The sequence below is a fragment of the Sphingomonas sp. BRN-1R genome (assembly GCF_057748035.1).
Genome location: NZ_CM173236.1, coordinates 4,172,168 through 4,227,695, shown reverse-complemented (window position 1 = coordinate 4,227,695; position 55,528 = coordinate 4,172,168). Strand labels below are relative to the sequence as shown.

Annotated in this window: 54 protein-coding genes, 1 tRNA gene and 2 pseudogenes (2 of these 57 cut by a window edge); 35 read left to right on the top strand and 22 right to left on the bottom strand. The window is 68.3% G+C overall.

Going from position 1 to position 55,528, the window contains the following annotated elements; genetic code table 11:
- Positions 1-290 carry the final stretch of an IS66 family transposase gene (gene tnpC, locus AC3ANX_RS19815; RefSeq protein ID WP_488337013.1) on the top strand. 997 nt of this gene lie to the left of the window's left edge, so the window shows 290 of its 1,287 coding nt (coding positions 998-1,287); its start codon lies beyond the left edge, outside the window; the stop codon is at positions 288-290.
- On the top strand, positions 290-523 hold the full coding sequence (locus tag AC3ANX_RS19810; RefSeq protein WP_488334928.1) for a hypothetical protein: 234 nt from the start codon (positions 290-292) through the stop codon (positions 521-523). The genes tnpC and AC3ANX_RS19810 overlap by 1 nt, the downstream gene beginning before the upstream one ends.
- A 120-nt stretch (positions 524-643) precedes the next feature.
- On the opposite strand, the gene istB is transcribed toward AC3ANX_RS19810, so the two are convergent.
- On the bottom strand, positions 644-1,426 hold the full coding sequence (gene istB, locus AC3ANX_RS19805) for an IS21-like element helper ATPase IstB (protein WP_488334927.1): 783 nt from the start codon (positions 1,424-1,426) through the stop codon (positions 644-646).
- Between the two features lie 16 nt (positions 1,427-1,442).
- Positions 1,443-2,437 (bottom strand): annotated as a pseudogene (gene istA, locus AC3ANX_RS19800) (IS21 family transposase); the annotation flags it as partial.
- Between the two features lie 34 nt (positions 2,438-2,471).
- On the opposite strand from istA, the pseudogene AC3ANX_RS19795 reads away from it, so the two are divergent.
- A pseudogene (locus tag AC3ANX_RS19795) lies at positions 2,472-3,369 on the top strand (oxidoreductase).
- A 195-nt stretch (positions 3,370-3,564) separates the two neighbouring features.
- Entirely contained in the window at positions 3,565-3,723 is a 159-nt protein-coding gene (locus tag AC3ANX_RS19790; RefSeq protein WP_488334926.1) for a hypothetical protein, read from the top strand.
- A gap of 172 nt (positions 3,724-3,895) precedes the next feature.
- Here the strand turns inward: AC3ANX_RS19790 and AC3ANX_RS19785 are convergent, their stop codons facing one another.
- Entirely contained in the window at positions 3,896-4,156 is a 261-nt protein-coding gene (locus tag AC3ANX_RS19785) for an Arm DNA-binding domain-containing protein (RefSeq protein ID WP_488334925.1), read from the bottom strand.
- 551 nt (positions 4,157-4,707) lie between these two features.
- Positions 4,708-4,782 (bottom strand) — tRNA-Gly (locus AC3ANX_RS19780).
- Between the two features lie 192 nt (positions 4,783-4,974).
- Here AC3ANX_RS19780 and AC3ANX_RS19775 point away from each other — a divergent pair.
- On the top strand, positions 4,975-5,871 hold the full coding sequence (locus AC3ANX_RS19775; RefSeq protein WP_488337012.1) for a tetratricopeptide repeat protein: 897 nt from the start codon (positions 4,975-4,977) through the stop codon (positions 5,869-5,871).
- The gene (locus AC3ANX_RS19770) at positions 5,868-6,518 is read left to right on the top strand and encodes an LON peptidase substrate-binding domain-containing protein (protein ID WP_488334924.1); all 651 of its coding nucleotides are present in this window, start codon (positions 5,868-5,870) and stop codon (positions 6,516-6,518) included. The genes AC3ANX_RS19775 and AC3ANX_RS19770 overlap by 4 nt, the downstream gene beginning before the upstream one ends.
- A gap of 37 nt (positions 6,519-6,555) precedes the next feature.
- On the opposite strand, the gene AC3ANX_RS19765 is transcribed toward AC3ANX_RS19770, so the two are convergent.
- The 3 genes from AC3ANX_RS19765 to AC3ANX_RS19755 all read right to left on the bottom strand — a co-directional run bounded on the left by AC3ANX_RS19765 (position 6,556) and on the right by AC3ANX_RS19755 (position 9,290).
- Complete coding sequence (locus tag AC3ANX_RS19765) at positions 6,556-6,933, bottom strand: hypothetical protein (RefSeq protein WP_488334923.1); 378 nt, start codon at positions 6,931-6,933, stop codon at positions 6,556-6,558.
- A 141-nt stretch (positions 6,934-7,074) separates the two neighbouring features.
- Positions 7,075-8,187 carry a DNA polymerase III subunit beta gene (gene dnaN / locus AC3ANX_RS19760; RefSeq protein WP_488334922.1) on the bottom strand — a complete coding sequence of 371 codons (1,113 nt, stop codon included), beginning with the start codon at positions 8,185-8,187 and terminating at the stop codon, positions 7,075-7,077.
- Positions 8,188-8,609: 422 nt separating this feature from the next.
- Positions 8,610-9,290, bottom strand: a complete 681-nt coding sequence (locus AC3ANX_RS19755) for an outer membrane protein (RefSeq protein ID WP_488334921.1) — start codon at positions 9,288-9,290, stop codon at positions 8,610-8,612.
- Between the two features lie 150 nt (positions 9,291-9,440).
- Between AC3ANX_RS19755 and AC3ANX_RS19750 the strand changes: the two genes are divergently transcribed.
- From AC3ANX_RS19750 to AC3ANX_RS19740, 3 genes are all read left to right on the top strand, one after another.
- A complete protein-coding gene (locus AC3ANX_RS19750; protein WP_488334920.1) occupies positions 9,441-9,950 on the top strand; it encodes a hypothetical protein in 510 nt (169 codons plus the stop codon).
- Positions 9,951-10,006: 56 nt separating this feature from the next.
- Positions 10,007-11,191, top strand: coding sequence for a dual-specificity RNA methyltransferase RlmN (gene rlmN, locus AC3ANX_RS19745; RefSeq protein ID WP_488334919.1), 1,185 nt, complete (start codon positions 10,007-10,009; stop codon positions 11,189-11,191).
- Positions 11,192-11,296: 105 nt separating this feature from the next.
- Complete coding sequence (locus AC3ANX_RS19740) at positions 11,297-12,052, top strand: sulfite exporter TauE/SafE family protein (protein ID WP_488334918.1); 756 nt, start codon at positions 11,297-11,299, stop codon at positions 12,050-12,052.
- Here the strand turns inward: AC3ANX_RS19740 and AC3ANX_RS19735 are convergent.
- A complete protein-coding gene (locus AC3ANX_RS19735) occupies positions 12,043-12,666 on the bottom strand; it encodes a flavin reductase family protein (RefSeq protein WP_488334917.1) in 624 nt (207 codons plus the stop codon). The two genes, AC3ANX_RS19740 and AC3ANX_RS19735, sit on opposite strands and share 10 nt — an antisense overlap.
- A 91-nt stretch (positions 12,667-12,757) precedes the next feature.
- Between AC3ANX_RS19735 and AC3ANX_RS19730 the strand changes: the two genes are divergently transcribed.
- The 3 genes from AC3ANX_RS19730 to AC3ANX_RS19720 are packed head-to-tail and all read left to right on the top strand — an operon-like array spanning position 12,758 to position 15,495.
- Positions 12,758-13,498, top strand: a complete 741-nt coding sequence (locus AC3ANX_RS19730; protein ID WP_488334916.1) for a cytochrome b/b6 domain-containing protein — start codon at positions 12,758-12,760, stop codon at positions 13,496-13,498.
- Complete coding sequence (locus AC3ANX_RS19725; RefSeq protein ID WP_488334915.1) at positions 13,495-14,253, top strand: molybdopterin-dependent oxidoreductase; 759 nt, start codon at positions 13,495-13,497, stop codon at positions 14,251-14,253. Before AC3ANX_RS19730 ends, AC3ANX_RS19725 begins: the two co-directional genes overlap by 4 nt.
- 18 nt (positions 14,254-14,271) lie before the next feature.
- Entirely contained in the window at positions 14,272-15,495 is a 1,224-nt protein-coding gene (locus tag AC3ANX_RS19720; protein ID WP_488334914.1) for a class I SAM-dependent methyltransferase, read from the top strand.
- A 7-nt stretch (positions 15,496-15,502) separates the two neighbouring features.
- On the opposite strand, the gene AC3ANX_RS19715 is transcribed toward AC3ANX_RS19720, so the two are convergent.
- The 4 genes from AC3ANX_RS19715 to AC3ANX_RS19700 all read right to left on the bottom strand — a co-directional run bounded on the left by AC3ANX_RS19715 (position 15,503) and on the right by AC3ANX_RS19700 (position 21,109).
- The gene (locus AC3ANX_RS19715) at positions 15,503-16,888 is read right to left on the bottom strand and encodes a helix-turn-helix domain-containing protein (protein WP_488334913.1); all 1,386 of its coding nucleotides are present in this window, start codon (positions 16,886-16,888) and stop codon (positions 15,503-15,505) included.
- A 218-nt stretch (positions 16,889-17,106) separates the two neighbouring features.
- A complete protein-coding gene (locus tag AC3ANX_RS19710; protein WP_488337011.1) occupies positions 17,107-18,117 on the bottom strand; it encodes a mannose-1-phosphate guanylyltransferase in 1,011 nt (336 codons plus the stop codon).
- A 287-nt stretch (positions 18,118-18,404) separates the two neighbouring features.
- Positions 18,405-20,414 (bottom strand): GMC family oxidoreductase N-terminal domain-containing protein, encoded by a 2,010-nt coding sequence (locus AC3ANX_RS19705; protein WP_488334912.1) that lies wholly within the window; start codon positions 20,412-20,414, stop codon positions 18,405-18,407.
- 77 nt (positions 20,415-20,491) lie between these two features.
- Positions 20,492-21,109: a TetR/AcrR family transcriptional regulator gene (locus tag AC3ANX_RS19700; protein ID WP_488334911.1), complete on the bottom strand. Its 618-nt coding sequence runs from the start codon at positions 21,107-21,109 to the stop codon at positions 20,492-20,494.
- Positions 21,110-21,178: 69 nt separating this feature from the next.
- On the opposite strand from AC3ANX_RS19700, the gene AC3ANX_RS19695 reads away from it, so the two are divergent.
- Both AC3ANX_RS19695 and AC3ANX_RS19690 read left to right on the top strand, forming a co-directional pair.
- The gene (locus AC3ANX_RS19695; RefSeq protein WP_488334910.1) at positions 21,179-22,306 is read left to right on the top strand and encodes an acyl-CoA dehydrogenase family protein; all 1,128 of its coding nucleotides are present in this window, start codon (positions 21,179-21,181) and stop codon (positions 22,304-22,306) included.
- A gap of 26 nt (positions 22,307-22,332) precedes the next feature.
- The gene (locus tag AC3ANX_RS19690) at positions 22,333-23,526 is read left to right on the top strand and encodes an acetyl-CoA C-acyltransferase (RefSeq protein WP_488334909.1); all 1,194 of its coding nucleotides are present in this window, start codon (positions 22,333-22,335) and stop codon (positions 23,524-23,526) included.
- Between the two features lie 213 nt (positions 23,527-23,739).
- On the opposite strand, the gene AC3ANX_RS19685 is transcribed toward AC3ANX_RS19690, so the two are convergent.
- On the bottom strand, positions 23,740-27,087 hold the full coding sequence (locus AC3ANX_RS19685; RefSeq protein WP_488334908.1) for a transglutaminase family protein: 3,348 nt from the start codon (positions 27,085-27,087) through the stop codon (positions 23,740-23,742).
- 120 nt (positions 27,088-27,207) lie between these two features.
- On the opposite strand from AC3ANX_RS19685, the gene AC3ANX_RS19680 reads away from it, so the two are divergent.
- Positions 27,208-28,362, top strand: a complete 1,155-nt coding sequence (locus AC3ANX_RS19680) for a zinc-binding metallopeptidase family protein (protein WP_488334907.1) — start codon at positions 27,208-27,210, stop codon at positions 28,360-28,362.
- Between the two features lie 31 nt (positions 28,363-28,393).
- Positions 28,394-28,690, top strand: a complete 297-nt coding sequence (locus tag AC3ANX_RS19675) for a plasmid stabilization protein (RefSeq protein ID WP_488334906.1) — start codon at positions 28,394-28,396, stop codon at positions 28,688-28,690.
- A 129-nt stretch (positions 28,691-28,819) separates the two neighbouring features.
- Here AC3ANX_RS19675 and AC3ANX_RS19670 read toward each other — a convergent pair whose 3' ends face one another.
- A complete protein-coding gene (locus AC3ANX_RS19670; RefSeq protein ID WP_488334905.1) occupies positions 28,820-30,859 on the bottom strand; it encodes a TonB-dependent receptor plug domain-containing protein in 2,040 nt (679 codons plus the stop codon).
- Positions 30,860-30,911: 52 nt separating this feature from the next.
- Between AC3ANX_RS19670 and AC3ANX_RS19665 the strand changes: the two genes are divergently transcribed.
- Positions 30,912-31,730, top strand: coding sequence for an NYN domain-containing protein (locus AC3ANX_RS19665; protein ID WP_488334904.1), 819 nt, complete (start codon positions 30,912-30,914; stop codon positions 31,728-31,730).
- A 138-nt stretch (positions 31,731-31,868) separates the two neighbouring features.
- On the opposite strand, the gene AC3ANX_RS19660 is transcribed toward AC3ANX_RS19665, so the two are convergent.
- From AC3ANX_RS19660 to tsaD, 4 genes are read right to left on the bottom strand one after another with little or no spacing between them, the layout of a single operon-like run.
- Positions 31,869-33,137, bottom strand: a complete 1,269-nt coding sequence (locus tag AC3ANX_RS19660; RefSeq protein ID WP_488334903.1) for a dicarboxylate/amino acid:cation symporter — start codon at positions 33,135-33,137, stop codon at positions 31,869-31,871.
- Between the two features lie 58 nt (positions 33,138-33,195).
- On the bottom strand, positions 33,196-34,173 hold the full coding sequence (locus tag AC3ANX_RS19655; RefSeq protein WP_488334902.1) for an NAD(P)H-dependent glycerol-3-phosphate dehydrogenase: 978 nt from the start codon (positions 34,171-34,173) through the stop codon (positions 33,196-33,198).
- Positions 34,170-34,712: a hypothetical protein gene (locus AC3ANX_RS19650; protein WP_488334901.1), complete on the bottom strand. Its 543-nt coding sequence runs from the start codon at positions 34,710-34,712 to the stop codon at positions 34,170-34,172. The genes AC3ANX_RS19655 and AC3ANX_RS19650 overlap by 4 nt, the downstream gene beginning before the upstream one ends.
- A complete protein-coding gene (tsaD, locus tag AC3ANX_RS19645) occupies positions 34,709-35,749 on the bottom strand; it encodes a tRNA (adenosine(37)-N6)-threonylcarbamoyltransferase complex transferase subunit TsaD (RefSeq protein WP_488334900.1) in 1,041 nt (346 codons plus the stop codon). Before tsaD ends, AC3ANX_RS19650 begins: the two co-directional genes overlap by 4 nt.
- 63 nt (positions 35,750-35,812) lie before the next feature.
- Here tsaD and hemC point away from each other — a divergent pair, with 63 nt between their 5' ends.
- Genes hemC through AC3ANX_RS19630 form a run of 3 tightly spaced genes read left to right on the top strand, consistent with a single transcriptional unit; the run spans position 35,813 to position 38,355 of the window.
- Complete coding sequence (gene hemC, locus AC3ANX_RS19640) at positions 35,813-36,721, top strand: hydroxymethylbilane synthase (RefSeq protein WP_488334899.1); 909 nt, start codon at positions 35,813-35,815, stop codon at positions 36,719-36,721.
- On the top strand, positions 36,718-37,383 hold the full coding sequence (locus AC3ANX_RS19635; protein WP_488334898.1) for a uroporphyrinogen-III synthase: 666 nt from the start codon (positions 36,718-36,720) through the stop codon (positions 37,381-37,383). Before hemC ends, AC3ANX_RS19635 begins: the two co-directional genes overlap by 4 nt.
- Before the next feature lie 30 nt (positions 37,384-37,413).
- The gene (locus tag AC3ANX_RS19630) at positions 37,414-38,355 is read left to right on the top strand and encodes a hypothetical protein (RefSeq protein WP_488334897.1); all 942 of its coding nucleotides are present in this window, start codon (positions 37,414-37,416) and stop codon (positions 38,353-38,355) included.
- Here the strand turns inward: AC3ANX_RS19630 and AC3ANX_RS19625 are convergent, their stop codons facing one another.
- Both AC3ANX_RS19625 and AC3ANX_RS19620 read right to left on the bottom strand, forming a co-directional pair.
- Positions 38,356-38,718: a hypothetical protein gene (locus AC3ANX_RS19625; protein WP_488334896.1), complete on the bottom strand. Its 363-nt coding sequence runs from the start codon at positions 38,716-38,718 to the stop codon at positions 38,356-38,358.
- Positions 38,715-39,413, bottom strand: coding sequence for an EI24 domain-containing protein (locus tag AC3ANX_RS19620; protein ID WP_488334895.1), 699 nt, complete (start codon positions 39,411-39,413; stop codon positions 38,715-38,717). The genes AC3ANX_RS19625 and AC3ANX_RS19620 overlap by 4 nt, the downstream gene beginning before the upstream one ends.
- 91 nt (positions 39,414-39,504) lie before the next feature.
- Here AC3ANX_RS19620 and AC3ANX_RS19615 point away from each other — a divergent pair, with 91 nt between their 5' ends.
- Both AC3ANX_RS19615 and AC3ANX_RS19610 read left to right on the top strand, forming a co-directional pair.
- The gene (locus AC3ANX_RS19615) at positions 39,505-40,503 is read left to right on the top strand and encodes an adenosine kinase (RefSeq protein WP_488334894.1); all 999 of its coding nucleotides are present in this window, start codon (positions 39,505-39,507) and stop codon (positions 40,501-40,503) included.
- Positions 40,504-40,699: 196 nt separating this feature from the next.
- Entirely contained in the window at positions 40,700-41,788 is a 1,089-nt protein-coding gene (locus tag AC3ANX_RS19610; RefSeq protein WP_488334893.1) for an FUSC family protein, read from the top strand.
- 131 nt (positions 41,789-41,919) lie between these two features.
- Here AC3ANX_RS19610 and pyk read toward each other — a convergent pair whose 3' ends face one another.
- On the bottom strand, positions 41,920-43,377 hold the full coding sequence (pyk, locus tag AC3ANX_RS19605; protein WP_488334892.1) for a pyruvate kinase: 1,458 nt from the start codon (positions 43,375-43,377) through the stop codon (positions 41,920-41,922).
- Positions 43,378-43,448: 71 nt separating this feature from the next.
- Here pyk and AC3ANX_RS19600 point away from each other — a divergent pair, with 71 nt between their 5' ends.
- The 6 genes from AC3ANX_RS19600 (at position 43,449) to ruvA (ending at position 46,558) form a co-directional block, all read left to right on the top strand.
- Positions 43,449-43,745 (top strand): DUF1244 domain-containing protein, encoded by a 297-nt coding sequence (locus tag AC3ANX_RS19600; RefSeq protein WP_488334891.1) that lies wholly within the window; start codon positions 43,449-43,451, stop codon positions 43,743-43,745.
- Positions 43,746-43,836: 91 nt separating this feature from the next.
- Positions 43,837-44,076 (top strand): DUF2312 domain-containing protein, encoded by a 240-nt coding sequence (locus tag AC3ANX_RS19595; RefSeq protein ID WP_242148102.1) that lies wholly within the window; start codon positions 43,837-43,839, stop codon positions 44,074-44,076.
- 20 nt (positions 44,077-44,096) lie between these two features.
- Positions 44,097-44,636: a DUF1003 domain-containing protein gene (locus AC3ANX_RS19590; RefSeq protein ID WP_488334890.1), complete on the top strand. Its 540-nt coding sequence runs from the start codon at positions 44,097-44,099 to the stop codon at positions 44,634-44,636.
- Between the two features lie 33 nt (positions 44,637-44,669).
- On the top strand, positions 44,670-45,413 hold the full coding sequence (locus AC3ANX_RS19585; RefSeq protein WP_488334889.1) for a YebC/PmpR family DNA-binding transcriptional regulator: 744 nt from the start codon (positions 44,670-44,672) through the stop codon (positions 45,411-45,413).
- A 13-nt stretch (positions 45,414-45,426) separates the two neighbouring features.
- Positions 45,427-45,933 (top strand): crossover junction endodeoxyribonuclease RuvC, encoded by a 507-nt coding sequence (gene ruvC / locus AC3ANX_RS19580; RefSeq protein WP_488334888.1) that lies wholly within the window; start codon positions 45,427-45,429, stop codon positions 45,931-45,933.
- Between the two features lie 31 nt (positions 45,934-45,964).
- Positions 45,965-46,558: a Holliday junction branch migration protein RuvA gene (gene ruvA, locus AC3ANX_RS19575; RefSeq protein ID WP_488334887.1), complete on the top strand. Its 594-nt coding sequence runs from the start codon at positions 45,965-45,967 to the stop codon at positions 46,556-46,558.
- A gap of 56 nt (positions 46,559-46,614) precedes the next feature.
- Here ruvA and AC3ANX_RS19570 read toward each other — a convergent pair whose 3' ends face one another.
- Positions 46,615-46,947: a UrcA family protein gene (locus AC3ANX_RS19570; RefSeq protein WP_488334886.1), complete on the bottom strand. Its 333-nt coding sequence runs from the start codon at positions 46,945-46,947 to the stop codon at positions 46,615-46,617.
- 344 nt (positions 46,948-47,291) lie between these two features.
- On the opposite strand from AC3ANX_RS19570, the gene AC3ANX_RS19565 reads away from it, so the two are divergent.
- From AC3ANX_RS19565 to ftsH, 7 genes are all read left to right on the top strand, one after another.
- Positions 47,292-47,720, top strand: a complete 429-nt coding sequence (locus AC3ANX_RS19565) for a hypothetical protein (protein WP_488334885.1) — start codon at positions 47,292-47,294, stop codon at positions 47,718-47,720.
- A 52-nt stretch (positions 47,721-47,772) separates the two neighbouring features.
- Entirely contained in the window at positions 47,773-48,798 is a 1,026-nt protein-coding gene (ruvB, locus tag AC3ANX_RS19560; RefSeq protein ID WP_488334884.1) for a Holliday junction branch migration DNA helicase RuvB, read from the top strand.
- 123 nt (positions 48,799-48,921) lie between these two features.
- Positions 48,922-51,189 (top strand): phosphoenolpyruvate--protein phosphotransferase, encoded by a 2,268-nt coding sequence (ptsP, locus tag AC3ANX_RS19555; protein WP_488334883.1) that lies wholly within the window; start codon positions 48,922-48,924, stop codon positions 51,187-51,189.
- Positions 51,190-51,303: 114 nt separating this feature from the next.
- Positions 51,304-52,275 (top strand): helix-turn-helix domain-containing protein, encoded by a 972-nt coding sequence (locus AC3ANX_RS19550; protein ID WP_488334882.1) that lies wholly within the window; start codon positions 51,304-51,306, stop codon positions 52,273-52,275.
- A gap of 62 nt (positions 52,276-52,337) precedes the next feature.
- On the top strand, positions 52,338-53,333 hold the full coding sequence (locus AC3ANX_RS19545) for a tetratricopeptide repeat protein (protein ID WP_488334881.1): 996 nt from the start codon (positions 52,338-52,340) through the stop codon (positions 53,331-53,333).
- Between the two features lies 1 nt (position 53,334).
- On the top strand, positions 53,335-54,345 hold the full coding sequence (tilS, locus tag AC3ANX_RS19540) for a tRNA lysidine(34) synthetase TilS (protein WP_488334880.1): 1,011 nt from the start codon (positions 53,335-53,337) through the stop codon (positions 54,343-54,345).
- Positions 54,346-54,424: 79 nt separating this feature from the next.
- Positions 54,425-55,528, top strand: the 5' portion of a protein-coding gene (ftsH, locus tag AC3ANX_RS19535; RefSeq protein WP_488334879.1) for an ATP-dependent zinc metalloprotease FtsH. 852 nt of this gene lie beyond the right edge of the window; only the first 1,104 of its 1,956 coding nucleotides appear in the window; it begins with the start codon at positions 54,425-54,427; the stop codon falls past the right edge of the window.

The window sequence follows — 55,528 nt, the reverse complement described above, 5'->3', positions numbered from 1 at the left end:
CGCGCTTCCTCGATGACGGCCGCGTCTGTCTCTCGAACAACGCTGCGGAACGTGCTCTCCGCTGCGTGCCGCTCGGCCACAAGGCGTGGCTGTTCTGCGGCTCGAACCGGGGCGGCCAGCGTGCCGCCATCCTCTACACGCTCATCCAGACCGCCCGCCTCAACGACGTCGACCCGCAAGCCTGGCTCGCCGACGTGCTCGCCCGCATCGCCGACCACCCCGCGACCCGGCTCGACGACCTGCTGCCGTGGAATTGGACGCCTCAGATCCAGGTCGCGAAGGCCGCCTGATGGCCGCCCCGTCGATGGTGTTCACCGCTCGCTTTGCAGCGAGACGCTTCGGCGTAGACATCGACGTGATTGAGGAACTCGCTGAGGAGATGGCGCCCGAAGACGGCTGCCTCAGCGTCATCGACAGCCTGGACCACGACGCGGAGTCCACCACCGCCTTCACCCGCCGCGGTCTCGACTATTTCGATGAACTCCTCGACCAACGCCGCTCAGACTTCATGCAGGAAAGCTGACCCGCCCCGTGTCAACGCCGTTTGAATTCTGACCCACTTGGACGCTTAGCGCCGGTTGAAAACTGACCCACTTCTTCTTTTGCCGTGGGTGGGGCGAGCCCACCCACGGCGGCGTCGTTTTCATCCCGGTGCGGTTGGCTTGGCGAGGATGCCGGCGCGCTTCTCGTCCTTGAGCCGGTAACTCTCACCCTGGATCGACACGACGGTGGAATGGTGCAGGAGGCGATCCAGCATAGCCGCTGTCAGGACAGCATCACCTGCGAAAGCCTGATCCCAGCTGCCGAAGGTCAGGTTCGACGTCAGGATCATCGAGCCTTTCTCATAGAGCTTAGCGACGACCTGGAAGAACAGGTTCGCCTGCTCACGCCCCATCGGCAGATAGCCGATCTCGTCGATGATCAGCAGCCGATGATGATTGCCTGATTGGTGCAGCACTTCCTTCCAGCGGCCTTGGCGCTGCGCTGTTTCGAGAACCAGGATGAGGTCGGCTGCGGTCGTGAAGCGTACCTTCCAGCCCCGCATCGCCGCCAGATGTCCGTGCGCGATCGCCAAATGGGTTTTGCCGACGCCGCTCGGCCCGAGCATTACGACATTCTCGGCACGCTCTACGAAGGCCAGGCTCGCCAGCTCCATGATCTGTCCACGCGGGGCACCCGTGGCGAAGCCGAAGTCGTAGCTGTCGAGGGTCTTGATGGCCGGAAAGCCAGCGGTGCACGTGAGTATATCGCGGGACCGCGTACGACGCGCTTCCCGCTCGCCCCGCAACGTGTCCTCCAGGAAGTCACTGAACGTCGCGTCCTTGGCGGCGGCTGCCTGAGCATGGGCGCTGTAGTTCTCGGGTACGGAGTTGAGTTTCAGCTCGGCAAAAAGCTCGGCGATACGATGATGCTGCAGCTCGCTCATGCCGCAAGACTGCATAACTGTCATACATCAACAACGGGTGCTGGAAGCCGACGATTGGCCGCTCGTTTGGCGTGATGAGCCTCGTGCTTTTACCCGCATAGGGTGGCGCAAGCGCCTGAAGCTCGCTGCGTTCGATCTCGAGCCGCTCCAGCGGCACTTCGCCGGTCGTGGCGTGAACACGCGCATTGGCTACCTCGCGTAGCCAACGGCTTACCGCCGCATTGGCGAGCTCGCGGTCAACTTCCAGACCCTCGGTCCGCAGGCGGCTCGTCAGCGGCACCCAGAAACTGCCGCGGACGTAGCGGATGAAGCGCTCGACCTTGCCCTTGGTTTTCGCGCGGTAGGGCTGGCATAGCCGTGCTCGGAAACCAGCATGCCGAATAAAGTCGAGGAACGCCGGATTGAAGCGGTGCTCGCCTTTGCCGTAAACGTCGCGACCAAGCACGACCGTCTTCATGTTGTCGTACAAGACGTCACGCGGCACCCCGCCAAACGCAAGGAAGGCGTGCTCGTGACAGGAGATCAACGTCTCGACCCGCTCATCCTCGACGAACTCGAGATAGGCCGCCCGACTCCAGCCGAGCGTCGCGACAACAGCGATAAGCGCTTCTCGCCTCGACGAATAACCGCGCAGTCAACCTGCATCTGTTGCCCCGGCTCGGTTTCGAAGCGCACCACAGGCTCTACCGCGCCCAGCGGACGAAGCGACGCCACATAAGCCTTCACCATCGTATAACCGCCGCTGTAACCGCGCTCACGAATTTCGCTCAGCAGCACCTTCGCGGGTATCGCCTCGGGCGCCGCGGCCCTCAGCCGCGCCGCGATATAGTCCCGATGTTCGTCCAGCTTCGTCGGCCGCGCCGTCCGCGGTCGATACCGATCCGCCGACGGCTCCCGCAGATACCGCCGAACCGTACTGCGCGAGCATCCAAGCTCGCGCGCGATCTCGCGCACACCTTTGCCATGCTTCGACAAAACCCGGATCTCCATCGCCATCTCATCCCCAACCATCCGGGCCTCCTCAGCTGGAAGCTGATCATAACCGGTGGGTCAGATTTCAAACGACGAGTGGGTCAGTTTTACTTCGGCGCTCACAGCATGGCGACGCGTCACCGATGCAGTGCATCGCCAAGACGGCAAGATCGTCCTGCAGTTGTGGCACACCGGTCGAATGTCACACCCGGACATGCTGAGAGGCGCCCTTCCGGTTGCGCCCTCCGCGATCCGTCCGGAGGGGCAGATTCGTGTGCATGATGGCATGAAGGATTTCGTCACGCCGCGCGCGCTTGCGACCGGCGACATCCCGCCCATCGTCGAGGACTATCGACGCGCGGCTGAAAACGCCAAGGTCGCCGGCTTCGATGGCGTGGAAGTGCATTCTGCCAACAACTACCTTGTCGAGCAATTCGTTCGCGACAGCACAACATCGCACCGACCGGTACGGCGGCTCGGTTGCGAACCGGCTGCGCTTCCCGCTGGCCGTGATCGAAGCCGTCATCAGTGTGTGGGGGCAAAGCGGGTCGGCGTCCGGATCTCGTCCTCGACGACCACGCCTGGCGAAACGCCGCTCGACAGCACACCGATGGAGACGTTCGGCGCCTATGTCGATGCCCTTTCCAGGCTGGGATTTGCTCTACATCCACGAGATTGAGGGCGTTACGCAGCAGAGCCGGGAAGCTTCTGGCGCGATCGATCTGAGGGCGCTCCGCAAGCGCTTCGCCGGCATCTACATAGCGAACAACCAATACACGCTCGCGCTCGCCGAGGAGACGCTGGCTGAAGGTGGCGCTGATTTGTTCAGTTTCGGGCGGCCGTTCATTGCCAATCCCGACCTTGTCAGCCGTCTTGCGAGCGGCGCACCGCTGGCTGAGGCGCCGAAGCAATATCGGTACGGTGGAGACGCCAACGGCTACTCCGACTGGCCCGCAATGAAGAGTGGATAATCGGCAAACATGGGACTTCCCGGCGGGCGGCGCTCGCCCGGCGATGCGCACCCGCTCACTAGGATCAGCGCGATGGACGTCTTTGCAAATCCCCGCGCCCATAGGACGGACGCGGGGACGATTGTTCATCGTGCGCTGCTCCGGCGCTGCTACGGCCGCCTGCGAACTGGCGGCCGCGCTCCAGCTGGCCGGAGCATGCTGGGCGGCTATCTCACCGTGATCGTGTCGCAGGAGCCGCTGCATGGCAGTCGTCTCTCTCTGTCGGGACGAATTGTAGGAACCCTGGTCGGAATCGCGGGCACGATCCTGGTGAGCCGCATGGGATCCTTCAATGGTGCGCCGGTCGAGGCTTAGATGGCCGTTTGGTCGCTCCCGCCGCCTTGGCCGCCCGCCGGCATCCTCATCTCCGTGTGGCGATGCGGGCCTGTCCAACATTGCTGCTGGCTTGTGGCCCTACCGTACGATTGATGCGCTCAATCCGCCGCGGCTACGAGGTCATATTGGGTGCAATCATCGGGTGGACGTTTCACCGAGGGGCCGAGGTCGTCTTCGATCGCCTATCGTAGAGAACTTGCCGTGGATCGGGATCGCCGCTGATGGCGTGGATTGCTCTAGCGGTTAGCTGGTTCTGGTAGCCGAGGAGCGACTTCGCCTCCCGTCGCGCCGTTTCCAGGGTCCAGACTCCGTGACTTCCAATCGTGACGCGGCGGGTGAGCCTTCCGATCCGGTACTGAACGAAGTAGGTTCGACGTCCGGACTTGAAGACGCGGAGCCCAAACCCTTGCACGTCGTCGTCCTAAACAAAGAGATCAGCGTCTATGGCTTCGGCGCTTTCAACAAAGCGCTTTGTCAGTCCCGGCATATGCCAGTTCCCACTTTCTGCACCCGCTTCCGCGGGAAACACAGCGGAAGCAATCTGACGGCAATAAATCGTAGAGGAGTTGCGTCTGGCAAAACAGTATTGCGAGATGTCTCATGTTTATCGAATTTTATCCTAGATAGGCTTCTACAGAAGAGTTACTGTGAGAAGTATAATTTGATTTTATCTGGCGGCGTCCTCAGCCTCGTGGCTGATGATTCGAGGCTCGCGCACCCTGTCAGCGAATCAACAGCAGGGCTGATGCTGGAGGGGCAGGGACGTCTGTGCGGCTCTCTGCGGTAGCTGAAAGCAGCTGCTTGCGGCGCGTCGGTGATCCCGAAAAAGCCAGCCCTAGACCTGAAATACAGAGTGGAAGGTTATGCCGCTTACACCACGCTTACACGCAGCATCGGGCTTACCCTGTAAGCACCGTAAGGGCCCGCGAGGGAGCCTAAATCACGAAAGTATATTGGAAGATCTGGAGCGGGCGAAGGGATTCGAACCCTCGACCCCAACCTTGGCAAGGTTGTGCTCTACCCCTGAGCTACGCCCGCTCTGGCGATGTGCCCTCCGAAGCGCCGGAAGGCTGGGTGAGGCGCGGCTATTAGCTGTGCTCGTCCGTGCTGGCAACCCCCATATTCACGTTCTTGGCGAATGTCGCGAAAAGCCTTGGCTTGTCGGCGCAAGCGCCCACATAAGGCACCACAGTATCGAGCATTGGAGCGCTACCTTTGGCCACCCTGGGATTGAACGCCGCCGAACGCGAAGCCGTCGAGAGCTTCCGCCGCGACGTGGTCGAACCGTCGATGACGAGCCTCGTCATCATCGATTTCTGGGCAGAGTGGTGCGGGCCGTGCAAGGCGCTGACGCCGATCCTGGAGAAGGTCGCCGCCGCCTATGCCGACAAGGGCGTGGTGCTGGCGAAGGTCGATACCGACAAGAACCAGTTCATCGCGTCGCAATTCCAGATCAAGTCGATCCCGACCGTCTATGCGATGTTCCAGGGCCAGCTCGTCGCGGATCTGACGCCGGCGCGCACCGAATCGCAGTTGCGCACGATGCTCGACCAGATCCTCAAGCAATTGCCGATCGAGAGCGAGGAGGCCGCGCTCGAAGCCGAAATCGAGCCGCTCCTCGCGATGGGCGAGCAGGTGCTGGCCGATGGCGATGCGGAGCGTGCAGCGAGCATCTTCGCGCAGATCGCCGAAATGGCGCCCGAGCACCCCGCCGCTTTGTCGGGCCATGTCCGCGCGCTGGTGGCGGCGCACCGGGTCGAGGAGGCCGATGCCGCGATCGCCGCGCTGCCCGAGGGGGTCGCCAAATCGCCCGAGATCGAGCGTGCCAAGGCCGCGCTGGCGCTCGCGCGCGAGGCGAAGCCGGTGGACGATCTCGCCGCGCTCGAGGCCGAGGTCGCCGCCAACCCGCACGACATGGACAAGCGCTTCGAACTCGCCGGCGGTCAGATGGCGGCGGGCGATCGCGATGCCGCCGCCGCCACGCTGCTCGCGATGATCGCCGAGGACAAGGCGTGGAACGAGGCGGCCGCGCGCACGCAGTTGCTCAAGCTGTTCGAGGTGGTCGGGCTGGAAGATCCATGGGTGTCCGCGCAACGTCGCAAACTCTCCGCGATCCTGTTCGGATGAGCGACGACGGCAGATCGGGCGCGAAGACCACGCGCCTGTCGGTCTTCCCGCTGCCGGGGGCTTTACTGTTCCCGCGCATGCACCTGCCGCTGCACATCTTCGAGCCGCGCTACCGCGCGATGGTGTCCGATGCGATGGCGCGCGATCGACGCATCGGCATGATCCAGCCACGCACCGGGAAGATCACGCGGAAAGATTCGCCGCCGCTGTTCGAGATCGGCTGCGTCGGCAAGATCGGCGAGTTCGAGGCGAGCGAGGACGGCCGCTACAATCTGGTGCTGGAGGGTGTCGCGCTGTTCCGCATCGTCCGCGAACTCGACGTGACCACGCCGTTCCGCCAGGTCGAGGCGGAACTGCTGCCGGTGCCGGACGAGCCCGAGATGCTGTCGCTGCCGCGCCGCTCGCTGCTGGAGAGCGAATCGCGCGCTTTTGCGGATGCGCAGGGCTATGCGGTCGATTGGGATGCGGTGACGCGGCTCGATGACGAGGCTTTGGTCAACGGCATCGCGCAGATCGCGCCGTTCGACGTGGCGGCGAAACAGGCCTTGCTCGAATCGCCCGATATCGAGGAGCGCGCCGAGCTTATCATCCAGCTCATGCAGTTCTTCGGCCGCCACGACGGTGAGGATTCGGTGACGCTGCAATAAGGCGGGCGGACGCCTCGTCCGGCGCCCGCCCCGTGTCTTACTTCTTGCGCCCGCGCTTCGGGGCGGCGGCGGCTTCCTCATCATGTTCCTCGTCGGGCTGGTCCTCGCCCGCTTCGGTCAGCGCCTCGCCGAGCGCCTTGAGCTTCTCCTGATTGGTCTCGGCCTTGTCGGCGATCTTGGTCGTGGCGGCGCCGAGCCGGTGCAGCAGCGCATGCACCCGATCGGCGTCGGGCTCGTCCTTCTCGAGCTGTTTGCGCAGCGACCCGAGGTCGCGCAGAATGCCCTTCGCGCCCGGCGTGTCGATCTCGGCGAGGGCGGCTTCCCAATCTTCGACCATGTCGGCGCCCTTGGCGGGCTTGGTCGTTTCCAGTCCGCGATTGATCGCGTTCATCGTCCCGGCGAATTTCACGGCCATGCTGTGTCCTTTCAGGCAACCGGCAAACACCGGCGGCCGTCAACGGGACATCACGCGGAAAGCCGCACCGCCGCAGTGGCGCACGCGGCAGGCCGTGCGATATGCGGCACGTTACGCTCCCGGTTGACTCAGATCAGTGCGTCACACCCGCATCGGCATCAGGACATACAGTGCGGCGGCCTTGTCGTTCTCACGGATCAGCGTCGGCGCGGCGGCATCAGCAAGATGGACCTCGACGGTATCGCCATCCAACTGGCCGAGGATGTCGAGCAGGTAACGGCTGTTGAAGCCGATCTCGAACGGGAGCGAGACATATTCGCCGGGCACTTCCTCGGCGGCGGTGCCGTTGTCCGGGCTCGTCACCGACAGGATGATCTTGTCGCGGTCGAGCGCCATCTTGACCGCGCGCGTCTTTTCGGTGGCGATGGTCGATACGCGGTCGACGCCTTCCTCGAAACTGCGCGGATCGATCTTGAGGATCTTGTCGTTGCCGGTCGGGATCACGCGGCTGTAATCGGGGAAGGTGCCGTCGATCAGCTTCGAGGTGAGCAGCGCATGCCCCAGATCGAAGCGGATCTTGGTCGAAGATAGCGACACGCCGACCAGCGCGTCGACCTCGTCGAGCAATTTGCGCAGCTCGGCGATGCACTTACGCGGCACGATCACGTCGGGCATCGTCTCGGCGCCTTCGGGGCGCGGCATCGTCACGCGAGCGAGGCGGTGGCCATCGGTGGCGGCGGCCTTGAGCACCGGCTGCGGATCGGCCGAGACGTGCAGGAAGATCCCGTTGAGATAATAGCGCGTCTCCTCGGTGGAGATCGCGAAGCGGGTCTTGTCGATGATCTGCTTCAAGGTCTCGGCGGGCAGTTCGAAGCTGACCGGCAGCTCGCCTTCCGCGATCACCGGGAAATCGTCGCGCGGCAGCGTGCCGAGCTGGAAGCGCGCGCGCCCCGCCACGATCGTCAGCTTGCCGTCCGCCGCCGCGAGACTGACCTGCGAGCCCTCGGGCAGTTTCCGCGCGATATCGAACAACGTGTGCGCGGATACGGTGGTCGCGCCGGGCTGATCGACCGCCGCCGCGATCGTCTCGTTGATCTGGAGATCGAGATCGGTCGCCATCAGCTTGAGGCCACCCTCGGCCGTCGCCTCGATCAGCACGTTGGACAGGATCGGGATGGTGTTGCGCCGCTCCACCACCGATTGCACATGGCTGAGGCCCTTCAACAGGGTCGCGCGTTCGATCGTCGCCTTCATCTCAATCCCCCGGGCCGATTAGCCCACTTCTCGTCCCGCCAGGCGTTAGGAGCCGGGGGTTAATGCGCCGTTTCCTCACCCTAAGGCCCAAACCCGATCACGGCAACGGTCGTGATCGCCCGGAGAGGGCCGCCGGCAAGAAGCGTAGCGCAGACGCGCGGCACAAGCCACGCGCAAACCGTGTGACGTGGCCGGCGGCCCTCTCCGGGCGACCGCGCAAGCGGCGGGCGAATTTCAGCGCACAGCGGCGTCGCGCGTCGCTCGCGATGGAAGACCATCGCGCCCTCCTTGCTCCTACCTGTACACTGAAATTCGCTCCGTCCCGACCATTGTCGTGATCGGGTTTGGGCCCTCACGCGAAAAGGGGCCGGAGCAAGCGCTCCGACCCCTTCGCTGAGCCAAATCGGCCCGTCATCGACCGCTCAGAAGCGGTAGCCGACGCCCACCGCAATCTGGTGCCGATCGGTATCGACATCGAAATTGTTGGTGTTGTTGCCGTTGGCATATTCGAGACGCGCATCGCCGTAGTTCGAATAGCGATATTCGATCTTGGCGTAGGTGTTCGGGCTGATCGCTTCCTCAACGCCCGCGCCGACGCGGTAGCCGTCGAGATTGTAGTGCGCGCCGGTCTCGGTGAAGCCGTCGCTCGCGGTCAGGTCGAGCCGGGCGTTGGTGTAGCCGCCCTTGGCGTAGATCAACGTGGTCGGCGATGCCTTGAAGCCGACGCGGACGCCTGCGTAGAGATCGCGGCCCTGCTTGACGCGGCCGTAGCCGAGCGCGGCGGCGCTGGTCGGCGCGTTGGTCACCTTGCCGGTTGAGCCGGTGATTTCCGCCTCGGCACCGATCACGACATTGCCGAGATCCTTGTCGTAGCCGATATCGCCGCCGTAGAGCAGGCCGTCGGCCTTGCGGTTGCTGTCGATGTCCGAATCCGGACCGCGACCGGGCTGGAGCTTGTCATAGCCGAGCAGCACGCCGATGCGCGGACCGTCGAACGCGGAGCCGGACACGGGGGCGGGCGGCGGGCCGTCCTGCGCCATCGCGGGAGCGGCAATGCCAAAGGCGAGCGCGGCGGTGGCGGCGGTGACAAGAAACTTCTGCATGATACTCACTCCATTCCATTTTCCCGCAACTGCCGGGCAGCGTCCGGGGCGGGGAATGCTCAAATAGGCGGGCGCGTCGTCCGTTGCATGAACCTCAGATAAACACCGAAATCCGTTGCTTTTGCGCCACACGGGGTTGAAAGCGCGAGGATGGGTTCCAAGGCAGCGCGGCTCGGCTTTCTCGCAGGTGTAGGGCTCCTGTCGTATGCCGCGCCGGGTGGCGCGCATGACGCGATCGGCGTCTATGAAAATTGGGGCGCGTTCAGCGATCCGTCGCCGAAACACTGCTATGCGATCGCGCAACCGGTGCAGAGCGGCGGCAGCGCGCGCTGGCGCCCGTTCGCCAGCGTGGCGACCTGGCCGGGGCAGGGCGCGCGCAACCAGCTTCACGTCCGCCTCAGCCGTGCGCGCGACCCGCGTGCGCGTGTCACGCTGTCGGTCGGCGAGCGGCGCTTCGAGCTGGTGGCGGGCGGCGCCGATGCCTGGGCGCCCGATGCGCGCGCCGACGCCGCGATCGTCACCGCGATCCGCTCGGGCCGCAGCATGAGCGTCGAGACGCTGGCGGCGAGCGGCGGCCCGTTCGCGGATGTCTATGCACTGCGCGGCGCGGCCACCGCGATCGACGCGGCGGCGCTGGCGTGCATGGGCCACGGCCAGTAGAAAAACCCGCGCAAAGCTGCTATATCGCGCCCATGCAGACAGCTTCAGCCGCGCCCATGCCCATCCCCGGGCACATCGATCCCGTGCCCGTGCCGCGCGCCGCCGTGCCGCGTGCCGATGGGCGGATCGATCTGCTCGGCTTGTCCAAGCAAGACTTGCGCATGGCGCTGGAGACGGCGCAGCTCGAACCCAAGCAGGCCAAGCTGCGCGCCAAGCAGCTGTGGCACTGGATCTACAATCGCGGCGTGACCGATTTCGCGCTGATGACCGACATCTCCAAGACGATGCAGCCGTGGCTGGCGAATCGCTTCGCGATCAGCCGCCCGGAGGTGGTCGAGGCGCAGGTATCGACCGACGGTACGCGCAAATGGCTGCTGCGCGCGCCCGACGGCGAGGATTACGAGGCGGTGTTCATCCCCGATGCGGATCGCGGCACCCTGTGCGTGTCGAGCCAGGTCGGCTGCACGCTCAACTGCCGGTTCTGCCACACCGGCACGATGCGGCTGGTGCGCAATCTCACGCCCGCCGAGATCGTCGGGCAGGTGATGCTCGCGCGCGACGCGCTCGGCGAATGGCCGAGCCAGCCCGAGGGGCGGATGCTCACCAACATCGTGATGATGGGCATGGGTGAGCCGCTCTACAATTTCGATGCGGTACGCGACGCGCTCGGCATCGTCATGGACGGCGACGGGCTTGCCTTGTCGAAGCGGCGCATCACGCTCTCCACCTCGGGCGTGGTGCCGATGATGGCGCGCGCTGGCGAGGAGATCGGCGTCAATCTCGCGGTGTCGCTGCACGGCGTCACCAAGGAGATCCGCGACGAGATCGTGCCGCTCAACCGCAAATACGGGATCGAGGAACTGTTGCAGGCGTGCGCGGACTATCCGGGTGCGAACAACGCGCGGCGCATCACCTTTGAGTATGTCATGCTCAAGGACAAGAACGACAGCGACGCCGACGCGCACGAACTGGTGCGGCTTCTCAAACACTATAAGCTGCCCGCCAAGGTGAACCTCATCCCGTTCAACCCGTGGCCGGGCGCGGCGTACGAGACCTCGACGCCCGAGCGGGTGCGGCGTTTCTCGGACATCGTGTTCGAGGCGGGCATCTCCGCGCCCGTCCGCACCCCGCGTGGGCGCGATATTGATGCGGCCTGCGGTCAGCTCAAGACCGCGAGCGAGAAGAAGAGCCGGGCGGAGCTTGATCGGCTCGCGGAGGAGAAGCAGGCGGCCTTGGGTTAGGCCACCGGTGAACGCACGCGTTCCGCCGATGTGCTCCCGCGAAGGCGGGAGCCCAGACCGGGTTCCCGCCTTCGCGGGAGCACAATGGGTGCAGGGTGACGGCGTTTGAACCTCGGTAGCATCGCCCTCGCCGCCACGGCCGGGATCGCCGGCGGCACGATGAACGCGCTCGCGGGCGGCGGCACCTTCGCGACGCTGCCCGCGCTGATCGCGCTCGGGCTGCCCGCCAATGCCGCCAATGCGACCTCGAACGTCTCGGTGCTGCCCGGTGCAGCCGTGAGCGCCTGGGGCTTCCGCGACGAACTCGCGCCGCTCGGCGGGGTCGACGTGCGCGTGCTTGCCGCGATCACCTTCGTCGGCGGCCTCGCCGGCAGCCTGCTGCTCGTCTCGACGCCGACGCACATCTTCGATCTGCTGATCCCGTGGCTGCTGCTCACCGCCGCGCTGGTGATCGCGTTCGGGCCGCGCGCGGCCGCCGCGCTGCACAGCGTCGTCACCATCGGACCGCGCGCGCTGATGGTAGGACAGGCGCTGCTCGGCATCTATGGCGGCTATTTCGGCGGTGGCGTCGGCATGATGCTGACCGCGACCTACGGGTTGCTCGCCAACATCACCCCGCGGGCGTTGTTCGCGCCGCGCACGCTGATGCTCACCGTCGCCAATGGCGCGGCGGCGATCGTGTTCGTCTCGACCGGGCTGGTGCGCTGGGATGCGGGCGTGCCGATGCTGCTGGGTGGCCTCATCGGCGGCTGGGTCGGCGCGCGGCTCGGCAAGCGGCTGTCGCCCGGCGTCGTCCGCGCGGGCACGCTGGCGGTGACGGCGGCGGTGACGGTGGTGTTCTTCGCGCGCGCCTACGGCTGATCGGGGCGGAACAGTTTGAACAGATTTTCCTCGCCGACCTCGAAGTAATCGGCCGGACCGCCGCCGCGCAGGATCGGGCGGGCACGGCCGGTCCGGTACACGCCGTCCTCCAGCAGATCGGGCGCGATATGCACGCCGACCACCTCGCCGAACACCACCCAGGTGTCGACCGCACGGCCCTCCTTGGTCTCCAGCCGCAGCGTCTGGGTGGCGCGGCATTCGAGCTGGACCGGGCTCGCCGCCACCCGATCGGGCGCGACCAGCCGCGAGGGGCACGACTCGATCCCCGCCAGGTCGAACTCGTCGACCTCGGGGCCGACCATAGCGGAGCTGGCGTTCATCACCTCGGCGAGCGCGCGCGTCGCGAGGTTCCAGACGAACTCGCCCGTCTCGGCGATGTTGGCGACATTGTCCTTCCAGCCGACCGAGGCGAAGCCGATGATCGGCGGCTTGTAGTTGAACATGTTGAAGAAGCTGTACGGCGCGAGGTTGCGCACGCCGGCGGCGCTCCGCGTGCTGATCCAGCCGATCGGGCGCGGGCCGACGATCGCGTTCATCGGATCGTGCGCGAGACCGTGGCCCTTGGCGGGTTCGAAGAAGTGATAGTCGGTCATATGCCCTCGCTGCTTCATACGCCATTCACCGACGCGCGCCGAAACGCTATGCCGCGCGCGCTCGCCCGGGTCGAGCAGGAGAGCAACACGCATGGACCCCGTCCCGTCTTCCGCCGATGCCACGCCGCCGCGACGCCCGCGCACCGTGTACCGCCACCGGCTGGCGACACGGTTGTGGCACTGGGTGAACGCCGTCACCATCGTCATCATGATCGGCAGCGGGCTGACCATCCTCAACGCGCATCCGCACCTCTATTGGGGTGCGTACGGCGCGAACTTCGACCGGCCGTGGCTCAACACGATCCACTGGCCGAGCTACGTGACGATCCCGGCGCACTACAATCTCGCGATCGCACGGCGCTGGCATCTGCTGTTCGCGCTGGTGCTCGGCTTCGGCCTCGCCGGCTATATGGTCGCGAGCCTCGCCAACCGGCATTTCCAGCGCCGGCTGCGCGTGCGGCTGCGCGATCTGTCGGCGGCGAACCTGTGGCATGACGTGCGCGAGCATCTCGCGATGCGCTTTCACGATCCCGCCGATCCGGTGGCGTACAACATCTTCCAGAAACTGTCCTACGTGCTGGTGATCTTCGTGCTGATCCCGGCGATGATCCTGACCGGGCTCGCCATGTCGCCGGGAATGGATGCGGCGTGGCCGTGGCTGCTCGATCTGTTCGGCGGGCGGCAGTCGGCGCGCTCGGTGCATTTCATCGCCGCCGCCGCGCTGACCGGCTTTATCGTCATCCACCTGACGCTGGTGATCCTCGCCGGGCCGATCAACGAGGTGCGTTCGATGCTGACCGGGCGCTGGCGCGTGCCGGAGGAGGAGGCATGACGATCCTCACCCGCCGCGCGCTGATCGCCGGTGGTGCCGCCGGTGCCGGGCTGCTGCTGTCCGGCTGCGACAAGGTCGCGCAGGTGCCGGCGTTCCGAAAAATCCTGTTCTCGGGCGAGATCATGAACCGCGGCCTGCAACGCGCGCTGTCGAACCGCGGCGCGCTCGCCCCCGAGTTCAGCGCCGCCGAGATGTCGCCGCGCTTTCGCGTCAACGGCACGCACAATCCCGGCACGCCCGATTATACCGCGATGGTGGCGGAGAATTTCGCGCACTGGCGGCTCCGGGTCGGCGGGCTGGTGGCGCGGCCGCTCAGCCTGTCGCTCGCGCAGGTGCGCGGTTTGCCCGCGCGCACGCAGATCACCCGACACGATTGCGTCGAGGGGTGGAGCGCAATCGGCAAGTGGCACGGGCCGCAGCTCGGCATGTTGCTCAAGGCGGCGGGCATCCGCGACGCGGCGCGCTATGTCGTGTTCACCTGCGCCGATCTTTACAATGGCGCGCCCTATTATGAATCGATCGATCTGGTCGATGCCTTCCACCCGCAGACGATCCTTGCCTGGGCGCTCAACGACCATGTGCTCGATGTCGGCCACGGCGCGCCGCTGCGGCTGCGGGTCGAGCGGCAGCTCGGCTACAAGCACGCCAAATATCTGATGCGGATCGATGCGGTCGACTCGCTCGCCGGGGTCGGGCGGGGCAAGGGCGGATATTGGGAGGATACCGTCGATTACGATTGGTATGCGGGCATCTAATTCGTTACGGGATCGCGCATGGCCCTGATCGACATGTTCCTCGCCGCGCGGGTCCAGCGCGGCCAACTCACCGTTCACCACGCCGACGGCAAGACCAAGACCTTCGGCACGCCGACCCCCGGTTTCCCGGTGGTGACGATCCGCTTTACCGACAAAAGCGCCGCCGCCGCGATCGTGCGCGATCCGGCACTCGGCGCGGGCGAGGCGTATATGCACGGCCGCCTCGTCGTCGAACAGGGCGACGTGCGCGACCTGATCTTCCTGCTCAGCTCGAACGACCCGTGGGAAGCGGGCGCGAACCGGCTCGCCGCCGTGCCCGCGCGCCGCGCGGTGGAGGCGGTGACGCACCGCATCGGCCGGATCAACATGGCCAAGCGATCGAAGCGCAACGTCGCGCACCATTACGACCTGTCCGACCGGCTGTACGACCTGTTCCTCGATGCCGACCGGCAATATAGCTGCGCTTATTACACCGATCCCGCCAACAGCCTCGAACAGGCGCAATCGGACAAGAAGGCGCATATCGCCGCCAAGCTCGCGCTTCAGCCGGGCATGACCGTGCTCGACATCGGCTGCGGCTGGGGCGGGATGGCGCTGTACCTCCATGCCAAGACGGGCGCGGAGGTGCTCGGCGTCACCCTGTCGGAGGAACAGCTCAAGGTCGCGCGCCGCCGCGCCGAGGAAGCGGGCGTCGCCGACAAGGTGCGCTTCGAACTGATCGACTATCGCCATGTGACGGGCAAGTTCGACCGGATCGTCTCGGTCGGCATGTTCGAGCATGTCGGCCCGGCGCATTACCGCACCTTCTTCCGCCAGTGCCGCGACCTGCTGACCGAAGACGGCGTGATGCTGCTCCACACGATCGGTCGCGCGGGCAAGCCCGGCGTCACCGACAGATGGACGACGAAGTATATCTTCCCCGGCGGCTACAACCCGGCGCTCTCCGAGATCGTCTCGGCCAACGAGGGGCTGCGCATGATGCTGACCGATGTGGAGGTGCTGCGGCTGCACTACGGCCATACGCTCGATGCGTGGTACGAGCGGACGGTGGCGGCGCGCGATGCGATCGTCGCACTGTATGACGAGCCGTTCTACCGGATGTGGCAATTCTACCTCGCCGGGGCGGCCTCGGCGTTCCATTACGGCGGGCTGGTCAACTACCAGCTCCAGTTCGCGCGCAACCGCCATGCGCTGCCGATCACGCGCGATTACATGTTCGAAGGCGAACGCGCGCTGCGCTGAGGGGGCGCTAATCCGCCGCGAAGGTGAAGGCGGAGAGCCCGCCCTCGCGTTCGTTGGTGAGCAGCGCGCGGCCGAGCGGCGGCATCGAGCGTTGCGGGCAGCCGCTGCGATGACAGGCGCGGCAGCCCAGCCCGATCGGTGTCGCCTTGCCGGTGAGGTCGAGCCCACGCGCGGCGACGAGCGCGCCACCACGATCCGCCGCGACCCCGAGCCCGATCGCGAATTCGGCGCGGATGCCGCCCGCGCCGCGCCCCTGCGGCGATACCGTGCGTGCGATCGTCAGCCAGCGGTCGCCCTCCTCTAGCTCGACGAGCTGGACCTGCATCGCGCTCGGCCGGTCGAACGCGGCATGGATACGCCACAGCGGACACCGCGCATCGGTCTCGGCGAGCGCCGCCCCGCTCGCGCCGGCGAAGCGCTTGGAGATCTGCCCCGCGCGATCGACCCGCACGAAGAAGAACGGCAGCCCGCGCGCGCCGACACGGTGGAGCGTCGTCAGCCGGTGCGCGACCTGTTCGAAGCCTGCGCCGAAGCGGTGCTGGAGCAGTTCGATATCGTAGCCCGTCGCCTCGCAGGCGCGCAGGAAGCGGGCATAGGGCATCATCACCGCGGCGGCGAAATAGCTGGCGAGATGGCGGCGGTAGAGCCGCTCGCTTGCGCGGTCGGCGAAGGCGGCGCCCTTGGCGAGCGCGTCGATCTCCGCGCGCGCCTCGATTTGGCCGAGCTGGAACGCGGCCGCGAAGGTGCGCGAGGCGGGCGCGAGCACCTCGGACAGTTGAAGCTGGCGCGCGTGCAGGTCGAGCCGGCGCAGCAGATCGGGCATCACGTCGACCGGCAGCACGCGGACGGCGATCTGGTGCTTCACCCGCAGCCGTTCGGTCAGCGCTCCGTACACATCCGCCGCCGCGAGCCGCAGTTCGTCCGCGAGCGCCTCGGCAGCGGCGTCGAGATCGCCGAAATGGCCGCGCCAGCGCTCGATCTCGCGGCGCACCGCCACGGTCGGGCCAGTGATGTCGTCGGGCGCGACCGTGCCCGTGCCGATCCGGTCATAGGCGCGCGCGAACGCCTCCACCCCGCCGGGCGCAGCCGCTATCCATTCCTCGATCTGCGCGCGGTCGAGTTCGAGATCGGCGAACATCGCGTCCGCCAGCCGCCGCCGCACCGCCGCTTCGCCGCCGCCGGGCTCGCCCGCCGACAGTGCGCGCGGATCGAAGTCGAACTCCTCGGCCAGCCTGAGCAGCAGCGTGGCGGAGAGCGGGCGCTGGTTGCGCTCCACCAGGTTGAGGTAACTCGGCGAGATGCCCAGCATCTCCGCCATAGCGACCTGGGTAAGCCCCGCCTGACGACGCAGCCGGCGTACCGGGTGGCCGGCGAAGAGTTTGCGATCCGCCATGCCCGATGTGATGCCGAAGCCGGCGGGTTGTCAAGAATTTACAGAAACTCACCGCAGTGTCGCTCAGACGATGACAAAGCGACACGCCGATTGCAGGAATTCCACGCCGTACCCGACGTCGGTAGTCTAGCCGGGAGCGGACAGAGCGGATCGCGCTTTTGAAAGTTTCCTGGGGAGGAAAGGTGCCCGTCGAGCGTTGCTCGGCGGGCATTTCACGATCAGCCGACCGGCTGCTGGCTTTTCATCGCCTCGATCAGTTTCTTAACCTCCTGGCTGCGGCCGCGCGGCAGGATCAGCACGTCGTTGCCGCTCGCCACCACGATAAGGTCGTCCACGCCGACGATCGCGACGCGCACGCCGTCGGTGCGCACCAGGCAATTGGTGGTCTCGATCGCGATCACCTCACCGGCGGCGCCGCTCGAATGCGCGTTGCCCGCGGCGTCGAGATCGCTGATCGCGTGCAGCGCGTCCCAACTGCCGACATCGTTCCAGCCCATGCTGACCGGCACCACCGCGACGCGTTCGGCCTTTTCCATCACCGCATAGTCGATCGACACGTCGGGCGACGCCGCGAACGCTTCGGCATCCGGGAGGATGCGCGTGCCCTCGCGCTCCGCCTTCGCCATCGCGAGTTGGCAGGCGGCGAGCATCGTCGGCGCATGCGTCGCCAGCGCGGCGAGATAGGTGTCGGCGCGGAACAGGAAGATGCCGCCGTTCCAGGTATGATCGCCCGCGGCGAGCATCGCCTCGGCCTTGTCGCGCGGCGGCTTCTCAACGAAATGCGCGACACGGTGGATGCCATCGGCAACCGCTTCGCCCACCTTGATCCAGCCATAGCCGGTCTCGGGCGCGTCGGGCGAAATGCCGAAGGTGATGAGCCAGCCGTCGTCGACGAGCGGCATCGCGGCATGGATCGCGGCGTGGAACGCCTCGACATCGGCGATGACGTGATCCGAGGGCATCACCAGCAGCGGGCTTGCGCCATCGGCGGCGAGTGCCGCCAGCGCGATTGCGGGCGCGGTGTTGCGCCCCATCGGCTCGAGGATCACCGCCTGCGCGCCCGCGCCGATATGGCTGAGCTGTTCGTCGACCATATCCGCATGGCGCGCGTTGGCGACGACGATCGGACCGCTGAAATGCTCGCCACGCGCGCGCATCGCGGTGAGCTGAAGCATCGTCTCCTCGGCCGTCAAGGCGAGCATCTGCTTGGGCCGCTCCGGCCGCGACATCGGCCATAGCCGCGTTCCCGAGCCCCCGGACAGGATGACAGGGGTGATCGGTGTCGAAAGCGGCATCGGCGGGTCTCCGGACGGTGAATCGTTACGGCCTCGCCATCGCCTAACCTATCGGGCGGCGCGACGTAAGCGAGCGCCTGCGCCGGTCGATGCGGATCTTGCAACCGACGGCTTGGGCTTCCAGCCAGGACGGGCGCCGTCGGGAGATCGGGACCGATCGACGGAACTGCGTTTCCAAAAACGCACAGGGCGAAGATTGTTCCCGCGCGCTCTTGCAAAAGTCAGGCGAACGGGTCGGTTTCGGTGGCGTACCAGGCCATCGCCATCGTCGTCATCTGCGCGTTGACGCGGATGCAGCTGGTGAAGGTGCTCGCATCGGTGACGAGGACGTTCGACACGCCGTGCACGCGACAGTCGAGATCGACCACTCCGGCGGCGGGATCCACGTTGCGCGCGTTGCCGCCGTGCGGGTGCGAGGTGGAGAGCGTCACGTCGTCGGGTTCGCGCACGTAGCGTTCGAAGAAGGCGTCGATATCCTCGCCGCGCCTGAGCGTCAGGCCGCGGGCGAGGGCGGGATAAACCTCCAGCGCACCTGCCGCGAAATGGACGCGCGACAGCGTGGCGAGCGCGCGGCGCAGATTGGCGAGCTCGCCCTCGCCGAGTTTGAGGTGGAGCGCACCGTCGATCAGCCAGCCGAGCCGGTCGGCGGGGATCAGCACGCCCGCCGAGGCGAGCCGGTTGTAGTTGCGCATCCGCTGTGCATGGTCGCCGATCCAGCCGGGCATCAGCGAGGACATGCTCATCGGCGGTTGAAAATGCGATTCGAGCAGGAAGTCGCGCGCATCGACATAGGTCGCCATCTGGTCTTCGTCCCAGCAGTTCACCGCCTCGGGCATCAGCGCGACCACCGGACAAGCGATGTTGAACGAAAGGCCGGTGCCCGACTGGCCGATGCCGCTCGCCTGCAAGACGCGGCTTGACGCCATCGTGCCCGCCGCGACCACCACGCCCTTGCGCGCACGGATGCGTTTCTCGCCGCCGCCTTTCAGCTTCACGGTGACGGCATCGGCGACGTGGCGGCCGTCGGCGCGGTCGTCGCGCCACAGAATCGCTTCCGCCTTGGCTTCGGCGAGGATGCGTGCGCCGGACGCGCGCGCGTCGAGCAGGAAGGACTGCGCCATGCCCTGCTTGCGGCCATAGGGGCAGCCGGTGTTGCAATAGCCGCAGTAAGCGCACTCCGCCGGGCTGTTGGGCGGGCCGAAGTTCTTGCTGAACCACACCGCCGGCGCCGCGTGCTCGACCGGATCGGTGCTGTCCGCGATGTGGTTCGCCCAGCCGCGCAGCAGGTGCGGGCCGTTGTTGCGGCTGGCGCGGTGCGCGATCGGCTGGAGCGAAAGCCGCCGCGTGATCGCATCATAGGCCGCCTCGAACCGCGCGACATCGACCGGCGCGCCCAGACTCGCCCAGCGTTCGAACACGTCGACCGCTTGCGGATGGGTCAGGCCTTCGCGGTTGACCGGCAGCGTGATGCCGTTGTTGATGACGGTCGATCCGCCCACGCAATGCCCCTGAAAGACGATGACGTCGTGATCGCGGCTTGATTGCAGCGCGCCGTCCACGAACAGCGACGAGGTCATGCGCCGCTCCTCATGGCTGAGATCGCGCGACGCCCATAATGCGCCCGCCTCGACGATCAGCACGTCATGCCCGTGCCGCGCGAGATTGGCGGCGGCGACCGCACCGCCCGCGCCCGAGCCGATCACGATGACGTCGACCTCCTCCGGCACATCGGCATGATCGACCAGATCGGCGTGGCTGAGGTCGCGCTTGTCGTATGGTTCGATCTGCATTTCGCCCGGCCCGCGCTTGCGGAAGTACGGCAGGGTGAAGCCGATCTGCGCGAGGACGGGATTGTCCTTGTTATCCTCCTGGCCCTGGACGTTCTTCTGTCCGGCGCCCTGCCAGTGGCCGTAATAGCCGGCGTAGATCACCCCGCGAACCCGTCCGAAATCCTGCAACAGATCGTTCTGCGAGCGCTCCAGCCGCCGCGCGATCCGCCGCGCGCCCCATGCCGGGCCGAGCAGCAGGAACAACGGTCCGCCGAGTGCGAGACACAGCAGGTACAGCGTCAGCCCGACCTCGGTGGGCTTGCCGCCCTCCATCAAACCGAACTGATGTTGCACGTTGGCGGCGACCTGATCGGGCGTAATCGCCATCTCGACCTTGTGGAACAGCGCGCGCGTGAGCGCCTTGATGATCCACACCTGGACAATATTGAACGGTTTCTTCATGACGCCCCCGCGTTGCTGCGGGTCTATTAGCAGGTTTCTACGCGCGTTTCGATCAGCGACTTGACGACATCTGGCGATCAGCGCGGGGCGAGGCCGGTGGTGAGGATCTCGACCATCTGTTCCGCCACCTGCGCCGCGCTCAGCCGTCCGTCCGGATCGTACCAGCGCCCCGGCCAATTGAGCGCCCCCGCCAGCGTGAAAGCGAGCAACGTCGGATCGGTGGCGGCGATCGAGCCGTCGGCGATCCCTTCCGCGATCAGCGCGCGCATCGCCGCGTCGATCTCGCGTTTCATCGCGCGCAGCCGTTTGGCGCCGTCGGGGCTCAACGACTCATCGGCAGTGCGGATCACGCAGCGGCCGAATTCGTCCATGTTGACCTCTGCATAGCGGCGCAGGAACGCCCTCAACCGGTCGAGTCCCGTGCCGAGCGTGGCATGCGCGACTTCCGTCGCCGCGATCAGTTGCTGCAACCCCATCGTCAGGCACTCGACCAGCACCTGATCCTTGTTGCCGAGGTAATGGTAGATCGTCGGCTTGGAGATGCCGAGGCTGGCGGCGACATCGTCGAGCGAGGTGCCGTGGAAGCCGCGTTCGTTGAACATCTGCACCGCCGCGCGCAACACCGCGTGGCGCTTGGCGGCGCGTTCCTCGCCGCGTTGCTCAGGCGTACGGAAGGGAGATGCGGGCGTGTTCAAGGCGGCATCATGCTTGACGGCAAACTCGCCAGAATGCAATATACTCACGAGTAGGATGGTAGGAATCGCATGATTCTGAACGAGACACAGGCGGCGATTCAGGAGGCGGTGCGCAGCTTCGCGCAGGACCGCATCCGTCCGCACAGCGCCGCGTTCGAGGCTGCAAAAGGCTATCCGTCCGCGCTGTTCGAGGAGATCGCCGCGCTCGGGCTGATGGGCATGACCGCGCCCGAGAGCGCAGGCGGCGCGGGGGCGGACTACGTGTCCTACGCACTCGCGCTGATCGAGATCGCCGCCGCCGACGGGGCGCTCTCCACCATCGTCAGCATCCAGAACAGCCTGATCGTGTCGGGGCTGCTCAAGGACGGTACGCCCGAGCAACAGGCGCGCTTCCTGCCCGATCTGATCGCCGGGCGGATGCTCGGCGCGTTCGCGCTGACCGAGACCGATGCGGGCTCGGATGCTTCGGCGATCCGCACGCGCGCCGAGAAGGTCGAGGGCGGCTATCGGCTCACCGGCGCCAAGCAGTTCATCACCTCGGGCGCGATCGCCGGCATCGCCATCGTCTATGCCGTCACCGATCCCGCCGCCGGCAAGCGTGGCCTGTCGGGCTTCATCGTGCCGACCCATTCGCCCGGCTACAGCGTCGACAAGGTCGAACACAAACTGGGGCAGGCCGCGTCGGACACCTGTGCGATCCGCTTCGACGACGTGTTCGTGCCCGACGATCTGCGGCTCGGTGCGGAAGGCGCGGGCTATGGCATCGCTTTGTCCAACCTCGAAGTCGGGCGGATCGGCATCGCCGCACAGTGTATCGGCATGGCGCAGGCGGCGCTCGATATCGCGGTCGCTTACGCCAAGGATCGCAAAAGCTTCGGCCAGCCGATCCTCAGCCATCAGGCGGTCGGTTTCCGACTGGCCGATCTCGCCGCCAAGCTGGAAGCGGCCAAGCAGCTCGTGCTCCATGCCGCCAGCCTCAAGGACGGCGGCGTGCCGTGCCTCAAGGAAGCGTCTATGGCCAAGCTCGTGGCGTCGGAAACCGCCGAGACGGTCGTGTCGGGCGCGATCCAGACGCTCGGCGGCTATGGCTATCTCGAAGAGTTCGGCGTCGCGAAAATCTACCGCGATGTCCGCGTCTGTCAGATTTACGAGGGCACCTCCGATATCCAGCGGATGGTGATCGCGCGAGCCTTGTAGGTTTCTGGCGCTTTAAGGAGAGAATGATGTCCGATCCCGCCACTGATCCCGTCGTCATCGCCAGCTATGCCCGCACGCCGATGGGCGCATTCCAAGGCGCGCTCACCCCGCTCAAGGCGACCGGACTCGGCGCGGTCGCGGTCGCCGCCGCGGTGGAGCGCGCAGGCGTGAATCCCGATTTGGTCGAGCGCATCTACATGGGTTGCGTGTTGCCCGCTGGCTTGGGCCAAGCGCCCGCGCGGCAGGCGGCGATCGGCGCGGGGCTGCCGATCTCGGTCGAGGCGACGACGATCAACAAGATGTGTGGATCGGGCATGCAGGCCGCCATCATGGCCTATGATGCGCTCGCTGCGGGATCGATCGACGTGGCGATCGCGGGCGGCATGGAGAGCATGACCAACGCGCCCTATGCGCTGCCCAAGCATCGCGGCGGAGCGCGCTTCGGCCACGACGTCATCATCGACACGATGGCGATGGACGGGCTGGAAGACGCCTATGAGCCCGGCAAGGCGATGGGCGTGTTCGCCGAGGATGCGGTGCGCGATTATCAGTTCACCCGCGCCGATCAGGACGAATACGCGCTGCGTTCGCTCGCCCGCGCCACGGACGCGATCGCGAGCGGCGCGTTCGAGCGCGAGATCGCGCCCGTCACCGTCAGAGGGCGCGGCGGTGATACGGTAATCGCCACCGACGAGCAGCCCGGCAAGGCCAAGCCGGAGAAGATCCCGTCGCTCAAGCCCGCCTTCGTCAAGGACGGCACGGTGACGGCGGCGAACGCTTCCTCGATTTCGGACGGCGCGGCCGCGCTGGTGATGACGCGGCAGAGCGTGGCGGAGAAGCTGGGGCTGCCGGTGGTCGCCCGCGTCGTTGCCACCGCCGCGCACGCCCATGCGCCCGCCAAGTTCACCACCGCGCCGGTGCCCGCGATCCGCAAGGTGCTCGCCAAGGCGGGCTGGACCGTCGGCGAGGTCGATCTGTTCGAGGTCAACGAGGCGTTCGCGGTGGTGGCGATGATCGCGGCGCGCGATCTGGAGATCCCGATCGAGAAGCTCAACGTCAACGGCGGCGCGACCGCGCTCGGCCATCCGATTGGCGCATCGGGCGCGCGGATCATGGCGACCTTGCTCGCGGCGCTCGAGGCGCGCGGGCTGAAGAAGGGCGTCGCGAGCCTGTGCATCGGCGGCGGCGAAGCGACGGCGGTGGCGCTGGAACTGGTGTAACAGATCGTCGCCCCGGCGCAGGCCGGGGCCGCTGTGTTGCTTCGGGCAAACGTCTCGCCCGCACACGCAGCGGCCCCGGCCTGCGCCGGGGCGACGATGTTGATCACAACGCTCCCCCCCCCGTCACCCCAGCGAAAGCTGGGGTCTCCCCGGGGCGGAGGTGACGCCCGCCTCAAAAGACCCCAGCTTTCGCTGGGGTGACGAGATACCGCGCTAACGCAGCCCCGCCGGCCGCCTGAGATCGAGCGTCAGCGGGAACTCGGTCGGCAGTTCCTCGGGTGGCACCGGCACCAGGCCGGGAGTGTGGCCGTAATCCTGGAAGCGCGCTTTGCGGCGCGCCTCCGCTTCATAGGCGTTGACCGGCACCTCGTCGTAATTGCGCCCGCCCGGATGCGCGACGTGATAGACGCAGCCGCCGAGCGACCGGCCGCTCCACGTATCGATCACGTCGAAGGTGAGCGGCGCGTTGACGGGCAGGCGCGGGTGGAGGCAGTCCGCCGGTGCCCAAGCCTTGTAGCGCACCCCGCCGACCACCTCGCCCGGTACGCCGGTCGCGACCATCGGGATACGCCGGCCGTTGCAGGTCAGCACGTGCCGCCCCGCCGTGAGGTTGCTTGCCTTGACCTGCAACCGCTCGGTCGAGCTGTCGACATAGCGCACCGTGCCGCCGATCGCGCCGGTCTCGCCCAGCACATGCCACGGTTCGAGCGCATGGCTGATCTCCAGCGCGACCCCACCGGCATCGACCGCGCCGTGCACCGGAAAGCGGAACTGGCGCTGCGCCTCGAACCACGCCGGATCGAACGCATAGCCCGCGCGGGCAAGGTCGCCGAGCACGTCGAGGAAATCCGCCCACACGAAGTGCGGCAGCATGAAACGATCGTGCAGCGCGGTGCCCCAGCGGGTGAGGAGCCCATGCTGCGGCTCGCGCCAGAACCACGCGGTCAGCGCGCGCAGGATGAGTTGTTGCGCGAGGCTCATGCGCGCGTCTGGCGGCATCTCGAAGCCGCGAAATTCGACCAGCCCGAGCCGCCCGGTCGGTCCGTCTGGCGAGAAGAACTTGTCGATGCAGATTTCGGTGCGGTGCGTGTTGCCGGTCACGTCGACCAGCAGGTTGCGGAACAGGCGGTCGACGATCCACGCCGGCGGCTGTTCGCCGGCGACTGGCCCCGGCACCTGCGCGAGCGCGATCTCCAGCTCGTAAAGCCCGTCGTGGCGCGCCTCGTCGATGCGCGGCGCCTGGCTGGTCGGGCCGATGAACAGGCCGGAGAACAGATAGCTGAGCGCGGGATGCCGCTGCCAGTAGAGCACGAAGCTCTTGAGCAAATCGGGCCGGCGCACGAACGGCGAATCGTACAGCGACGGACCGCCCAGCACGATATGATTGCCGCCGCCGGTGCCGATCGCGCGGCCGTCGAGCATGAACTTGTCCGCCGTCATGCCGTTACACCGGGCGATGTCGTACAGGGTCTCGGTGATCGCGCGCGTCTCGGCCCAGCTTGCGGCGGGGTGGACGTTCACCTCGACCACGCCGGGATCGGGCGTGACCTTGAGCACCTTGAGGCGCGGGTCGGTCGGCGGCGGATAACCCTCGATCCGCACCGGCGCGCCGAGTCGGGCAGCGGCGGCCTCGATCTCGGCGATGAGTTCGAGATAATCCTCCAGCGCGCGCACCGGCGGCACGAACACCGACAGGAAATGGCCGCGCGGCTCGACTGTGATGGCGGTGCGCACCGCATTGTCGGAGATTTCCTGCTCGACCCTCTCCTGCGGCTGTACACCCGAGAGGGGCGCGCGCTCGGTGATGCGCTGTTCGGTGGCGGGGGCAGGCGTCGACTCCACGTCCACACGCTGCGCGCGCACATCGGGCAGCGGCTCGCGCGGCTCGCTGGTGTCGCGTGGGTTGATATAGGGATAGTCCGACGGCGGTACGTACGGCAGCGAGCCGAGCGGCAGCCGGTAGCCGAGCGCGCTGTCGCCGGGCACGGTGAACAGCTTGCCGCGCCGCAGCGTCCAGTGTTCGGTCAACCAGCTTCCCTGCTGCTTGGTCTGCCATTTCTGGACGGGCAGCACGTAGCCGACCGGCGTCGACAGCCCGCGCTCGAACGCACGCACCATGCGGTTGCGCGCCTCGGCGTCGTCAATCTTGGGGTCGTCCGGGCTGGTGTTGACCGGCAGCTCGGCTTCCTTGAGCGACCAGGTGGCGGGATCCTCATAGGCGGGAACGACATGGCCGTCGGGCAAGCCCAGCCCCTGCGCGATCAGATCGAGGAAACGCTCGGCCATGTCGAGCGTCACTGGCGGCAGATCGCCCGGCTCCTCGCGCGCGATCAGCGCGGCGTCATGCCAGACGGGCACGCCGTCCGCGCGCCAATAGGCGGCATAGGCCCAGCGCGGCAGCGTCTCGCCTGGATACCATTTACCCTGCCCGTGGTGGAGCAGCCCGCCGGGCGCGAACGTGTCGCGCAGTTCGCGGATGAGTTTGTCGGCGTAAGCAGCCTTGGTCGGTCCGACCGCGTCGCCGTTCCACTCCCCCGCCGAAGAGCCGCCCGCCGCGACGAAGGTCGGCTCGCCGCCGATCGTCAACCGCACGTCCTGCGCGGCGAGATCGGCATCGACCCGCTCGCCCAGCGCATCGAGCGCCGCCCAGCGATCGTCGGTGAAGGGCCGGGTGATCCGCACCGCCTCGGCAATGCGCGAGACGCTCATCTCGAAATGGAAATCGACCTCGGCGGGTTCGGCCATGCCGGTGATCGGCGCGGCTGAGCGGTAATGCGGGGTCGCGCACAGCGGGATGTGCCCCTCGCCCGCGAACATGCCCGAAGTCGCATCGAGCCCGATCCAGCCGGCGCCGGGAATATAGACCTCGGCCCAGGCGTGGAGATCGACCACGTCCTGCGTGACGCCCTTCGGCCCCTCGACCGGCTCGACATCGGCGACAAGCTGTATCGAATAGCCCGACACGAACCGCGCCGCGAAGCCGAGCCGGCGCAACAGTTGCACGAGCAGCCACGCGCTGTCGCGGCACGACCCCTGACCGACGTCGAGCGATTCCTCGGGCGTCTGCACGCCGCTTTCCATGCGGATGACATAGCCGATCCGCTGCTGGATGTCGGCGTTGAGTTCGACAAGGAAGTCGATCGTGCGGCCAGTGTGCTGCGCGTGTTGCGCGACCAGCGCCTCGAACAGCGCGCCTTGCGGTTCGAGGTCGAAATAGGCGGCGAGATCGACCCGCAGCGCGTCGTCATAGGCGAACGGATAGTTTTCCGCATAGTCCTCGACGAAGAAGTCGAACGGGTTGATGACGTCAAGATCGGCGAGCAGATCGACTGCAATCGAAAAACGGTCGACGGGATCGGGGAAGACGACGCGCGCGACCCAGTTTGCGTGCGGGTCCTGCTGCCAGTTGATGAAATGCCCGGCCGGCTCGATCTTCAGCGCGTAGTTCGGCACCCGGGTGCGGCTGTGCGGCGCGGGTCGCAGCCGGATCACCTGTGGCCCAAGCCGGATCGGCCGGCTGTACTTGTAGGCGGTAAGGTGATGCAGACCGGCTTTGAGCATATGCGTGAACAGACGGCATGCGATGCTGCTATGCAACATCTAAATTGTGTCGCCCCCGATTGCGCACGAAACTTGCGATGCGAAGCCCGCGTTGAGCGATGAGAGTGTTCCGGAGACAGCATGGCCGCCTATTCCTGCCCGAATTGCCGCCAGCTTCTCCACTTCGAGACGCGCGTCTGCCCGAGTTGCGCGCACGCGCTCGGTTTCGAACCCGGCGCGAGCGCGTTCCTGCACCTCGACGTGCAGGGCGGCGGCGGCGCGTGGCGCGATGCGGCGGGCGCGGCCGTGCCGGTGCGGCCGTGCGCGAACACGCGGTACGGCGTGTGCAACTGGGTAGTCGGCACCGACGATCCGCAGACGATGTGTCTGGCGTGCCGGCACAACCGCACCATCCCCGATCTCGCCGTGCCCGGCGTGCTCGAACGCTGGACCCGGATCGAGGATGCCAAACGGCGCGTGCTGCACGGGCTGATGCGGCTCGGCCTCACGCTTGAAACCAAGGCGCAGAACGTCCACGGCCTCGCCTTCGACTTCCTCTACGATCCCGCCGCCGAACAGGGCTATGCCCCGCAGCACTTCACCGGCCACGAGGACGGGCTCATCACGCTTAACCTGATCGAGGCGGACGATGCGCAGCGCGAGCGCATTCGTCGCGAGATGGGTGAGCCGTACCGCACGTTGGTCGGGCATTTCCGCCATGAGATCGGCCATTACTTCTGGTCGCGGCTGGTCGCGTTCGGGCCGGACCTGATCCCGTTCCGCACCTTGTTCGGCGACGAGCGCGCCGATTATCAGGCGGCGCTGCAAAGCCATTACGCCACCCCGCCGCGCGCCGGCTGGGAGGACCATTACGTCTCCGCCTATGCGACGATGCATCCGTGGGAGGATTTCGCCGAGACCTTCGCCCACCATTCGCACATCGTCGACACGCTGGCGACGATCGGCGGGTTCGGCACGCGGCTCGATCCGATGCCTGCCGCCGCGCCGGGCACGCCCGACAGCGTGATCGACTTCGATCCCTACACCGCCGACACCGCGACGCTGACCGGGCGCTGGATCCCGTTCGCCTTCGCGATCAACGAGATCAACCGCAGCATGGGCCAGCCCGATCTCTACCCGTTCCGGCTCTCGCCCGGCGTCGTGCTCAAGCTTGATTTCGTCAACCGGCTGATCGCTTTCTACGCAGGCCGCTGGGCGCCGGGCGAGGCGGAGGCGGGCGATCTCAAGGCGCTGGTCGCGACGCTGGGGCAGGGTGTGGAGCTTGGCACGGCGTAGCGCGTTATCGCGGCACGCAAGGGAGAGCATCATGCCGCGTGGTGACAAGCAGGCCTACACCGACAAGCAGAAGCGCAAGGCTGCGCATATCGAACAAGGCTATGAGGATCGCGGCGTGCCCGAGAAGGAAGCCGAGGCGCGCGCCTGGGCGACGGTGAACGAGGAATCGGGCGGCGGCAACAAATCCGGCTCGGGGCGCGGCAAGCCTGATACGCATGTGTCGTCGTCACGTGGGGGCCGCGCGCACAAGTCCCGGTCAGCGGAGCAAAGGTCGGCGGCGGCGCGCAAGGGCTGGGATACGCGTCGGAGGAACGCGGCGAAGGGGTGAGGCACCCCTCCGCTCGCCCTCACCCTTCCCACCCCGCTGCGCCGGGCGGGCCCCTTCCCTCTCCCGATGGGAGAGGGAGGGAGGAGCGAAGCGACGGAGGGTGAGGCTGCTGTACCCAGCCTTTACCCGCTACCCGCCGAACCGCACCCCGATCCACAAGGTGCGTGGCGTACCCAGATCCATCGATCCCGCCTGATTGCGCGTCACCACGGACGCGTCGAACAGGTTTTCCGCGCGCGCGATCACCGCGACATTCTTGTGCACCGGTAGCTTCACGAACGCGTCGAGCGTGGTCGCCGCGCGCAGCACGTCGGTCTGGAGATCGTCCTCATATTGCCGGCCGACATAACGCGCCGTCAGCGAGGCGATGACGCCGGCCGCGCGGCCGAGGTGCGGCGCCCACGCCAAGGTGCCGCTCGCGGTGTGGCGCGGGCTCTGCGCGGGGATAAGCCCGTCGAATGCCATGCCGGGCGCATCGACCTTGCTGTCGCTGAACGCGTAACTGGCGGAGAGATCGACCGCGCCGAGCTTCCAGTCGCCGGTCGCCTCCAGCCCCTTGGCGGCGATCGCGTTGACGTTGCCGCGCACGCGCAGGTTGGTCGTGATCGTCAGGTTGGCGATCGCATCCTCGAGCCGGTTGTAGAAGCCGGTGAGACTCAGCGTCACGCCGGGCAGCGGGTGCGCGTCGAGGCCGCCTTCCACGCCGCGCAACCGCTCGGGCCTGAGATTGGCGTTGGCCTGCGTCGTCACCGGGAACACGGTGAACGGCCGGTACAGTTCGTTGAGCGTCGGCAGGCGGAAGCCGGTATAGCCCGCCACGCGCAGATCGACCGCGCCGAGTTTGAGCAACGCGCCCGCGCGCCCGGTCGCCTCGGTGCCGTTGCGGTCGGGGTAGCGGGTGTCGGTGGTCAACACGCCGCTGGCATCGCGCTGGCGGAAGAAACCGTCGGTGATCGTCCAGCGATCGACCCGCCCGCCGCCGGTCAGCACCAATCGTCCGATCGTCCAGTCGTCCTCGACGAACAGCCCCGCCACGCTGGTGTTGCCGCCCGCGTTGCGACGCGCGGTGACGGTGCCGGCCGCGCCGTAAGCGTCCTCGAACAACTGCCCGTCGGCGAGGCGGAAGTCGCCGCCGACGCGCAGCACATGCGCGCCGCCCACCGGCGGGCGCAACTCGATCTTGCCGCCAACCCCGGTCGAGGGCGTGTCGCGCTGGTCGAGCGTGAGCTTGAAGGTGGAAGAGGAGATCACCTTGTTGGTGAAGTTGCGCGCCTGCACATAAGCGAGCGCATCGACCTGCCAGTCCCCGCGCGAAACCAGTCGGACGCTGGCGTCCTCTCCGCTCGAACTCGAATCGGCGCCGGCGAAGCGCAAGGTGCGGTTGTCGCCGAACAGCAATCCGCGGAACTGCACCTCGGTGTTTGGCCCGAGCGGCGCCACCGCGCGCAAGCCCGTCGACCAGTCGCGGTAGCGCGCGGGCACGGTCGCGGGGGTGCGCTGATCCTCGGGCGTGGTCTGGAAGCCATCGCCGCGTTCGAACTGACCCGACAGTGCGACGAAACCGCCGCTAACCGACGGTGCGAGCGTGGCGCTCACCTGTTGCGCATCACGGCTGCCGTACAGCGCTTGTCCCGACAGCACGGGCAGATCGGCGCGGCCCGCGCTGGTCATCTCGATCGTGCCCGCCACCGCGCCCGCACCGAACGGGCCCGATCCGCCGCCACGCGTCACCCGCACGCCCCCCAGCCGATCAGGCACCAGCGCGCTAAACGGGATGTAGCCGAAGAACGGATCGGCGATCGGCACGCCGTCGAGCAGGATCAGCGTTCGGCTCGACGCATTGCCGCCGAGCGCGCGCAGCGTTGCGCCCTGATTGGAGGGGTTCGAGGATCGGCTGTCCGAACGGCGGAACTGCTGAAAGCCCGCGACGTCGAGCAGCACGTCCTCGACTCGACCCGATGCGTCGTTGGTCAGCCGCTGGCGGTCGATCACCACCGATCCATAGGCGGGCGTCCCCGGTGGCAGATCGAGCCCGCGCCCGAGCACGACGATGTCGCCGGTGGTGGGGTCGGTCGCCTGCGCTGCCGCAACGCCCGGTGCGAGCAGCGCGAGCGCAAGGATCGGCAGGCGCGCGCTGCGCACTTTGTTGTTATGAGGGCGCAAAGACATCGCCGCGACGCTTGGGGCCTCGCCCCGCGCCGGTCAACCAAAGGACAGTGTTTTGAACCAGGACCAGCCCGCCACGCCCGGCCCCGATCGCCGCATCGCGCTGCTGATCGACGCCGACAACGTGTCGCACGCCAACATCGCCGCGATGCTGTCGGAGCTGTCGAAATATGGCACCGCCAATATCCGCCGCGCCTATGGCGACTGGGGCAGCCCTGGGCTGAAGGGCTGGCGCGATAAACTCCACGACTATGCGGTCCGCCCGATCCAGCAGTTCAGCTATTCGGCGGGCAAGAACGCCACCGATATCGCGCTGGTGATCGATGCGATGGAATTGCTCTACACGCAGAAGCCCGACGCGTTCTGCATCGCGTCGAGCGACGCCGATTTCACCCCGCTGGTGATGCAGTTGAAGGCCAATGGCCACGACGTGTACGGCTTTGGCGAGCGCAAGACGCCGTCGCCGTTTGTCAACGCCTGCACCACCTTCCTGTATCTCGACACGCTGGAGGGCAGCGCCGCCAAGGAGCGTGTCACGGACCCCGCGCCGAAAGCCAAAGCGGGCAAGAAGGCATCCACGAAGACCGTCGATGCGCCAGCGGAACCCAAGCCTAACGCCAAGGATGCCAAGCTGATCGCGCTGCTGCGCGGCGCGGTCGAGGCGGCGGCGTATGACGACGGCTGGGCATCCATGTCGGCGGCGGGCAGCACCGCCAAGCGGCAGGCCCCTATCGACCCGCGCAACTACGGCTGCAAGAACTTCCCCGCCTTGTTCGAGGCGACCGAGGCGTTCGAGATCTTCAAGGGCGAGAACGGCCAGCGCTACGTGGCGGACAAGCTGAACGTCGAGCGCACGCCCGAGCCGGCGTTCTGACGCCTTTCTTCGTTCGTCCTGAGTAACTGCCGAGTAGCCGACGCAGTTGGCGTATCGAGGCAGTGTATCGAAGGACAAGCCCCGCGCGACAGCGATGCCTCGATACACGCCCTCGATACGGCCCCGCCTACTCGGTCGCTACTCGGCACGAACGGCGGAAGAGAGGGTTGAAGGCTTGTCCTCCGGCTCCACCCTTTTCCCCAACCCGACCGTGATCGCCACGTCCATCGTCACGTTGCCGACCGTGCGGAACAGGTCGGGGATCGTTTCGACCGCGATCAGCAGGCCGAGCGCCTCGATCGGCACCCCCATCGCGATCGCCACCGGCGCGACCGACGAGAAATAGGTGATCGTGCCCGGCAGACTGACCGCGCCCATCGTCGTGATCGCTGCGGTGCAGACACCGGCGGCGAGCGCGCCCGGCCCGATCGCCACGCCAAGCCAGTGCGCGACATAGAGTGCGACCGCGAGGTTCATCGCCGGGCTGGTCGCGCGGAAGATCGCCACCGCGATCGGCAGCACGATACCGGCGGCGGCAGGAGCGGCGCCGAGCGACTCGCTCGCCGCCAGCATGGTCGGCAGGCTGGCGAGCGAGGATTGCGTCGAGATCGCCACCGCCTGCGCCGGCGCGACCGCGCGCGCGAACCGCACGATCGAGACCCGGCCGAACACAGCCGCGACCGGATAGGCCAGCAGCAGCACGATGAACCCGAGCGACGAGACGATGACGATGTAATGGAGCAACGCGCCGAACGCCGCCGCGCCGGTGCGCGCGCCAACCCCGTAAGCGAGCGCGCCGACTCCGATCGGCGCGAGTTTTAGCACCCAGCGGATGATGATGAGCAACGCATCTGTGATCGCGCCGAACCATGCGGTGAGGCGCTCGCGCGGTTCGGGCGCGAGCTGCGTGATCGCGAAGGCGAGCGCCAGCGCGAAGATGGTGAGCGGCAGGAACGAATCGCTTGCCGCCGCGCTGACGATGTTCGACGGCACGATCGTTTCGAAGAACTGGCCCAAAGTCGGCACCGTGCCGACCGGCTGCGCGCCGGTCAGCCCCTTGCGCAACGCCGCCGACCACGCAGGCGGCAGCGGCCAGAGATCGAGCAGCAGCGGCGTGACGATCGCCGACATGATCGTGGTCGTCCACAGGATGACGACCATCGTCAGCACCGCGCGCAAAGCGAGCTTGCCCGCGCGCGCCGCATCCGCCGCCGCGCCGACGCCCGTTACCAGCAGCCCGACGATCAGCGGCACGATCACCATCTGAAGGCCGTGCAGCCAGGCGAGCCCAATCGGCTGCGTCACCTCGATCACGCCGAGCGCGACCGTGCGATCGACCGCGACCAGAGCGATGCCGATCAGCAGCCCGCTCACCAGCGACAGCAGAATCCGTGTTGCCTGAGACATCATTCCCCCGTTCGCACCCTAAGGGAGGCGGAACGCGGGCCGATGGCAAGCGGTTTCGTCAGCCGTGTTCGCGCGTGAGCGGCCGGGTGAGCAGCGCGCCGACCACCGCATCGACCGCCGCGCCTTCCAGCAAAGCCGCCACCGCACGCGCGACCGGCATGTCGACGCCCGCCGCCGCCGCCGCCGCGCACAGCACCGGCGCGGTGAACGCGCCCTCCGCGACGGTGCGGCGATCCGCCATCAATTCGGTCGCCGAGCGGCCTTGCCCAAGCCCGAGCCCGAGCGAGAAGTTGCGGCTGCTGGTGGAGGAACAGGTCAGCACCAGATCGCCGAGCCCCGACAGGCCGGCGAGCGTCTCCGCGCGGGCGCCGCGCGCCAGCCCGAAGCGGGTCATCTCGGCAAAGCCGCGCGCGATCAGCGCGGCGCGCGCGTTCTGCCCGAGCCCCGCGCCCTCGACCACGCCGCAGGCGATGGCGAGCACGTTCTTGACCGCACCGCCGATCTCCGCGCCGATCACGTCGTCCGAGGCATAGGTGCGGAAGCTCGGCAGCGCGAGCGCCTCCGCCATCGCCTCGGCGGCTACCGGCGACTCCATCGCCACCGTGACGGCGGTGGGGAGCCCACGCGCGACTTCGCCCGCGAAGGTCGGGCCGGACAGCACGCCGATCGCGGAGCGCGGATGCTCCTCGGCGGCAACTTCGCTGAGCAGCTTGTGGCTGCCCGCCTCGATCCCTTTCGAACACAGCAGCAGCGGCTGTCCGTGCCTGGGCAGATCGCGCAGCACCGCGCGGGTATGCTGCGCGGGCGCGACGACGAGGGTGAGCTCGGCTTCGGCCACCCACGCCAGATCACCCCCCGCCTCGATGGCCGACGACAGCGTGACGCCCGGGAGGAACAACGGGTTCTCGCGGACGCCGTTGATCGCGGCGACCACCTCGGGCTCGCGCGCCCAGATCCGCACGGCGTGCCCACCCTGCGCCATCACCTGCGCGAGCGCGGTGCCCCATGCGCCGCCGCCGATCACGCCGATCTTCATCGCTTGCCTCCCTGGCCGCACAGTCGATGTTGCGGCACGAACCGGAGCAGCCGCACTCCACGATCGCGCCATTCGTACAGGCTCGCACCCGCGGTTTGCGGTTGTTCGTTGCGCTGGCCGACGACGACCAGCAAGCGACTGTCGGAGCGGTAGGTCAGCCGCCGATCGGCGCCGCCGCCATCGCCCGGTAGCCAGCTCACCACGCGCAGGTGCGGCGCGAAGCCGACGCGGCCGGTGAGCCGATCCACCAGCGCCGGGCAGATCGCGCCAGCGCCGCAGCCAAGCCGCACCACTTTGATCCGTCCCGCGAAATCGGGGGCTGTCTGCCCCTCGGCGCGCAGCATCGTCCGATACGATCGTGCCTCGCCGTCGCGCACGTCGGGCGCGCGCCAAGGGCCACGCGCCACCACCGCCGGATATCTCGCGAACGACTGCGGGGAGAGCAGCGAGCCGAGCGCCACGCAGGACGGCGGCGCGCTGGCAATGGCGGGCGATGTGACCGCGAGGGCGACGACAAAGCCGCCAAGCGCGCACCTCATGCCTTCACCCCCGCACCGCGCACCGCCTCCGCGCCCGGATCGAGCGGCCAGCGCGGGCGCGCGGGCATGTCGAGCGGATCGGTGAGCCTAGCGGCGAACCGCTCCGCGCCGGCCCAGGCGATCATCGCGGCATTGTCGGTGCATAGCCACAAGGGCGGTGCGACGAAGCGCAAGGCGTTGGCGCTCGCCAGATCCTGCAAGGCGGAGCGCACCGCGCCGTTGGCGGCGACGCCGCCGGCAACCACCAGGGCGGTGGCATCCTCCGCGCGGTGCAGCGCCTTGGCGGTGCGGTCGATCAGGCAATCGACCACCGCCGCCTGGAACGAGGCGGCGATGTCCTCCGGCGACCACCGGCCCGAATCGTGTGCGCGTACCACCGCGCTTTTCAGCCCGGCGAAGGAGAAATGCGGCTCGGCTGCACCCTTCAGAGGGCGCGGCAGCGGCACCGCCTTGGGATTGCCGAGCGCGGCGGCACGCTCGACCGCAGGGCCGCCGGGGAAGCCCAGCCCGAGGATCTTGGCGGTCTTGTCGAACGCCTCGCCCGCCGCATCGTCGATCGTGGTGGCGAGCCGCCGATAGCGCGCGACGCCTTCGACCAGCAGCAACTGGCAATGCCCGCCCGAGACGAGCAGCAGCAGATAGGGAAAGTCGAGATCGGGATCGGCCAGACGGGGCGACAGCGCATGGCCTTCAAGATGGTTGACCGCGACCAGCGGCTTGCCCGCCGCATGCGCCAGCGCCTTGCCGGTGACGAGCCCGACCATCACCCCGCCGATCAGCCCCGGCCCGGCGGTGGCCGCCACCGCATCGACATCGGCGAGCGATACGCCGGCATCGGCGAGCGCGCCCTCGACCAGCGGGATCAGCGCCTCGACATGCGCGCGCGCGGCGATTTCGGGAACGACGCCGCCAAAGGGCCGGTGCGCCGCCTCTTGACCCGCCAGCCGGTGCGACAGCACGCGCCGGTCCGACGTGACGAGCGACGCGGCGGTTTCGTCGCAACTCGATTCGAGGCCGAGGATGAGCTTGGCAGTCATCACCACCCCGTATCGCATCACCCGCCGCTTGTCGAAGGGCGGCGCTTTCCCTTAGAGACGCGCATGATCTTCCGTCTCGGCACGCGCGGTTCGCCGCTGGCTCTCGTTCAGGCCGCCCTGGTGCGCGACGCATTGTGCGCGGCGCACGGCTGGGCGCCCGATGCGGTCGCGATCGTGCCGATCCGCACCACCGGCGACCGCGTGCAGGACCGCGCGCTCGCCGAGATCGGCGGCAAGGCGCTGTGGACCAAGGAACTCGACCGCGCGCTTCTGGCGGGTGAGATCGATTGCGCGGTTCACTCGATGAAGGACGTCGAGACGATCCGCCCCGAGGCGATCCGCATCGCCGCGATGCTGCCGCGCGCCGACGTGCGCGACCGGCTGGTCGGCGCGGACAGCCTCGCCGCGCTGCGCACCGGCGCGGTGCTCGGCACCAGTTCGCCGAGGCGGGCCGCGCAGGTGAGGCGGTTGCGCCCCGATGTGACCACGATCGTGTTTCGCGGCAATGTCGACACGCGGCTCGCCAAGCTGGCGGCGGGCGAAGCCGATGCCACCCTGCTGGCGGCGGCGGGGCTGGAGCGGCTCGGCCGGCACGATGTCGGCGTGGCGATCGACAGCGCGGTGCTGCTGCCCGCCCCGGCGCAAGGTGCGGTCGGTATCGAGGTGCGCGCCGACGATGCCAATGCCGCGATGCTGGTCGAGGCGATCGGCGACGGCGTGACGCAATCGTGCGTCGGTGCGGAGCGTGCGCTGCTCGCGCGGCTGGCGGCGGATTGTCACTCGCCCGTCGCGGCGCTGGCGACGATCGAGGGCGGGGTGATGCACATCGTCGCCGAACTGCTCACCGAAGACGGGCGCGAACGGGTCGGCGGAGAGGTGCGCGGCGAACCCGGCGCGGCGCTGGCCGAGCACCTCGCGCGCGATCTGCTGGAGCGTGCGCCCGAGGCGGTGCGGCGGCTGTTCGGCGGGTGAGCGCCACGCTCGCGGTGCTGCGCCCGGAGCCCGGCAATGCCGCGACGGCGGCGCGCGCCGAGGCGGCGGGGTATGCGGTACTGCGGCTGCCGCTGTTCGCGGTCGTGTCGCTCGACTGGATCTGTCCCGATCCTGCCGCGCACGATGCGCTGGTGCTGACCAGCGCCAACGCCGTGCGCATGGCGGGCGCTGCGCTCGTGCGGCTGGCGGGGCTGCCGGTGGTCGCGGTCGGCGAACAGACCGCCACGGCCGCGCGTGCGGCGGGGCTGACGGTGGTCGCGATTGGCGGGCAGGATGCGGCGGCGCTGGCGGCGTTGCTCGCCGGGCGGGGGTTCGTGCGTCCGCTCCATCTCGGCGGGCGCGATCGGACGCCGGTCGGCGATACGCAGGCGATCGCGGTCTACGCCAGCGAACCCGTCGCAATTACCCAAAGTGCGCTCGGCCGTCTGAGCGGCAGCGTCGCGCTGCTCCATTCCGCGCGTGCGGGGCAGCGGCTCGGTGCGCTGCTCGACGCGGCCGGTGTGTCGCGCGGAACGGTCGCGATCGGCGCGTTCAGCCCGGCGATCCTCGCTGCGGCCGGGGAGGGCTGGCGCGCCCACGCCGTCGCCGCCGAACCGACCGACGCGGCATTGTTCGCCGCGATCGCTGCGCTTGGCCGTTGACCGGCCCGCGTTCGACGGGAATAAGGTGACATGGATCAAACGCCGCCGAGCCCGACGGTTCCCGCCCGCAGAGCGGGCTGGCGGACGATCACCTTCCTCGCGATCCTGCTCGTGCTGGCGGGCGCGGGGGGTGCCTTCCTGCTGTTCCGCGCGTTCGGGCTCGGCCCCGCGCCCAAGACCGCGACGCTGACGCTCCCGGTCGGCAGCGATGCCGCCGGCCGCACGCAGGCGCCGGTGGTGATCGTGCCCGCCAAGGGCAGCGCACAGGGCTCCACGATCGATCTCGACGCACTCTCCTCGCGCGAGGCGGCGCTCTCGGCGCAACTCGACACGCTGGAGGAGCGCACCGCGGGCGTGGGCGCGGACGCACAGGCCGCCGCCGGCAATGCCGCGCGAGCGGAAGGCATGCTGATCGCCTTCGCCGCGCGCCGCGCGCTCGATCGCGGCGTCCCGCTCGGCTATCTGGAGGAGCGGTTGCGCTTCCGCTTCGGGGCGAGTCAGCCGGGCGCGGTCGCGACGATCGTACAGGCGGCGCGCGAGCCGATGACACTCGACGATCTGCGCTTCAAGCTCGATGCGAGCGGACCGGATCTGGTGACGGGCGGCTTGCGCGGCGGCATCGTCGCGAGCTTCCGGCGTGAGCTGACGCACCTCGTCTCGCTGCACCGCGCCGGCACGCCCTCGACGCTGCCTGCGGACCGCTTCGCGCGCGCGCGGCGGCTGGTTGAAAGCGGGCGGGTCGAGGCGGCTCTGGGCGAAGTCGCGCGGCTGCCCGGCGCGCCCGATGCCGGCCACTGGACCGACGCAGCGCGCCGCTATGTCGATGCGCGCCACGCGCTCGACCTGCTCGAATGGGCGGCGCTCGCGGGGCAGGCGGCCGGCACGGTCGCGCCTCCCCCGGTTCGCCCCGCTCAGCCGGTGTCCGCGCCAACGCCTCAGCCGACGCCCACGCCGACCACCGCCGCGCGGTAGCTACTTCCGCTTGCCGATCTGAAGCGCGCCGACGCAGCTCGCCCGGTCGATCGGGCTGCCGTCGGCCTGACGCGCGTCGACATAGGTGACGACCGGCTCGGCCCTGCCCTTGGGGTAGAGATAGGCGTCGAGCACGCACGTCGCGTTGCCATATTGCAGTTTGCGCGCATCGCCCTCGCGGACATCCGCGATCGGCGCGCCGAACATCGCGTTGAGCGCCGGCCCGGTCTGCCCCATCACCCGTTCGAGCAGCGGCCCGCCGCGCGGCATCGCCATCGTCGTCGCCGGGCGTGCCGCCGGCACGACGCCGGTGGTGCAGCCGCCGAGCGCCGCCGCCCCCAGCAGCATCGCGGTCCGTTTCATGTCGTCCTCCCGTGGAACAGATGCGTCGCCATCGCCGCCCCCAGCACGGGCGCGGCGAGATTGAGGATCGGAACCATGAACAGCCCGGTGCCCGCAAGCCCCAGCGTGAAGCGTTCGAGCGCGGTCGCCTTGCGCCAGTCTCGCATCGCCGCAGGCGGCAGATGCCGCGCGGCGACCATCTCGCCGAGATCGCGCCCGAGCAGCCAGCCGTTGACGACGAGGAACAGCGCGAGCGTGCCCACCCCCGTCACCAGCAGCACGATATAGAGCGGCAGCACGACGAGGTTGACGAGCACCGCGCGCAGCCCCGACGCCAGACCCATCAGGCTCGCCCGACCGATGCCGACATGCCGCGCCTGCGCGAGCGCCTCCGGATAATGTTTGCGCTCGACCGCGACGACGATCTCCTCGACGAACACCATCAGCACGCCTATCGCGATCGCCCGGAACAGCAGCCAGCCGGCCGCGAACACCGCGAGCAGCGCAGCGAAACCGGCGAGCGCGGACAGCCAGCCGTCCGCCCCTTGCGTCGCCGCCACTCCCTGCGTCCACCACCACGCGCCCCCGCCGAGCAACGCGAACAGCACGAAGGTGATCGCGAGCGATTTGGCGAACACGAGGAGAAACGCGCGGTCGCCGAACTGGCCGATCGAGAGGAAGAAGGCGCGCACCATGTGCCTGTCGTGCGTCGGCACGGCGCCCGCGTCAATCCGATCGGCATGGGCGGTTGCGCTCGACGGCGGCGCGCCTTACCCCGCACGCTTTCAGGTTCCCACGGAGAATATCTTGAGCGCCCCAACTTACGACGTCGTCGCGATCGGCAATGCCATCGTCGACGTGCTTGCCCAGGCCACCGACGATTTCATCGTCGAAGCAGGGATGAACAAGGGCTCGATGGCGCTGGTGTTCTCGCCCGAGGAAGCCGACGCGCTCTACGCCAAGATGGGGCCGGGGATAGAGGCGAGCGGCGGTTCGGCGGCGAACACGGTCGCGGGCATCGCCGCGCTCGGCGGCAAGTGCGGCTTCATCGGCCAGGTCGCGGGCGACGAGCTGGGGCAGATCTTCGCGCACGACATCCGCTCGGTCGGCATCGACTTCACCACGCCTGCGCGCGACGGCGAGCCGACCACCGCGCGCTGCCTGATCTTTGTGACGCCCGATGGGCAGCGCACGATGAACACCTTCCTCGGCGCGTCGCAATATCTGCCCGAGGCCGCGCTCGACCGCGAGATGATCGCCGCCGGTGCGATCCTGTACCTCGAAGGCTATCTGTGGGATCCCGAGGAGCCGCGCGCCGCAATGCGCGCCGCGATCGAGATTTCGCGCAAGGCCGGGCGCAAGGTCGCCTTCACGCTGTCCGACACGTTCTGCATCGGCCGTCACGGCGGCGACTTCCGCGATCTCATGGCCAAGGGCCTGATCGACATCATGTTCGCCAACGAGGCCGAGCTGCTCGCGCTGATGGGCACCGAGGATTTCGAGGCGGCGGTTTCGGCCGCATCGGCACAGGTGCCGACGTTGGTGGTGACGCGCGGGGCCGAGGGCGCAATCGCAGTCTCGGCCGGGCAGCGCGTCAGCGTCGCCGCCGAGCCGATCGCGCGCGTGGTCGACACCACCGGTGCCGGCGATCTGTTCGCGGCGGGGTTCCTGCACGGGCAGGCGCAGGGCTTCGGGCTGGAGCGGTCGCTGCGGCTCGGTGCGCTGTGCGCGGCGGAGATCATCTCGCATTACGGCGCGCGCGCGCAGGTCGACCTCAAGGCGCTGACCGCACAGAAGCTGGGGTAAAAAGGGCGGCGGGTGTTATGTCGAGAGGTATGACGCCCGAGCCTCTCCGTCTTCTGTGGTTCCCCGGCGAAGCCTGTCCTGAGCGGCTGGCTTTGCCAGCCAGCCGAAGGGGCCGGGGTCCGGTCGGGAGGGCCCCGGTTACGAAGCGCAGCGTTCGTTTACGCCCGTTCCGTAACCGGATCCCGGCCTTCGCTTCGTGAGAGTCACATTCGCCAGCCTGCGCAACCGCATCGACGCGCGCGCGATCGACGAGGTCGAATGCGTCGCGTCGGTGCTGCTCGCGATCCTCGTCGCGCACGTCCTTGGCGCGACCAACGTGTCGTGGGCGGCGTTCTCCGGCTATATGGTGATGCGCGGGCACGTCGGTGAGACGGTGCAGCGCGGCATTCTGCGCATCGTCGGCACGCTTGCCGGCGGGCTGATCGCGCTGGCGGCGATCCCGACGATCGCGCCGCACTGGCCGCTCGCCGCGCTCGGCATCCTCGTCATCGGCACGGTCACGCTGTACAAGGCGATCACCGCCAGGCGCGCCTATGCGTGGCTGTTCGTCGGCCTTACCTTCGCGATGGTGCTGTACGACGCGCTGCATGATCCCCAGATCCCGCTTGGGCGTTTCGTGCGGACGCGCATTCTCGAAACCAGCGCGGGCACGTTGGCCTGCATGGCGGTCAGCCTGCTGTCGACGCTGACGTTGCGCCGCGTCTGGCCCGCCGTGCGCAACGCCGCGCCCGGAGTCGACGGGTGGAGCCGGGTCGCCGCGCGCCACGCGGCGCAGGGCGGCGTCGCGCTCGCCCTGCTCGTGGCCGTGTCGGCATGGACCGACGTGCCCGCGCTGTCGGGCGGCGCGATCACGATCATGGCGGTGATGCTGGTGCCGGTCGCCGGGATCGGTGCGAGCGGTTTCGTGCCGGTAAGCTGGCGGCTGTTCTACCGCTTCGTCGGCGGCCTCGCCGGGGCGGCCTTCGCGGCGGCGATCCTGTTCGCGGCGCATGGCGTGGCGGCGGTACTCGTCCTCGGCACCGCGCTCGGTGTCACGATCGGCCGCCATATCGAGAACGGCGATCACGCCTATCGCTACATGGGCACGCAGTTCACGCTCGCCGTACTGGTGACTTTGGTGCCCGACAGCTATGCCACGGCGGCGATCACGCCCGGGCTGGAGCGGCTGGCGGGCACGCTGGTCGGGATGGCGGTGATCGAGCCGGTGCTGCTGGTCTGGCATCTGCTCGCGCCCGCCCGGGCGCGGCGCGGCGAGGCGGCGCGCGGGGAGATCGGCGGGGTGTGAGCCTCGCCTGCCCAGGAGGGAAAGAGCGCATCGCCCGCCACGGGCAAAGCCCGTGTCGTCGGACGCGGCTTCGCCGCGCCGGCCGGACTTGCGCGTCGCTCACGCGACCGCGGCGCAGCGTGCGCCGCTCGCTAGCTCGTATACCCCTTCAGTTCGTCGCCGACGACGCGGACGACATGCAGCACGTTGGTCGAACCCGGCGTGCCGAACGGGACGCCCGCCATGATGATGAGCCGGTCGCCCGCCTTGGCGAGGCCGTGGCGCAGCGCCATCCGCTTCGACTTGGACACCATCTCCTCGAACGAGCCGACATCCTTGGTGTGGACCGCATAGGCGCCCCACAACAGCCCGGAGCGGCGCGCCGTCTCGGGCTTGGGGGTGAGCACCATCAGTGGCACGCTCGGCCGTTCGCGCGCGACGCGGCGCGCGGTCGAGCCCGAGGTGGTGAAGCAGATGATCGCCGCCGCGCCGACCGTCTCGGCGATATTCTTCGCGGCTTCCGCCAGCGCGTCGGCGGTGGTCGGATCGGGTCGCATCACGGTGAAGTGGATGCGGTCGCCGTGGGTGGGATCGCGTTCGACCGAGTTGCCGATCGCGTCCATCATCGCGACCGATTCGGTCGGCCACGCGCCCGAGGCGCTTTCCGCCGACAGCATGATCGCATCCGCGCCGTCGTAGATCGCGGTCGCCACGTCCGACACTTCCGCGCGCGTCGGCGAGGGCGAGGTGATCATCGATTCGAGCATCTGCGTCGCCACCACGACCGGGCGGCCGAGCCGGCGCGACACTTCGATGATGCGTTTCTGCAAGGGCGGCACCGTCTCCGGCGGCAGCTCGACGCCGAGATCGCCGCGCGCGACCATCACGCCGTCGCACATCTCGACGATCTCTTCGAGCCGCTCGATCGCGGAGGGCTTCTCGATCTTGGCCAGCAAGGCCGCGCGCCCTTCGATCAGCTTGCGCGCCTCGGCGAGATCCTCGGGGCGCTGCACGAACGACAGCGCGATCCAGTCGACGCCCTGATCGCACGCGAAGGCGAGATCGCTGCGGTCCTTCTCGGTCAGCGCCGCCATCGGCACCACCACGTCGGGCACGTTGAGGCCCTTGTTGTTCGACAGCATGCCGCCGACGATCACCTCGGTCACGATCCGGTCGGAATCATGCTCGGTCACGCGCAGCACCAGCTTGCCGTCGTCGAGCAGCAGCCGCGCGCCCACCTCGATCGCGGCGAAGATCTCGCGGTGCGGCAGTTCGGCGCGGGTCGCGTCGCCCGGCTCGGACGATCGGTCGAGGATGAAGGTCGACCCTGTCACCAGCTCGACCTTGCCGTCGGCGAACTTGCCGACGCGCAGCTTCGGCCCCTGAAGGTCGGCGAGGATCGTGGTCGGGCGGCGGTAGGTCTTCTCCATCGCGCGAATCGCCGCGATCACCGCGATCTTCGACTGCTGGTCGCCGTGGCTCATGTTGATGCGGAACGCGTCGGCGCCCGCCTCGTACAGCGCGGCGATCTTCTCGGGGCTGCTGCTCGCCGGCCCGAGCGTGGCGAGGATGCGGACTTTGCGCATGCGCGCGCGGATGGTCTTGGTCATGAAGTGTCCCATCGGTTGGCGCGTGACGCTCTAGGCCATATGTACCGTGGATCAACCACGGAAAGATACGCATGATACCACTCGACGCACTCGACGACCGGATCGCGGCAGCCGCGTTCCGCCGGCTGGTCGAACACCTGCGCCACCGCAGCGACGCGCAGAACGTCGATCTGATGGGGCTCGCCGGCTTCTGCCGCAACTGCCTGGGCGATTGGGTGGCCGAGGCGAGCGAGGGCGCGCTCGACAAGGAGGCCGGGCGCGCGACCGTGTACGGCATGCCGTACGCGCAGTGGAAGGCCGAGCATCAGACCGCCGCGACGCCTGAGCAGATCGCGCGCATGAACGAGAGCATTGCGAAGAACGCTTGATCGCACGGGCGTGATCTCGGGGGGTGACGGGCGGTTCCGGCTCGCCTAAAGGCGCTCGCTTTCAGCCATTCATACCTTCCGGGGAATCACCATGAGCGAGTCCATCGCCGCCGACCAGCTTCGCCTTCTCATCGAGCGTATCGAGCGCCTCGAGGAAGAAAAGAAGGGCATCGCCGATGACATCAAGGACGTGTACGGCGAGGCCAAGTCGACCGGCTTCGACGTGAAGACGATTCGCACCATCGTGCGCCTGCGCAAGATGGAGAAGCACCACCGCGATGAGGCGGAGATGCTGCTCGAAACCTACAAGCAGGCGCTCGGCCTGGCCTGAACGCACGCGGGGATCCGGCGATGAGCGACCACCACATCGCCGATCTCGCGCAGCGGCTGCTCGGCAAGCCGAGCAGCGCGCTCGACGCGGAGGAACTGCGCGTCCTCGCCGGTATCGATGCGCGCACCACCGTCAGCCGCGATGCGGCCGACGAGGCGGATGCGCGATCGAGCTTCGGCGACCGGCTGGCCGATCAGGTCGCCGCGGTCGGCGGATCGTGGGGCTTCATCATCGCCTTTTCGGTGGTGCTGTTCGGATGGATGCTGCTCAATTCGGACGTGCTCGCGCATTTCGGCGCGGCGTTCGACCCGTATCCGTACATCTTCCTCAACCTGATGCTGTCGACGCTCGCCGCGGTGCAGGCGCCTATCATCATGATGAGCCAGAATCGCCAGGCCGCGAAGGACCGGGTCGCCGCCAGCCTCGATTACGAGACCAACCTGCGCGCCGAGCTGGAGATCCTGCGGCTGCACGAAAAGCTCGACGCGGTGGTGATCGCGCGGCTCGACGCGATCGACGCGAAGCTCGACAGGTTGGCAAGCGCCGCTCCGCAAGCCTAGAAGCGGGCAAGACCGCAAAGCTAAGAGAGATCCATGGCAGGCCATTCCAAGTTCAAGAACATCATGCACCGCAAGGGTGCGCAGGATAAGAAGCGTTCGGGCATGTTCTCGAAGCTCAGCCGCGAGATCACCGTCGCGGCGAAGATGGGCCTGCCCGATCCCGACATGAACCCGCGCCTGCGCATGGCGATCAACGCCGCCAAGGCGCAGTCGATGCCCAAGGACAATATCCAGCGCGCGATCGACAAGGCATCGAAGGGCGATACCGAGAATTACGAGGAAATCCGCTACGAAGGCTTCGGCCCCGGCGGCGTTTCGCTCATCATCGAGGCGCTTTCGGACAATCGCAACCGCACCGCCACCAACGTGCGCACCGCCGTGTCGAAGAACGGCGGCAACCTCGGCGCGAGCGGTTCGGTGAGCCATGCGTTCGACCGCGTCGGCCTCATCAACTACGGCGCGCAAGCGGGCGATGCCGAGAAGGTGTTCGAGGCGGCGCTGGAAGCGGGCGCCGAGGACGTGACGTCGAGCGAGGACGGCCACGAGATCTGGACGGCGCAGGCCGATCTGCACGAGGTCGTCAAGGCGCTCACCCCCGTGCTCGGCGAGCCCGAAGGCGCCAAGCTCGCGTGGAAGCCGCAGACGATGGTCGAGGTCGGCGAGGACGATGCGGCGTTGCTGTTCAAGCTGATCGACACGCTTGACGACGATGACGACGTGCAGACCGTGTGGGGCAATTACGAAGTGTCCGACGCAGTGATGGAGAAGCTGGGTTGATGATTCTCCCGGCATGATCATCCTCGGTCTCGATCCCGGCCTCGGCACGACCGGCTGGGGCGTGATCCGCGCCGATGGCAACCGGCTGAGCCACATCGCCAACGGCCAGATCCGCACCGATCCGTCGACGCCGCTGCCGCGCCGGCTCGCCAACCTCCATGCCGCGCTGCTCGACGTGATCCGCGCCGAGAAGCCCGACGGCGCGGCGGCGGAGGAGGTGCTCGGCAACAGCAACGCGCAATCGACGCTCAAGCTGGGGCAGGCGCGCGGGGTGGTACTGCTCGCCGCTGCCGGGGCCGGGCTGGTGATCGGCGAATATCACCCGAGCGTGGTCAAGAAGGCGGTGGTCGGCACCGGCGGGGCGGACAAGAAGCAGATCCAGGCGATGGTCGCGCGGCTGCTGCCGGGCGTGCAGTTGACCGGCCCCGATGCGGCCGATGCGCTGGCGGTGGCGATCACGCACGCGCATCACGTCGCGAGCGCCGCCGGCCTCGCCCGCCGGGTGCAGGCGCAGGCGTGACGCGGCGCGCGCAATCGCTTACGGCCGCGCGATGATCGCGCACCTCAAAGGCCGGCTGGACGAGACCGGCATCGACTTTGCCATCATCGACGTCGGCGGCGTCGGCTATATGGTCGGCGCGTCGGCGCGCACGCTGGCGGCGATCGGCCCGGTCGGCGAGGCGGTGACGCTGCATACCGAGATGCTGGTGGGGGAGGATTTCATCCGCCTCGTTGGCTTCGCGACCTCGGGCGAACGCGATTCGTTCCGGCTGCTCACCGGCGTGCAGGGGGTCGGCGCGCGGGTCGCGCTGGCGATCCTGTCGGCGCTCGATCCGGCCGAACTCGCGCGGGCAATCTCGGCGCAGGACAAGGCGATGGTGGCGCGCGCCAACGGCGTCGGCCCCAAGCTCGCCGAGCGGATCGTGCGTGAGTTGAAGGACAAGGTCGGCGGCATCGCCTTCGTGGGCGCGACGCCGGTGGCGGCGCCGGTCGGTTCGGGCGCGGATGCGGTGTCGGCGCTGCTCAACCTCGGCTTCCGCCCCGCCGAGGCGTCGAATGCGGTCGCGGCGGCGGAGGAGGAACTGGGCGCAGGCGCCACGCTCGACGCGCTGGTGCGGCTCGCGCTGCGCAGGGCTGCGAAATAGCGGCTGCGAAGGAGCGGATCGGCCGACCGGCGCGCGCCAGCCGGCCGATCGCCGGGTCAGCGGCCCGCGCCGCCGCTCCAACGGCTGGTCAGCTGCGCCATCGCATCGGCATAGCTGTCGTGGAAGCACTGCGAGCGACGCACCGACTGGCGATACTCGCTCAGACTGCGCTCGTCGGAGCCGCAGGCGGCTTCGGCCGCCTTGGCGATGCGGAACTGCACCATCTTCTGTTCCTGCGGCGTGGTCGGCTGCGCGATATTGCCGACGCGGACGCTTGTCATCACGTCGATCGGATCGGCGAAGGCTGGCGTGACCGCCACCGCGCCGAGGATCGCGCCCGAGAGCGCGATGGTGCGGCCGAACGCCGCGGTCCTGGACATGCCGGACATTGTCATAGTCTCCTGCGCGCCGCTGCTATACAGTGCTGGTAAGGCGGCGAGGCAAGCCTCGTCCCCATGTCACCCGCCGCCCGCGACGCATGGGTCCGCGGCTGTTCCATGGAACTGGTGACAGGCCCTTTACGCCTGCCGCAGCCTTGGGGGCAAGTGCGTGAGGGTCTGCGACAAACCCTTGCTTGAACGCGATAAAAAGCGGCGGGACGTCACCGCAGTGCAGCAATCGGGATTATAGTGGCGCTATGTCGATTCTGTCGAAGCCGCTTTGCGCATTTTTGGGCCATCGCCGCGCGCGGCGACGGGTTTGGAACGATGGTGTCGACCTGCGCGCGCCGTGCGTGCGGTGCGACACCCCGCTCATCCGCACCGCCGATCGCGGCTGGCGTCCGTTCCGGCCCGAGGACGCGCATCCCGACCGGGTCAGCCGTGAAGCCTATCGCGACCAGATGAAGCGCGAAACCGCGCTGAGCGCGGCGAGCGCGGACGAGCCCGAACACTGGGCGCGCGAACTGATCGCGGCATTCGGTGCGCCCGGTGGGATCATCGATCCGACGACGCTGTTCGACCGGCTCACCGCCGCGCTAGCGAGCGACCCGGCGTTCGCGGCGGCGGTCGCGTCAGGGCGGCTCGACGCCGAGGCGCGGCTGGTGGTCGGGGCCGAGGCGGCGCGGCTGCTCGGCGCGAACCGGCCGCTGCCCGCGCAGTTCGCCGATCCGCTGGCGCGCTATCTGCACGCCCGCGCGCAAACGGTGCGGGAGATCGCCTGATCGTCACGTTGCCCGCTCGACACGGGCGGCGGTGAACAGGTAGGGAACGGCGATGGACGATGCCGACCGCCTGCTTGCCCCGACGCGCCGCGCCGAAGACGTGGACGCCGCGCTGCGCCCCAAATCGCTCGACGATTTCGTCGGGCAGAAGGCGGCGCGCGAGAATCTGCGCGTGTTCATCCAGGCAGCGCGGGCGCGTGGCGACGCGCTCGACCATGTGCTGTTCTTCGGGCCGCCGGGGCTGGGCAAGACCACGCTCGCGCAGATCATCGCGCGCGAGATGGGGGTGGGGTTCCGCGCGACGTCCGGCCCGGTGATCGCCAAGTCTGGCGATCTCGCCGCGCTCCTTACTAATCTCGAGGACGGCGATGTGCTGTTCATCGACGAGATCCACCGCCTGCAACCCGCGGTCGAGGAGGTGCTGTACCCGGCGATGGAGGACCGCGCGCTCGATCTGATGATCGGCGAGGGGCCATCGGCGCGATCGGTGCGGATCGACCTGCCGCGCTTCACCCTCGTCGGCGCGACGACGCGGCAGGGGCTGCTCACCCAGCCGCTGCGCGATCGCTTCGGTATTCCGGTGCGGCTGACCTTCTACACCGTCGACGAACTCGAGCGCGTCGTCACGCGCGCGGCGGCGCTGCTCGGGCTGGCGGTGTCGCCCGACGGCGCACGCGAGGTGGCGCGGCGTTCGCGCGGCACGCCGCGCATCGCCGGGCGGCTGCTGCGCCGCGTGCGCGACTTCGCGCATGCCGCCGGGCATGACGTGGTCGATGCACGCTCGGCGGACGGCGCGCTCAACCGGCTGGAGGTCGACGCGCTCGGGCTCGACGCGATGGACCGGCGTTACCTCATGATGATCGCCGATATCTATCGCGGCGGCCCGGTCGGCGTCGAGACGCTGGCGGCGGGCCTGAGCGAACCGCGCGACACGATCGAGGAGGTGATCGAGCCGTACCTGATCCAGCTCGGTCTGGTCGCGCGCACCGCGCGCGGGCGCTGCCTCAACGCGGGCGGCTGGAAGCACCTCGGCCTCAACCCGCCCGCCGGCAGCCAGGACGGTCTGTTCGACCAGTAATCGTGCTGCATTGCGCGCGCCGCACGAAGATGTGGCGAAGTTAAAAACCACGCGGGAAGTATTTTTCCCGATTGTGCGCCGCAAGATGGACGTGCGTCATGTCGGTCTGATAGCGACTCAGCCATGCTCACGGCTGTCGCCTCCGCCCGCGAAATCCTCGTTCGCCTCCATGACGTGATGGCGTCGCGCAACCCGGCGCAGGCCAAGCTCAATTCGGTGGTGCAGATCGTCGGCGAGGCGATGTCGAGCGAGGTGTGTTCGATCTATCTTCTGCGCGACGGCGTGCTCGAACTGTTCGCCACGCGCGGGCTCGCGCAGGAGGCGGTGCACGTCACCACGCTGGCGCCGGGCGAGGGGCTGGTCGGCACGATCGCGCAGAATGTCGAGACGCTCAACCTGGACGAGGCCGCCGCGCATCCGGACTTCGTGTATCGGCCGGAAACGGGCGAGGACAAATATCACAGTTTCGCGGGCGTGCCGATCATCCGGCGCGAACGCGCGGTGGGCGTGCTGTGCGTGCAGCATGCCGATCCGCACCGCTATGACGATGTCGAGATCGAGGCGTTGCAGACGGTGGCGATGGTGCTGTCCGAACTGATCGCCAACGCCGATCTGGTCGATGGCGCGGGCGCTGCATCGACGCGAGTCCAGTCGACCGCGCCGATCCGCATTCAAGGCCTCAAGCTGGTCGACGGCATGGCGAGCGGATATGCGGTGTATCACCAGCCGCGCATCACCGTCGAACATACCGTCGCCGAGGATGTCGAGGCCGAGCGCCACCGCGTCTATGCCGCGTTCGACAAGATGCGCGAGCAGATCGAGCGCATCCAGCGCGAGGCCGAGTTCGGCGTGGGCGGCGAGCATGAGGAGGTGCTCGAGACCTACAAGATGTTCGCCTATGACGAAGGCTGGGCGCGGCGCATCAACGAGGCGATCGACAGCGGGCTGACCGCGGAAGCCGCGATCGAGCGCGTGCAGCAGCGCACCCGCATGCGGATGCGTCAGATCGACGATCCGCTGCTGGCCGATCGGATGCACGATCTTGAGGATCTGTCGAACCGGCTGCTGCGCATCGTCTCGGGCCAGCTCGGCACCGCCGCGCAGATGGGCCTCAGGCAGGATACGATCCTGATCGCGCGCAACCTCGGCCCGGCCGAACTGCTCGAATATGATCGCCGCCGGCTGAAGGGCGTGGTGCTGGAGGAAGGTTCGCTCACCGCGCATGTCACCATCGTCGCGCGTGCGATGGGGGTGCCGGTGCTCGGCCGCGTCAAGAGCGTGCGGCGGCTGATCGGCGAGGGCGATGCGCTGTTGCTCGACGTGACTGCGGGCAACGTCTTCGCGCGGCCCTCCGGCGCCATGGAGGAGGCGTTCGAGGCGCGGTTGCAGGCGCGGCAGAAGCGCCGCGCGGTGTTCGCCTCGCTCAAGAACGAGCTGCCGATCACGATGGACGGCCACCGCGTCACGGTGATGGTCAACGCCGGGCTCCGCGACGACGTCGCCGCGCTCGACCTGACCGGCGCGGACGGGATCGGGCTGTTCCGCACCGAATTCCAGTTCCTCGTCTCCTCAACCCTCCCCGCGCGCGAGCGGCAGCAGCGGCTGTACCGCGACGTGCTGGAGGCGGCGGGCGAGCGGCCGGTGATCTTCCGCACGGTCGATATCGGCGGCGACAAGGCTTTGCCCTATCTCGCCAAGGAGGAGGACGAGGAGAATCCGGCGATGGGCTGGCGCGCGATCCGGCTCGGGCTCGAGCGCTCCGGTCTGATGAAGGCGCAGGCGCGCGCGCTGCTGGAGGCGGCGGCGGGGCGCACGCTCAACGTGATGTTCCCGATGGTGTCGGAACCGTGGGAGTTCGAGGAAGCGCGCGCGTTGTTCGAGGCGCAGCGCGAATGGCTGGCGCGGCGCGGGCGGATGATGCCGAGCGCGATCCGCTACGGTGCGATGCTGGAGGTGCCGGCTTTGGCGGAGCAGCTCGACCTGCTGCTGCCCCAGCTCGATTTCCTGTCGGTCGGCACCAACGACCTGACCCAGTTCCTGTTCGCCGCCGATCGCGCCAATCCCAAGCTCGCCGAACGCTACGACTGGCTGAGCGCGGCGATCCTGCGCTTCCTCGCGCGGCTGGTCGCGCCGACGCGGGCGGCGGGCGTGCAGCTCGGCGTGTGCGGCGAGATGGGCGGCCGCACGCTGGAGGCGATGGCGCTGATCGGCATCGGCATCGACCGTCTGTCGATCACCCCGGCGGCGGTCGGCCCGATTAAGGCGATGGTGCGCTCGCTCGATCATGCCGCGCTCACCGCGCACATGGCGGGCCTGCTGGCGGCGCCCCCGCGTGACATGCGCGCTGCGCTGCTCGAATGGGCCACTGAAAAGGGCGTCGAACTGGCGTAAAACGCGGGTTGCCGGTGGCGCGGGGCGTTGCGCTGGCCCGTGCGCTGGTGCAACAGCGGGATCGTTACGCGCAGGTCGACCACGGGCCGCAACCGCCTGCGCCGGAGAGAGTGAATGACCGACGCCGATCCTCCGGTGGAACCGGCCAAGCCGATCTCGACCACCCCCGGAGCACGCCTGCGCGAAGCGCGCGAGGCGCAGGGGTTGTCGCTCGACGAAGTCGCCGCGCGCACCCGCGTGCCGCTGCGCCAGCTCGAGGCGATCGAGGAGGGCAATTACGCGGCGCTGCCGTCGATCACCTATTCGGTCGGCTTCGCCAAAGCCTATGCGCGGGCGGTCGGGCTGGATGAGGTCGCCATAGCGCGCGACGTGCGGGGCCAGAACGTCCACCAGCCGGCAGTGCGCCGCACCGAATATATCCCGTACGAGCCCGACGAGCCCCGGCGCGAGCCGACCGGCCTGGTCGCGGTGATCGGCGTCGCGCTCGCGCTGCTGCTGCTGATCGCCGCGGGGCTGTGGTTCGGCACCACCTGGTTCCGCGGCGAGAGTGGCACGCCTGCCGCCAGCCCGACTGCCGATGCGAGCGCGGGCGCGGTGCCCGAGGCGCCCGCCACCCCGGCGGCGGCGCAAGGAGGGCAGGTCGTCCTCACCGCGACCGACGACGTGTGGCTGCGCATCTACGACGCGAGCGGCACGGTGCATGAGAGCACGATGAAGCCGGGCGAGACGTACACCGTCCCGCAGGACAAGCCGGGGCTGATGATCAACATCGGCCGGCCCGACAAGCTGAAGGTCACGATCAACGGCAGCGCGGTGCCGCCGCTCGGCGACGGTCATGTCGCGATCAAGGACGTGCCGATCGGTGCCGCCGCGCTGCTCGCGCGCGGCACGCCCGCCGCCGCGACTTCGCAGGCAACGCCCACCGCAGCCGCGACGCATGCCGCGCGGCCGACCGCCCACGCGTCGCCGCGCCACCATGAACCGGTCGAGCCTGGCGCGGTGACGACGCTCAACATCGCCGCACCGGCCGCGCAGGCTCCTGCCGCCACGCCGCCGCCGGCGCCCGCCGCGACGCCCGCGCCTTAAGGCTGGCGACAGGCGGTGCGGCTTAGCTATAGCGGCACGGGATGGTTTGCGGGGAAATGACGATGCGGAAGCACTTGGTGGCGTTGGTCCTGCTGGCGAGCAGCGCGCTCGGCGCGATGCCGGCGGCGGCGCAGTCCGGCATCGAGGGACGGGTCGGCCGGCTCGAAAGCGAAATGCGCGCGGTGCAGCGCAAGGTGTTCCCCGGCGGCGGTGGCCAGTATCTCGAGCCCGAGATCAAGCCGTCCAGTCCCGAGGACAGCCCCGGCACCCCCGCGAGCAGCCCGCTGGCGGACCTCAGCACCCGCGTCAACGCGCTGGAAAGCCAGCTCAGCACCGTCACCGGCTCGATCGAGACGACGCAGCACCGGCTGCAGGTGCTGGAGGATGCGTTCAACGCGTACAAGCGCACCACCGACGCGCGGCTGAAGGCACTGGAGGACACCGCCGCCTCGACCGGCGGCGGGGCAGGGGCAGGGGCCGGATCGCCCGCGCCGATCGCGGGCGCGGATGACAGTGCGCCGCCGCCGCGCGCCGGTGGCAAGGGGTCGGGCGTCAAGCAGCCCACCGCCCGCCCGGCCAAGACCGCCGACGGCGACAACACTCCGCCGACCACCGATCCGTCGCGCCAGCAGCAGATCGCCGCGCTGCAACGCCCCAAGACCGGCGACGAAGCCGAAGACACCTACCTCTATGGCTACCGGCTGTGGCAGGCGCATCTCTATCCGGAGGCGGAGGAACAGTTCAAACGCGTCACTGGAACCTATCCCAAGCACAAGCGCGCCAGCTACGCGCAGAACCTGCTCGGCCGCTCGTACCTCGAAGACGGCAAGCCCTCGCTCGCCAGCCTCGCCTTCTACGACAATTACAAGAAATGGCCGGATGGCGAGCGTGCGCCCGACAGCCTCTATTATCTCGGCCAGTCGCTGGTGAAGCTCGGCAAGCCGGCCGCCGACGTGTGCAAGGTCTATCGCGAGCTGGACGATGTCTATGGCGCGAAGCTGAGCGACGCGATGCGCGCCGACGTGACGCGCGCCAAGGCGCAGTCGAAATGCTCCTGATGTGATTCTGGAGCCGGCGCTGGTCGCACGGTTCCGGGCGGAGTGCGAACGGCTGTTGGGTGCGTCCGCCGACGTCGCGCGGCTCGCGCTGGCGGTGTCGGGCGGGCCGGACAGTATGGCGATGCTCGCGCTCGCCGCCGAGGCGTTTCCGGACCGGGTGTGCGCGGCGACGGTCGATCACGGCCTGCGTACGGAGAGCGCGGACGAGGCGGCGATGGTCGCGGGCTGTTGCGCGGCGATCGATGTGCCGCATGCGACTCTGCCGATCACGGTGCCGCCGCCTATGGCCGGAAACCTCCACGCCTGGGCGCGCGAACAGCGGTATCTGCTGTTGCATCGGTGGAGCGTCGAGGCGGGGGCTGGCGGCCTCGCCACCGCGCATCACGGCGACGATCAGGCCGAGACCTTCCTGATGCGCGCCGCGCGCGGCTCGGGCGTCGCCGGGTTGGCGGCAGTGCGCGCGCGCCGCAAGATCGACGTGACGGCGGATGCGGGCGAAGCTCCGCTCCTGCTGTTACGGCCCTTGCTTGGCTGGCGGCGCACCGAATTGCGCGCGGTCGCGGTGGCGGCGGACCTGCCGTTCGTCGATGACCCCAGCAACACCGCCGACCGGTTCGAGCGCGCGCGCTTCCGCCGCTGGGTCGAGGGGGCGGACTGGATCGACCCGCTCAAGATCGCGCGCGCGGCCGCCTATGTCGCCGAAGCTGAAGCCGATCTGGGCGCGATCAGCGGCTGGTTATGGTCGGAACGCGCGCAGCCTTCCGCACCCAATGAGGCGCGCATCGACATGGCGGGGCTACCGCGCGAGGTCCGCCGCCGGCTGGTGCGGACCGCGATCGAATCGGTCCGGACGAGCAACGGGATCGGCGGAGACTGGACGCCCGCAACCAATGTCGAGTCGCTGCTCGACGCGCTCGAAGCGGGCAAGGGCGCGACGCAAGCCGGCGTCATGGCCTCCGCAAACGCCGATCTCTGGAATTTCCGTCCGGCCCCGCCGCGCCGATCACACTGATTGGCGTAAGTAGTGTTCCTGTTCCATTGCCATTAACCGACAGGTGCCTATCTTGTGGGTTCGAAAGGTAGCGTAATCCATGAACGATAACGACAAGCGCCCCGGCCCCGACGGTGGTGGCAACCCCTGGATGAAGAGCCTGCTGATCTGGGTGGGCATCCTGGTGGCGCTGGCGCTGTTCGTCATGATGCTCGACACGCGCGACGTCGCGAGCGGCAACAACACGATCGCTTATTCGCAGTTCCTCGACAAGGTCGAGGCGCGCGGCGTGAAGGACGTCAACGTCGCGGGCGAGGTCATCACCGGCACGCAGACCGACGGCACCAAGTTCCGCACCTATGCGATGCAGGATCCGCAACTGACCGACCGCCTGCGCAAGGCCGGCGTCGAGATCAACGCCAAGCCCGAGGAAGGCGCGCCGATCTGGCAGTACCTCCTCGTTCAGTCGCTGCCGTTCCTGCTGTTCCTCGGCATCGCCTATTTCGTGCTGCGCCAGATGCAGAAGGGCTCCGGCTCGGGTGCGATGGGCTTCGGCAAGAGCCGCGCGAAGATGCTGACCCAGCGCGAGGGCAAGGTTACGTTCGACGATGTCGCCGGCATCGACGAGGCGCGCGAGGAATTGCAGGAGATCGTCGAGTTCCTCAAGGATCCGACCAAGTTCGCCCGCCTCGGCGGCAAGATCCCCAAGGGCGCTTTGCTGGTCGGTTCGCCCGGCACCGGCAAGACCCTGCTCGCCCGCGCGATCGCGGGCGAGGCGGGCGTGCCGTTCTTCACCATCTCGGGTTCGGACTTCGTCGAGATGTTCGTCGGCGTGGGCGCTTCCCGCGTGCGCGACATGTTCGAACAGGCCAAGAAATCGGCGCCATGCATCGTCTTCATCGACGAGATCGACGCGGTCGGCCGCCATCGTGGTGCAGGCTTGGGCAACGGCAACGACGAACGCGAGCAGACGCTCAACCAGTTGCTGGTCGAGATGGACGGCTTCGAGGCCAACGAAGGCATCATCATCATCGCGGCGACCAACCGCCCCGACGTGCTCGATCCCGCGCTGCTGCGCCCCGGTCGTTTCGACCGGCAGGTGACGGTGCCGCGCCCCGATATCGAAGGCCGCGTGAAGATCCTTCAGGTTCATATGAAGAAGGTGCCGCTCGCGCTCGACGTCGATCCGCGCACGATCGCACGC

What these genes read in the sequence shown, in the direction of transcription:
- AC3ANX_RS19730 (WP_488334916.1), top strand. Translation starts at nt 12,758, where the DNA reads ATGGACCCCGTCCCGTCTTCCGCCGATGCCACGCCGCCGCGACGCCCG.
- AC3ANX_RS19670 (WP_488334905.1), bottom strand. Translation starts at nt 30,859, where the DNA reads ATGTCTTTGCGCCCTCATAACAACAAAGTGCGCAGCGCGCGCCTGCCG.
- AC3ANX_RS19545 (WP_488334881.1), top strand. Translation starts at nt 52,338, where the DNA reads ATGCGGAAGCACTTGGTGGCGTTGGTCCTGCTGGCGAGCAGCGCGCTC.
- ptsP (WP_488334883.1), top strand. Translation starts at nt 48,922, where the DNA reads ATGCTCACGGCTGTCGCCTCCGCCCGCGAAATCCTCGTTCGCCTCCAT.
- AC3ANX_RS19810 (WP_488334928.1), top strand. Translation starts at nt 290, where the DNA reads ATGGCCGCCCCGTCGATGGTGTTCACCGCTCGCTTTGCAGCGAGACGC.
- AC3ANX_RS19630 (WP_488334897.1), top strand. Translation starts at nt 37,414, where the DNA reads ATGGATCAAACGCCGCCGAGCCCGACGGTTCCCGCCCGCAGAGCGGGC.
- AC3ANX_RS19675 (WP_488334906.1), top strand. Translation starts at nt 28,394, where the DNA reads ATGCCGCGTGGTGACAAGCAGGCCTACACCGACAAGCAGAAGCGCAAG.
- AC3ANX_RS19595 (WP_242148102.1), top strand. Translation starts at nt 43,837, where the DNA reads ATGAGCGAGTCCATCGCCGCCGACCAGCTTCGCCTTCTCATCGAGCGT.
- rlmN (WP_488334919.1), top strand. Translation starts at nt 10,007, where the DNA reads ATGCCCATCCCCGGGCACATCGATCCCGTGCCCGTGCCGCGCGCCGCC.
- AC3ANX_RS19585 (WP_488334889.1), top strand. Translation starts at nt 44,670, where the DNA reads ATGGCAGGCCATTCCAAGTTCAAGAACATCATGCACCGCAAGGGTGCG.
- AC3ANX_RS19735 (WP_488334917.1), bottom strand. Translation starts at nt 12,666, where the DNA reads ATGACCGACTATCACTTCTTCGAACCCGCCAAGGGCCACGGTCTCGCG.
- AC3ANX_RS19690 (WP_488334909.1), top strand. Translation starts at nt 22,333, where the DNA reads ATGTCCGATCCCGCCACTGATCCCGTCGTCATCGCCAGCTATGCCCGC.
- AC3ANX_RS19660 (WP_488334903.1), bottom strand. Translation starts at nt 33,137, where the DNA reads ATGTCTCAGGCAACACGGATTCTGCTGTCGCTGGTGAGCGGGCTGCTG.
- AC3ANX_RS19750 (WP_488334920.1), top strand. Translation starts at nt 9,441, where the DNA reads ATGGGTTCCAAGGCAGCGCGGCTCGGCTTTCTCGCAGGTGTAGGGCTC.
- AC3ANX_RS19725 (WP_488334915.1), top strand. Translation starts at nt 13,495, where the DNA reads ATGACGATCCTCACCCGCCGCGCGCTGATCGCCGGTGGTGCCGCCGGT.
- tsaD (WP_488334900.1), bottom strand. Translation starts at nt 35,749, where the DNA reads ATGACTGCCAAGCTCATCCTCGGCCTCGAATCGAGTTGCGACGAAACC.
- ruvA (WP_488334887.1), top strand. Translation starts at nt 45,965, where the DNA reads ATGATCGCGCACCTCAAAGGCCGGCTGGACGAGACCGGCATCGACTTT.
- AC3ANX_RS19570 (WP_488334886.1), bottom strand. Translation starts at nt 46,947, where the DNA reads ATGTCCGGCATGTCCAGGACCGCGGCGTTCGGCCGCACCATCGCGCTC.
- AC3ANX_RS19590 (WP_488334890.1), top strand. Translation starts at nt 44,097, where the DNA reads ATGAGCGACCACCACATCGCCGATCTCGCGCAGCGGCTGCTCGGCAAG.
- AC3ANX_RS19710 (WP_488337011.1), bottom strand. Translation starts at nt 18,117, where the DNA reads ATGTCGCGGCCGGAGCGGCCCAAGCAGATGCTCGCCTTGACGGCCGAG.
- pyk (WP_488334892.1), bottom strand. Translation starts at nt 43,377, where the DNA reads ATGACCAAGACCATCCGCGCGCGCATGCGCAAAGTCCGCATCCTCGCC.
- istB (WP_488334927.1), bottom strand. Translation starts at nt 1,426, where the DNA reads ATGAGCGAGCTGCAGCATCATCGTATCGCCGAGCTTTTTGCCGAGCTG.
- ruvB (WP_488334884.1), top strand. Translation starts at nt 47,773, where the DNA reads ATGGACGATGCCGACCGCCTGCTTGCCCCGACGCGCCGCGCCGAAGAC.
- ruvC (WP_488334888.1), top strand. Translation starts at nt 45,427, where the DNA reads ATGATCATCCTCGGTCTCGATCCCGGCCTCGGCACGACCGGCTGGGGC.
- AC3ANX_RS19625 (WP_488334896.1), bottom strand. Translation starts at nt 38,718, where the DNA reads ATGAAACGGACCGCGATGCTGCTGGGGGCGGCGGCGCTCGGCGGCTGC.
- AC3ANX_RS19715 (WP_488334913.1), bottom strand. Translation starts at nt 16,888, where the DNA reads ATGGCGGATCGCAAACTCTTCGCCGGCCACCCGGTACGCCGGCTGCGT.
- AC3ANX_RS19770 (WP_488334924.1), top strand. Translation starts at nt 5,868, where the DNA reads ATGAGCGACGACGGCAGATCGGGCGCGAAGACCACGCGCCTGTCGGTC.
- AC3ANX_RS19685 (WP_488334908.1), bottom strand. Translation starts at nt 27,087, where the DNA reads ATGCTCAAAGCCGGTCTGCATCACCTTACCGCCTACAAGTACAGCCGG.
- AC3ANX_RS19720 (WP_488334914.1), top strand. Translation starts at nt 14,272, where the DNA reads ATGGCCCTGATCGACATGTTCCTCGCCGCGCGGGTCCAGCGCGGCCAA.
- AC3ANX_RS19650 (WP_488334901.1), bottom strand. Translation starts at nt 34,712, where the DNA reads ATGAGGTGCGCGCTTGGCGGCTTTGTCGTCGCCCTCGCGGTCACATCG.
- AC3ANX_RS19705 (WP_488334912.1), bottom strand. Translation starts at nt 20,414, where the DNA reads ATGAAGAAACCGTTCAATATTGTCCAGGTGTGGATCATCAAGGCGCTC.
- AC3ANX_RS19680 (WP_488334907.1), top strand. Translation starts at nt 27,208, where the DNA reads ATGGCCGCCTATTCCTGCCCGAATTGCCGCCAGCTTCTCCACTTCGAG.
- AC3ANX_RS19695 (WP_488334910.1), top strand. Translation starts at nt 21,179, where the DNA reads ATGATTCTGAACGAGACACAGGCGGCGATTCAGGAGGCGGTGCGCAGC.
- AC3ANX_RS19550 (WP_488334882.1), top strand. Translation starts at nt 51,304, where the DNA reads ATGACCGACGCCGATCCTCCGGTGGAACCGGCCAAGCCGATCTCGACC.
- AC3ANX_RS19755 (WP_488334921.1), bottom strand. Translation starts at nt 9,290, where the DNA reads ATGCAGAAGTTTCTTGTCACCGCCGCCACCGCCGCGCTCGCCTTTGGC.
- AC3ANX_RS19790 (WP_488334926.1), top strand. Translation starts at nt 3,565, where the DNA reads ATGCTGGGCGGCTATCTCACCGTGATCGTGTCGCAGGAGCCGCTGCAT.
- hemC (WP_488334899.1), top strand. Translation starts at nt 35,813, where the DNA reads ATGATCTTCCGTCTCGGCACGCGCGGTTCGCCGCTGGCTCTCGTTCAG.
- AC3ANX_RS19765 (WP_488334923.1), bottom strand. Translation starts at nt 6,933, where the DNA reads ATGGCCGTGAAATTCGCCGGGACGATGAACGCGATCAATCGCGGACTG.
- AC3ANX_RS19655 (WP_488334902.1), bottom strand. Translation starts at nt 34,173, where the DNA reads ATGAAGATCGGCGTGATCGGCGGCGGCGCATGGGGCACCGCGCTCGCG.
- AC3ANX_RS19600 (WP_488334891.1), top strand. Translation starts at nt 43,449, where the DNA reads ATGATACCACTCGACGCACTCGACGACCGGATCGCGGCAGCCGCGTTC.
- dnaN (WP_488334922.1), bottom strand. Translation starts at nt 8,187, where the DNA reads ATGAAGGCGACGATCGAACGCGCGACCCTGTTGAAGGGCCTCAGCCAT.